General features: G+C 58.7%; 52 protein-coding genes (2 of these 52 only partly in view). 33 read left to right on the top strand and 19 right to left on the bottom strand.

Annotation, left to right across the window (positions count from 1 at the left end):
• From hisH to BLW11_RS02910, 5 genes are all read left to right on the top strand, one after another.
• Positions 1 to 328, top strand: partial view of an imidazole glycerol phosphate synthase subunit HisH gene (gene hisH, locus BLW11_RS02930; protein WP_048360509.1) — the 3' portion only. Its footprint begins 311 nt before the window's first position; the window shows 328 of its 639 coding nt (coding positions 312-639); its start codon lies beyond the left edge, outside the window; the stop codon is at positions 326 to 328.
• The gene (locus BLW11_RS02925; protein ID WP_019824815.1) at positions 328 to 585 is read left to right on the top strand and encodes a DUF2164 domain-containing protein; all 258 of its coding nucleotides are present in this window, start codon (positions 328 to 330) and stop codon (positions 583 to 585) included. The genes hisH and BLW11_RS02925 overlap by 1 nt, the downstream gene beginning before the upstream one ends.
• Before the next feature lie 39 nt (positions 586 to 624).
• Positions 625 to 1,362 carry a 1-(5-phosphoribosyl)-5-[(5-phosphoribosylamino)methylideneamino]imidazole-4-carboxamide isomerase gene (hisA, locus tag BLW11_RS02920; RefSeq protein ID WP_048360508.1) on the top strand — a complete coding sequence of 246 codons (738 nt, stop codon included), beginning with the start codon at positions 625 to 627 and terminating at the stop codon, positions 1,360 to 1,362.
• A gap of 10 nt (positions 1,363 to 1,372) precedes the next feature.
• Positions 1,373 to 2,143 carry an imidazole glycerol phosphate synthase subunit HisF gene (gene hisF / locus BLW11_RS02915; protein ID WP_048360507.1) on the top strand — a complete coding sequence of 257 codons (771 nt, stop codon included), beginning with the start codon at positions 1,373 to 1,375 and terminating at the stop codon, positions 2,141 to 2,143.
• A gap of 72 nt (positions 2,144 to 2,215) precedes the next feature.
• Positions 2,216 to 2,971: a substrate-binding periplasmic protein gene (locus tag BLW11_RS02910; protein ID WP_048360506.1), complete on the top strand. Its 756-nt coding sequence runs from the start codon at positions 2,216 to 2,218 to the stop codon at positions 2,969 to 2,971.
• Positions 2,972 to 3,092: 121 nt separating this feature from the next.
• Here the strand turns inward: BLW11_RS02910 and BLW11_RS02905 are convergent, their stop codons facing one another.
• The 4 genes from BLW11_RS02905 to gpmI all read right to left on the bottom strand — a co-directional run bounded on the left by BLW11_RS02905 (position 3,093) and on the right by gpmI (position 8,248).
• On the bottom strand, positions 3,093 to 3,863 hold the full coding sequence (locus BLW11_RS02905) for a divergent polysaccharide deacetylase family protein (protein ID WP_048360505.1): 771 nt from the start codon (positions 3,861 to 3,863) through the stop codon (positions 3,093 to 3,095).
• Position 3,864: 1 nt separating this feature from the next.
• Positions 3,865 to 5,181, bottom strand: a complete 1,317-nt coding sequence (locus BLW11_RS02900) for a S41 family peptidase (RefSeq protein ID WP_048360504.1) — start codon at positions 5,179 to 5,181, stop codon at positions 3,865 to 3,867.
• Between the two features lie 35 nt (positions 5,182 to 5,216).
• On the bottom strand, positions 5,217 to 6,503 hold the full coding sequence (locus BLW11_RS02895; RefSeq protein ID WP_048360503.1) for a murein hydrolase activator EnvC family protein: 1,287 nt from the start codon (positions 6,501 to 6,503) through the stop codon (positions 5,217 to 5,219).
• Positions 6,504 to 6,712: 209 nt separating this feature from the next.
• Positions 6,713 to 8,248, bottom strand: coding sequence for a 2,3-bisphosphoglycerate-independent phosphoglycerate mutase (gene gpmI / locus BLW11_RS02890; RefSeq protein ID WP_048360502.1), 1,536 nt, complete (start codon positions 8,246 to 8,248; stop codon positions 6,713 to 6,715).
• 136 nt (positions 8,249 to 8,384) lie between these two features.
• On the opposite strand from gpmI, the gene BLW11_RS02885 reads away from it, so the two are divergent.
• From BLW11_RS02885 to secB, 3 genes are read left to right on the top strand one after another with little or no spacing between them, the layout of a single operon-like run.
• Positions 8,385 to 8,798 (top strand): rhodanese-like domain-containing protein, encoded by a 414-nt coding sequence (locus tag BLW11_RS02885; protein ID WP_048360501.1) that lies wholly within the window; start codon positions 8,385 to 8,387, stop codon positions 8,796 to 8,798.
• Positions 8,799 to 8,801: 3 nt separating this feature from the next.
• Positions 8,802 to 9,056 carry a glutaredoxin 3 gene (gene grxC / locus BLW11_RS02880; RefSeq protein ID WP_048360500.1) on the top strand — a complete coding sequence of 85 codons (255 nt, stop codon included), beginning with the start codon at positions 8,802 to 8,804 and terminating at the stop codon, positions 9,054 to 9,056.
• Positions 9,057 to 9,097: 41 nt separating this feature from the next.
• Positions 9,098 to 9,583 carry a protein-export chaperone SecB gene (gene secB / locus BLW11_RS02875; RefSeq protein WP_046810335.1) on the top strand — a complete coding sequence of 162 codons (486 nt, stop codon included), beginning with the start codon at positions 9,098 to 9,100 and terminating at the stop codon, positions 9,581 to 9,583.
• Between the two features lie 73 nt (positions 9,584 to 9,656).
• On the opposite strand, the gene BLW11_RS02870 is transcribed toward secB, so the two are convergent.
• Complete coding sequence (locus tag BLW11_RS02870; protein ID WP_048360499.1) at positions 9,657 to 10,112, bottom strand: tRNA (cytidine(34)-2'-O)-methyltransferase; 456 nt, start codon at positions 10,110 to 10,112, stop codon at positions 9,657 to 9,659.
• Here BLW11_RS02870 and BLW11_RS02865 point away from each other — a divergent pair.
• Positions 10,111 to 10,548: a hypothetical protein gene (locus BLW11_RS02865; RefSeq protein ID WP_048360498.1), complete on the top strand. Its 438-nt coding sequence runs from the start codon at positions 10,111 to 10,113 to the stop codon at positions 10,546 to 10,548. The two genes, BLW11_RS02870 and BLW11_RS02865, sit on opposite strands and share 2 nt — an antisense overlap.
• Positions 10,549 to 10,983: 435 nt before the next feature.
• Here BLW11_RS02865 and ntrC read toward each other — a convergent pair whose 3' ends face one another.
• The 4 genes from ntrC to glnA form a co-directional block, all read right to left on the bottom strand.
• Positions 10,984 to 12,417 carry a nitrogen regulation protein NR(I) gene (ntrC, locus tag BLW11_RS02860; RefSeq protein WP_048360497.1) on the bottom strand — a complete coding sequence of 478 codons (1,434 nt, stop codon included), beginning with the start codon at positions 12,415 to 12,417 and terminating at the stop codon, positions 10,984 to 10,986.
• On the bottom strand, positions 12,414 to 13,499 hold the full coding sequence (gene glnL, locus BLW11_RS02855) for a nitrogen regulation protein NR(II) (protein ID WP_048360496.1): 1,086 nt from the start codon (positions 13,497 to 13,499) through the stop codon (positions 12,414 to 12,416). The genes ntrC and glnL overlap by 4 nt, the downstream gene beginning before the upstream one ends.
• 298 nt (positions 13,500 to 13,797) lie before the next feature.
• A complete protein-coding gene (locus BLW11_RS02850) occupies positions 13,798 to 14,217 on the bottom strand; it encodes a cupin domain-containing protein (RefSeq protein WP_053069562.1) in 420 nt (139 codons plus the stop codon).
• A 173-nt stretch (positions 14,218 to 14,390) separates the two neighbouring features.
• A complete protein-coding gene (gene glnA / locus BLW11_RS02845; protein ID WP_048360495.1) occupies positions 14,391 to 15,797 on the bottom strand; it encodes a glutamate--ammonia ligase in 1,407 nt (468 codons plus the stop codon).
• Positions 15,798 to 16,129: 332 nt separating this feature from the next.
• Between glnA and thiI the strand changes: the two genes are divergently transcribed.
• Both thiI and typA read left to right on the top strand, forming a co-directional pair.
• Complete coding sequence (gene thiI, locus BLW11_RS02835; protein ID WP_048360494.1) at positions 16,130 to 17,584, top strand: tRNA uracil 4-sulfurtransferase ThiI; 1,455 nt, start codon at positions 16,130 to 16,132, stop codon at positions 17,582 to 17,584.
• A 140-nt stretch (positions 17,585 to 17,724) separates the two neighbouring features.
• Positions 17,725 to 19,545 carry a translational GTPase TypA gene (gene typA, locus BLW11_RS02830; RefSeq protein ID WP_048360493.1) on the top strand — a complete coding sequence of 607 codons (1,821 nt, stop codon included), beginning with the start codon at positions 17,725 to 17,727 and terminating at the stop codon, positions 19,543 to 19,545.
• Positions 19,546 to 19,769: 224 nt separating this feature from the next.
• Here typA and BLW11_RS02825 read toward each other — a convergent pair whose 3' ends face one another.
• A complete protein-coding gene (locus BLW11_RS02825) occupies positions 19,770 to 20,207 on the bottom strand; it encodes a YkgJ family cysteine cluster protein (RefSeq protein WP_048360645.1) in 438 nt (145 codons plus the stop codon).
• Positions 20,208 to 20,472: 265 nt separating this feature from the next.
• On the opposite strand from BLW11_RS02825, the gene BLW11_RS02820 reads away from it, so the two are divergent.
• The 4 genes from BLW11_RS02820 to BLW11_RS02805 all read left to right on the top strand — a co-directional run bounded on the left by BLW11_RS02820 (position 20,473) and on the right by BLW11_RS02805 (position 25,209).
• A complete protein-coding gene (locus BLW11_RS02820; protein ID WP_048360492.1) occupies positions 20,473 to 22,920 on the top strand; it encodes a glycogen/starch/alpha-glucan phosphorylase in 2,448 nt (815 codons plus the stop codon).
• Between the two features lie 231 nt (positions 22,921 to 23,151).
• Positions 23,152 to 24,162, top strand: a complete 1,011-nt coding sequence (locus BLW11_RS02815; protein ID WP_048360491.1) for a class 1 fructose-bisphosphatase — start codon at positions 23,152 to 23,154, stop codon at positions 24,160 to 24,162.
• Between the two features lie 201 nt (positions 24,163 to 24,363).
• Positions 24,364 to 24,618, top strand: coding sequence for a lipoprotein (locus BLW11_RS02810; RefSeq protein ID WP_048360490.1), 255 nt, complete (start codon positions 24,364 to 24,366; stop codon positions 24,616 to 24,618).
• 21 nt (positions 24,619 to 24,639) lie between these two features.
• The gene (locus BLW11_RS02805) at positions 24,640 to 25,209 is read left to right on the top strand and encodes a lipocalin family protein (RefSeq protein WP_048360489.1); all 570 of its coding nucleotides are present in this window, start codon (positions 24,640 to 24,642) and stop codon (positions 25,207 to 25,209) included.
• 45 nt (positions 25,210 to 25,254) lie between these two features.
• On the opposite strand, the gene BLW11_RS02800 is transcribed toward BLW11_RS02805, so the two are convergent.
• Positions 25,255 to 26,643 (bottom strand): CYTH domain-containing protein, encoded by a 1,389-nt coding sequence (locus BLW11_RS02800; RefSeq protein ID WP_048360488.1) that lies wholly within the window; start codon positions 26,641 to 26,643, stop codon positions 25,255 to 25,257.
• A 158-nt stretch (positions 26,644 to 26,801) separates the two neighbouring features.
• On the opposite strand from BLW11_RS02800, the gene argE reads away from it, so the two are divergent.
• Both argE and argA read left to right on the top strand, forming a co-directional pair.
• Positions 26,802 to 27,944, top strand: a complete 1,143-nt coding sequence (gene argE / locus BLW11_RS02795; protein ID WP_048360487.1) for an acetylornithine deacetylase — start codon at positions 26,802 to 26,804, stop codon at positions 27,942 to 27,944.
• 135 nt (positions 27,945 to 28,079) lie between these two features.
• Positions 28,080 to 29,378 (top strand): amino-acid N-acetyltransferase, encoded by a 1,299-nt coding sequence (gene argA / locus BLW11_RS02790; RefSeq protein WP_048360486.1) that lies wholly within the window; start codon positions 28,080 to 28,082, stop codon positions 29,376 to 29,378.
• A 92-nt stretch (positions 29,379 to 29,470) separates the two neighbouring features.
• Here argA and BLW11_RS02785 read toward each other — a convergent pair whose 3' ends face one another.
• From BLW11_RS02785 to BLW11_RS02770, 4 genes are all read right to left on the bottom strand, one after another.
• Complete coding sequence (locus BLW11_RS02785; RefSeq protein WP_048360485.1) at positions 29,471 to 29,734, bottom strand: DUF3077 domain-containing protein; 264 nt, start codon at positions 29,732 to 29,734, stop codon at positions 29,471 to 29,473.
• Positions 29,735 to 30,103: 369 nt separating this feature from the next.
• Positions 30,104 to 31,687, bottom strand: a complete 1,584-nt coding sequence (gshA, locus tag BLW11_RS02780; protein WP_048360484.1) for a glutamate--cysteine ligase — start codon at positions 31,685 to 31,687, stop codon at positions 30,104 to 30,106.
• Between the two features lie 200 nt (positions 31,688 to 31,887).
• Positions 31,888 to 32,271: a PaaI family thioesterase gene (locus tag BLW11_RS02775; RefSeq protein WP_048360483.1), complete on the bottom strand. Its 384-nt coding sequence runs from the start codon at positions 32,269 to 32,271 to the stop codon at positions 31,888 to 31,890.
• Positions 32,271 to 34,592: a Tex family protein gene (locus BLW11_RS02770; protein WP_048360482.1), complete on the bottom strand. Its 2,322-nt coding sequence runs from the start codon at positions 34,590 to 34,592 to the stop codon at positions 32,271 to 32,273. The genes BLW11_RS02775 and BLW11_RS02770 overlap by 1 nt, the downstream gene beginning before the upstream one ends.
• 357 nt (positions 34,593 to 34,949) lie before the next feature.
• Between BLW11_RS02770 and ompR the strand changes: the two genes are divergently transcribed.
• Together ompR and BLW11_RS02760 are read left to right on the top strand one after the other, a co-directional pair.
• Positions 34,950 to 35,690 carry an osmolarity response regulator transcription factor OmpR gene (gene ompR, locus BLW11_RS02765; protein ID WP_019821773.1) on the top strand — a complete coding sequence of 247 codons (741 nt, stop codon included), beginning with the start codon at positions 34,950 to 34,952 and terminating at the stop codon, positions 35,688 to 35,690.
• A gap of 114 nt (positions 35,691 to 35,804) precedes the next feature.
• Positions 35,805 to 37,118, top strand: coding sequence for an ATP-binding protein (locus tag BLW11_RS02760; RefSeq protein ID WP_048360481.1), 1,314 nt, complete (start codon positions 35,805 to 35,807; stop codon positions 37,116 to 37,118).
• Positions 37,119 to 37,167: 49 nt separating this feature from the next.
• On the opposite strand, the gene rimK is transcribed toward BLW11_RS02760, so the two are convergent.
• On the bottom strand, positions 37,168 to 38,073 hold the full coding sequence (rimK, locus tag BLW11_RS02755) for a 30S ribosomal protein S6--L-glutamate ligase (RefSeq protein WP_016783140.1): 906 nt from the start codon (positions 38,071 to 38,073) through the stop codon (positions 37,168 to 37,170).
• Entirely contained in the window at positions 38,070 to 38,552 is a 483-nt protein-coding gene (rimB, locus tag BLW11_RS02750; RefSeq protein WP_048360480.1) for a retropepsin-like aspartic endopeptidase RimB, read from the bottom strand. The genes rimK and rimB overlap by 4 nt, the downstream gene beginning before the upstream one ends.
• Positions 38,553 to 38,846: 294 nt before the next feature.
• Here rimB and BLW11_RS02745 point away from each other — a divergent pair, with 294 nt between their 5' ends.
• From BLW11_RS02745 to BLW11_RS02735, 3 genes are all read left to right on the top strand, one after another.
• A complete protein-coding gene (locus tag BLW11_RS02745; protein WP_048360479.1) occupies positions 38,847 to 39,254 on the top strand; it encodes an RNA-binding S4 domain-containing protein in 408 nt (135 codons plus the stop codon).
• Positions 39,255 to 39,399: 145 nt separating this feature from the next.
• Positions 39,400 to 40,302, top strand: coding sequence for an Hsp33 family molecular chaperone HslO (hslO, locus tag BLW11_RS02740; protein WP_048360478.1), 903 nt, complete (start codon positions 39,400 to 39,402; stop codon positions 40,300 to 40,302).
• Positions 40,303 to 40,481: 179 nt separating this feature from the next.
• Positions 40,482 to 42,023 (top strand): phosphoenolpyruvate carboxykinase, encoded by a 1,542-nt coding sequence (locus BLW11_RS02735; RefSeq protein WP_048360477.1) that lies wholly within the window; start codon positions 40,482 to 40,484, stop codon positions 42,021 to 42,023.
• A gap of 66 nt (positions 42,024 to 42,089) precedes the next feature.
• Here BLW11_RS02735 and BLW11_RS02730 read toward each other — a convergent pair whose 3' ends face one another.
• Positions 42,090 to 42,440 (bottom strand): DUF1493 family protein, encoded by a 351-nt coding sequence (locus BLW11_RS02730; protein ID WP_048360476.1) that lies wholly within the window; start codon positions 42,438 to 42,440, stop codon positions 42,090 to 42,092.
• A 181-nt stretch (positions 42,441 to 42,621) separates the two neighbouring features.
• Between BLW11_RS02730 and BLW11_RS02725 the strand changes: the two genes are divergently transcribed.
• A complete protein-coding gene (locus BLW11_RS02725; RefSeq protein WP_048360475.1) occupies positions 42,622 to 44,559 on the top strand; it encodes a RecQ family ATP-dependent DNA helicase in 1,938 nt (645 codons plus the stop codon).
• 118 nt (positions 44,560 to 44,677) lie between these two features.
• Here the strand turns inward: BLW11_RS02725 and BLW11_RS02720 are convergent, their stop codons facing one another.
• Complete coding sequence (locus BLW11_RS02720; RefSeq protein WP_048360474.1) at positions 44,678 to 46,042, bottom strand: formimidoylglutamate deiminase; 1,365 nt, start codon at positions 46,040 to 46,042, stop codon at positions 44,678 to 44,680.
• A gap of 146 nt (positions 46,043 to 46,188) precedes the next feature.
• Here BLW11_RS02720 and hutC point away from each other — a divergent pair, with 146 nt between their 5' ends.
• The 10 genes from hutC to hutH (BLW11_RS02670) form a co-directional block, all read left to right on the top strand.
• Positions 46,189 to 46,899 (top strand): histidine utilization repressor, encoded by a 711-nt coding sequence (gene hutC, locus BLW11_RS02715; RefSeq protein WP_193790191.1) that lies wholly within the window; start codon positions 46,189 to 46,191, stop codon positions 46,897 to 46,899.
• The gene (locus BLW11_RS02710; RefSeq protein WP_048360472.1) at positions 46,896 to 47,474 is read left to right on the top strand and encodes a HutD/Ves family protein; all 579 of its coding nucleotides are present in this window, start codon (positions 46,896 to 46,898) and stop codon (positions 47,472 to 47,474) included. The genes hutC and BLW11_RS02710 overlap by 4 nt, the downstream gene beginning before the upstream one ends.
• A gap of 437 nt (positions 47,475 to 47,911) precedes the next feature.
• Entirely contained in the window at positions 47,912 to 48,880 is a 969-nt protein-coding gene (locus BLW11_RS02705) for an ABC transporter substrate-binding protein (RefSeq protein WP_048360471.1), read from the top strand.
• A gap of 53 nt (positions 48,881 to 48,933) precedes the next feature.
• Entirely contained in the window at positions 48,934 to 49,785 is an 852-nt protein-coding gene (locus BLW11_RS02700) for an ABC transporter permease (protein WP_048360470.1), read from the top strand.
• Positions 49,782 to 50,606: a quaternary amine ABC transporter ATP-binding protein gene (locus tag BLW11_RS02695; RefSeq protein ID WP_053069561.1), complete on the top strand. Its 825-nt coding sequence runs from the start codon at positions 49,782 to 49,784 to the stop codon at positions 50,604 to 50,606. The genes BLW11_RS02700 and BLW11_RS02695 overlap by 4 nt, the downstream gene beginning before the upstream one ends.
• 32 nt (positions 50,607 to 50,638) lie before the next feature.
• Entirely contained in the window at positions 50,639 to 52,159 is a 1,521-nt protein-coding gene (gene hutH / locus BLW11_RS02690) for a histidine ammonia-lyase (RefSeq protein ID WP_277620426.1), read from the top strand.
• 20 nt (positions 52,160 to 52,179) lie between these two features.
• Positions 52,180 to 53,385 (top strand): imidazolonepropionase, encoded by a 1,206-nt coding sequence (gene hutI / locus BLW11_RS02685; protein WP_048360469.1) that lies wholly within the window; start codon positions 52,180 to 52,182, stop codon positions 53,383 to 53,385.
• Between the two features lie 11 nt (positions 53,386 to 53,396).
• Positions 53,397 to 54,200 carry an N-formylglutamate deformylase gene (gene hutG, locus BLW11_RS02680; protein ID WP_048360468.1) on the top strand — a complete coding sequence of 268 codons (804 nt, stop codon included), beginning with the start codon at positions 53,397 to 53,399 and terminating at the stop codon, positions 54,198 to 54,200.
• A gap of 322 nt (positions 54,201 to 54,522) precedes the next feature.
• Positions 54,523 to 56,220 (top strand): urocanate hydratase, encoded by a 1,698-nt coding sequence (gene hutU, locus BLW11_RS02675; RefSeq protein WP_048360467.1) that lies wholly within the window; start codon positions 54,523 to 54,525, stop codon positions 56,218 to 56,220.
• A 116-nt stretch (positions 56,221 to 56,336) separates the two neighbouring features.
• Positions 56,337 to 56,713, top strand: partial view of a histidine ammonia-lyase gene (gene hutH / locus BLW11_RS02670; protein WP_048360466.1) — the 5' portion only. 1,156 nt of this gene lie beyond the right edge of the window; 377 of the gene's 1,533 nt are visible here — the first part of the coding sequence; it begins with the start codon at positions 56,337 to 56,339; the stop codon falls past the right edge of the window.

Raw genomic sequence — 56,713 nt, 5'->3', positions numbered from 1 at the left:
GGGTGCTGTGAAGTTCTTCGGCAAGGATCTGCACGAAGACGGCGAGCACCTCAAGGTGCCGCACATGGGCTGGAACGAGGTGCAACAAAAAGTGGATCACCCGCTGTGGCACGGCATCCCCGACCTGGCGCGTTTTTACTTTGTACACAGCTACTACATTGCGGCGGGCAATCCTCGCCAGGTAGTCGGTGGCGGGCATTACGGCGTCGATTTCGCCGCAGCGCTGGCCGAGGGCTCGCGCTTCGCGGTGCAGTTCCACCCGGAAAAAAGCCATACCCACGGCTTGCAGCTGCTGCAAAACTTCGCGGCCTGGGATGGTCGCTGGTAATGGCGCCTCGCAAGAAGCCGCCGATTCTCACGCTCACTCCCGAGCAAGAGAGCGAAGCCAACAGCAAGATCAAACGCTTTATGGAAGACCGCTTCGAACTGGACCTGGGTTCGTTCGAGGCGGCTGAAATCCTTGAGCTGTTCACCCGCGAAATCGCGCCGCATTACTACAATCGCGCGATTTTCGATGTGCAAACGCACCTCAAAGAGAGGTTCGAGAGCATCGAAAGCGACCTGTGGGCGCTCGAGAAGAACTGATTTCCGAGTCTCAGACTCCCGAATTTGAAGGTTTGCCAGATGCTGATTATCCCCGCTATCGATCTTAAAGACGGTGCCTGTGTACGTCTGCGCCAGGGCCGTATGGAAGACTCCACGGTGTTCTCCGATGACCCGGTGGCCATGGCCGCCAAATGGGTAGAGGGCGGTTGCCGCCGTTTGCACCTGGTTGACCTGAACGGTGCATTCGAAGGTCAGCCGGTCAACGGTGAAGTAGTGACGGCCATTGCACGGTTGTACCCGAAGTTGCCGATCCAGATCGGCGGCGGCATTCGCTCGCTGGAAACCATCGAGCACTACGTCAAGGCAGGCGTGAGCTACGTGATTCTGGGCACCAAGGCGGTGAAGAACCCTGAGTTCGTGGCCGAGGCGTGCCGTGCGTTCCCTGGCAAGATCATTGTCGGCATGGACGCCAAAGACGGCTTCGTGGCCACCGATGGCTGGGCTGAAGTCAGCACCGTGCAGGTCATCGACCTGGCCAAGCGTTTTGAAGCGGACGGCGTGTCGGCCATCGTTTATACCGACATCGCCAAAGACGGCATGATGCAGGGCTGCAACGTGAGCTACACCGCCGCGTTGGCCGCTGCTACCCGCATTCCGGTGATCGCGTCGGGCGGCATCCACAACCTGGGTGACATCAAGGCCCTGATGGACGCCAAGGCTCCGGGCATCGTGGGCGCCATCACCGGCCGTGCAATCTATGAAGGCACGCTGGATGTAGCCGAGGCGCAAGCCTTCTGCGACAGCTACAAGGCCTGAGGAGAAACCCATGGCGCTGGCCAAACGCATCATCCCTTGCCTGGACGTGGATAACGGCCGGGTTGTAAAGGGCGTCAAGTTCGAGAACATCCGCGATGCTGGCGACCCGGTCGAAATCGCCCGTCGTTACGACGAGCAGGGTGCTGACGAGATTACCTTTCTCGACATCACCGCCAGCGTCGATGGCCGCGATACCACGTTGCATACCGTCGAGCGCATGGCCAGCCAGGTGTTTATCCCGCTGACCGTGGGCGGCGGCGTGCGTTGTATCCAGGACATTCGCAACCTGCTCAATGCCGGTGCGGACAAAGTGTCGATCAATACTGCGGCGGTGTTTAACCCGGAGTTTGTGGGCGAAGCGGCGCAGCATTTTGGTTCGCAGTGCATCGTGGTAGCGATTGATGCCAAAAAGGTCTCACTGCCGGGCGAGGCACCGCGCTGGGAAATCTTCACCCACGGTGGGCGCAAGCCTACCGGGCTCGATGCTGTCGAGTGGGCCATGAAGATGGAAGGCCTGGGGGCCGGCGAAATTCTGCTGACCAGCATGGATCAGGACGGCATGAAAAACGGCTTTGACCTGGGTGTGACCCGTGCCATCAGCGATGCGCTGGGCATTCCGGTGATCGCCTCGGGCGGCGTTGGCAACCTGCAGCATCTGGCCGACGGCATTCTGGAAGGTCACGCCAGTGCGGTACTGGCCGCGAGCATTTTCCACTTTGGCGAGTACACCGTGCCAGAGGCCAAGGCGTACATGGCAGCGCGTGGAATCGTGGTCCGCTAAACCCAAAGGCTACTGGACAGCATGGCGTGCCCACGGCACTCTTGAGCACGCCATGGATTTAGGTCGCCTGTCATGTTTAAACGCTTTTTGCCTGTTCTCGCCGGTTCCACGATGTGGCTGGCGAGTGCCGCTTTTGCGGCCGATGCCTCGCATTCTTCGATGGTATTGCTGACTGAAAACTTCCCGCCGTACAACATGGCGAAAAACGGCAAAAACTTTGCGCAAAACGAAAATATTGAAGGCATCGCCGTCGATATTCTGCGTGAAACCTTCAAACGTGCCGGTATCTCTTACAGCATGACCTTGCGCTTCCCTTGGGAGCGTATCTATCACCTTGCCCTTGAAAACCCCGGATACGGCGTGTTTGTGACTGCCCGCGTGCCCGAGCGTGAAAAACTGTTCAAGTGGGTCGGCCCGATTGGCCCGGATGACTGGGTGTTGCTGGCCCGAGAGGACAGTCCGATTACCCTGACCTCGCTTGAGCAGGCCCGCCAGTACCGAGTAGGTGCTTATAAAGGCGATGCCATTGCCTTGTCCCTGGAGAAGCAGGGGCTGGCGCCGGTGATTGTGTTGCGCGACCAGGACAACGCCAAAAAACTGCAAGCCGGGCAAATCGACCTGTGGGCCACCGGGGCTCCGGCGGGGCAGTTCCTGGCGCGTCAGGTGGGGATAACCGGCTTCAAGACGGTGCTGCGCTTTAATCAGGCCCAATTGTATTTGGCGTTGAATAAAGACGTGCCGGATGAGGTGGTGAACAAGTTGCAAATAGCGCTGGATCAGTTAAAGGCTGAAGGCGTGGTCGATAAGATTCGCGCCAAATATCTCTAACCACAATACGCGGATGTGGGAGCGAGCCTGCTCGCGAAGGCATTACCGTGGTTTGCCTGATAGGCCTCGCCGCCTGCATCGCGATGCAGGCTCGCTCCCACAAGAGCCGAGCCCGTAAGTGCTAGCGATAAACCCCATCCTTCCCGTGCCCGGCCATGGCCTTGTTGCTGCGCACGCCGATCATCTGTTTGATATCAATCCATTCAATGCCCTGGGCTTTCAGCTTGGGCAGCTCGCGTTCAAGCACGGCCAGCGTTTGTGGGTACGGGTGGCCGATCATCACCGCCGAGCCTTGCTTATGGGCCAGTTTGATCGCGGTTTCGAGTTGCGTGGTAATCGCCTGCTCGGTGCGCACGTCGTCGAGAAACACATCCCGTGAAACACTGGCCAGGCCGATCTTCTGCGCCTCGGCAGCGGCGACGGTTTGTGCGCTTGTACGGCTGTCGACGAAGAATTTATGGCGCTGCTGCAAGTTGCCCATCAACCAGGCCATGGCCGGCTGCTGGGAGGTCATGCGGCTGCCCATGTGGTTGTTGATGCCGCTGGTGTAAGGCACGGCCTTGAACGCCGCATCCAGGCGTTTTTCGAGCTCGTCCATGGGCAAGCCGGGGTGCCAGGCAAACGGCCCGGTGGCCGGGTCCATAGGCATGTGCAAGATGACGATCTTGCCGGCCTTGTGGGCTTCACGGGCAAACTCGGCGGCGTGGGGGGTGTCTGGCATCACGGCGGCGGTCACCGGCCCGGGCAAGGCCAGCACGCGACGGTCGCGTGGCAGGTTTTGCCCAAGGTCATCGATGATCAGGCTCAGGTAAGCCTTGTGAGGTGTAGCCGGCGCCGCATGGGCGGCACCGGTCAGGCAGCAGAGCAGGGCCAAAGCCAGAGTAAAGCGCACTTCAGTTACCGCGCGTAATGCTCAGGCCTTTGAGCAGGCTCAGGGCCTGGCTCAGCTGGAAGTCATCGTCCTGAGGCATCGGTTTGGCTTTGGGGTTGGAGCCGGTCGGTTTGTCGGCACCGCCGTTGCCATTGCCAAGGTGACCTTGCAGGTCGGCCTCTTTGTAGTACTCGGTGTCTTGCTCGCGGGTGATCTTGGCGCGGTTGACTTCGATGTCCGGCACGATGCCCTGGGCCTGAATCGAGCGCCCGTTCGGGGTGAAGTACAGCGCAGTGGTGATTTTCAGCGCACGGTCATTGTTCAGTGGCAGCACGGTTTGCACCGAGCCTTTACCGAAGCTGGTGGTGCCCATCACGACGCCGCGTTTTTGATCCTGCAAGGCACCGGCGACGATTTCTGACGCCGAAGCACTGCCGCCGTTGATCAGCACGACCAATGGAACGCCTTCGCTCAGGTCCTTGCCGGTGGCCGAGAAGCGCAGCTCCGAGTTGGCGATGCGGCCCTTGGTGTAGACGATCAGGCCTTTGGTGATGAAGTGATCGACCACTTCAACCGCCGATTGCAGCACGCCACCCGGGTTGTTACGCAGGTCGAGGATGATGCCCTTGAGCCTTTTGTTGCCGTTTTCTCTGCGCAGTTTGGACAGCGCGGCGGCCACTTCTTCGCCGGTCTTGACCTGGAACTGAGTGATACGGATGTAGCCGTAACCGTCTTCAAGCAGCTGGGCCTTGACGCTTTTGACCTGGATGTTGGCGCGGGTCAGGGTCACGTCAAACGGCGTGCCGCCATTGCGCACCAGGGTCAGGGTGATTTTCTGGCCGATCTTGCCGCGCATTTTGTCCACGGCTTCGGTCATGCTCAGGCCGCGGGTGGGCTGCCCGTTGATCTTGACGATGAAGTCGCCAGCCTGAATCCCGGCCTTGCTGGCAGGGGTGTCGTCGATCGGTGAGACGATCTTGATATTGCCGTCTTCGGCGCCGACTTCGATGCCCAGCCCGCCAAACTCGCCGCTGGTGCTTTCTTGCAGCTCGGCAAAATCTTCGGGGCCCAGATAGGCAGAGTGCGGGTCGAGGTTGCTGAGCATGCCTTTGATGGCATTCTCCAGCAGGGTTTTGTCGTCCACGGGTTCAACATACGCGGCCTTGATCCGGTCCATGACCTCGGCAAATGTGCGCAGTTCTTCCAGTGGCAGCGGTGCTTTTGCACTGGAAGCAGCACCTGCCGGCGCAATGGCCGGCTCGGCAGCAAATGCCATCGGCGAGCCGATCACCAGGGCGATCGTCAGGGCCAGCGAGTTGAGGCGGGGCAAATGCGGCATGTTGAGCGAACTCCTACGTATTAAAGGTGATGGACTCATCCCTGAGTGCGACACCATTGTGCAGGGTCGCTCGGGCGGCCCTGCTGACGAATAGCGAAATACAGTGCTGGTGTGGCTTGCCCACCGCTGTTGCCCACGGTGGAAATCACCTCGCCGGCCTTAACGATGTCTCCGGCAGACTTGAGCAACGTCTGGTTGTGGCCATACAGGCTTAAGTAACCATTGCCGTGATCCAGGATCACAAGCTGACCTGCGCCGCGCAGCCAGTCGGCAAACACCACGCGGCCACCGTGAACGGCGTGTACCTGGCTGCCGGCGGCGGCGCTGATCATCACGCCGTCCCACTTGGTGCGCGAATCATCGCCACGGGTTTCACCGAAGCGTGCCAGCAGTCGACCATCAACTGGCCATGGAAGTTTGCCCCGGGCCTGAGAAAAAACGCCGCCGTACGAAGCACCGGCACTGGAGACCAGTGGGCCCGGCGTTGATTTGACAGCTTTGCGGGGGGCGTCGGTGGCAACCGCTTCAGCCTCGCGCTGGCGTTTTTTCTCGGCTTCCTGCTGAGCGATCAGGGCTTTTTGGCGCGCCTGTTCGGCTTCGCGGGCTTGGCGTGCCAGGGTTTCTTCAATGGTCTTGAGGACTTTAGCCAGATCAGCCTGATCCTGCTCACGAGCTTGCAGCTTTTGATCGCGATCCTTTACGTCGGTATTGAGCTTGGCCAGTACTTGCTGGCGCTCCGCACGTACTTTGTCGAGTTCAGCGCGCTGGGTGTCCAGGCTGCTTTTTTGAGTCAGCAACTGAGCCTGTTGCAGGTTGATGTCCGCTTCGACATTGGCCAGTTGGCGCAGGGTCTCATTGAAACCCTTGAGCTGTGCCAGGCGGGCCTGGCTCAGGTAATCGTAATAGGTGAGGGTTCGGGCGAACTTCTCGGGGTTTTGCTGGTTGAGCAGCATCTTCAGGTATTCCTGACGCCCGCCCTGATAGGCGGCACGGGCCTGAATGGCGATCAGGCGTTGCTGTTCAATTTTTGCGCTGTGGAGATTTTTTTTCTCGCTATCTAGGCGCAGCAGCTCGCCTTCACTCTTTTTTAGTTCTTGTTGCAGGGTTTCTACCTGCTTCTCCAGTTTGCCGATTTCGGTTTCGGTACCGCGCAGGTCTTTCTGCACGCCGGATTTTTCTTCCTGGAGCTTGCCGAGGAGCTTTTTCAGCTCGCCGATATCCTGGCGCGTAGCATCCAGCTGCTGTTGGGTTTGCGCGCGCTCGTCGGCAAACGCCGGTTGGAGCAGGCATGCGAGGGTCAGGGCTATAAGGGCGCGAAGCATGGGGCGGGCGACACCTGGGGAACGGGACGGCCTAGTATGCCCGGCCTCGTCACCTATAAGAAATGGATGAAGGTGAAATTGTCATGGATCGGTCAGCCCCCGTGGGAGCGAGCCCGCTCGCGAATGTCGTTAACGATAGCGCATGTTGATTGGATCATCGCGGTGCGCTTGAGACCTTCGCGAGCAGGCTCGCTCCCACAGGTTTTACTTTAAGCGTCGACCAGAATGCTCTTGCCGGTCATTTCTTCAGGCTGTGGCAGGCCCAGCAGTTTGAGCATGGTTGGCGCCACGTCGGCCAGCACGCCGCCTTCGCGAACCTTGAGTGCACGCTTGCCGACATAAATGAACGGTACAGGCTCGCACGTGTGTGCGGTGTGGGCCTGGCCGGTGGCGTCATCGGACATCTGCTCAACGTTGCCGTGGTCGGCCGTGATCAGGGCTTCGCCGCCGACTTTATCCAGCGCTTGAACAATACGACCCACGCAAGCGTCCAGGCATTCAACCGCTTTGACCGCAGCGTCGAATACGCCGCTGTGGCCGACCATGTCGCCGTTGGCGTAGTTGACCACAATCACGTCATAACGCTGGTTTTCGATGGCATCGACGATGTGGTCGGTGACTTCGGGGGCGCTCATTTCAGGCTGCAGGTCGTAGGTGGCGACTTTCGGCGAGGGCACCAGGATCCGCTCTTCACCCGGGAACGGTTCTTCGCGTCCGCCCGAGAAGAAGAAGGTCACGTGGGCGTATTTCTCGGTCTCGGCGATGCGCAGCTGGGTTTTGCCGTTTTTGGCGAGGTAGTCGCCGAGCACGTTCTCCAGGCTGCCGGGCGCAAATGCGCTGGGTGCCGGGATGCTGGCAGCGTATTGGGTCAGCATCACAAAACCGGCCAGTTTTGGCTGGCGGGCACGTTCGAATGCGTTGAAGTCGTCTTCAACGAACACGCGGGTCAGCTCGCGGGCACGGTCGGCACGGAAGTTCATGAAGACCACGGCGTCGCCGTCTTCAACCTTGACCGGCTCGCCGATAGTGGTGGCTTTGACGAACTCGTCGCTTTCACCGCGGGCGTAAGCGGCGTCCAGACCCTCTTGGGCGGTGGCTGCGTTGAACTGGCCCTTGCCGTCGACGATCAGGTTGTAGGCTTGCTCCACACGGTCCCAGCGGTTGTCGCGGTCCATGGCGAAGTAGCGACCAATCAGGCTGGCGATACGGCCTTTGCCGAGGTCTTTGAACGCTTCGTCCAGCAGCTCAATAGAGGATGCCGCGCTTTTGGGCGGAGTATCGCGGCCATCCAGGAAGGCGTGCAGGTAGATTTTTTCCGCGCCGCGTTTGAATGCCAGCTCTGCCATCGCGATCAGGTGGTCCTGGTGGCTGTGAACACCGCCGTCTGACAGCAGGCCCAGGATATGCACGGCCTTGCCTGCACTCACCGCCTTGTCGACAGCGGCACAAATGGTCGGGTTCTCGAAGAACTCGCCATCGCGGATCGACTTGGTGACGCGGGTGAAATCCTGATACACCACGCGGCCGGCACCAAGGTTCATGTGGCCGACCTCGGAGTTGCCCATCTGGCCGTCAGGCAGACCGACGTCCATGCCCGAGCCTGAGATCAGGCCGTTTGGCATGCTCGCGCAAAGACGATCGAGCACCGGTTTCTTGGCCGAGTAGACGGCGTTGTATTCGTGGCTTTCACTGTGACCGAAGCCATCCAGGATGATCAGGACCAAAGGTTTAGGCGTGGTAGTCATAGATCCCACTCGCGGCTGGTTTAATGAGGACGCGCAGTTTAAAGCGAAGTTCATGTGGCGTCACCGCCGGGCGGGGTTTGGCCGACCAAGGCGGCTGTGTATACTGGCCCACATTTTACGACCCTGGAACCTTCTGATGGTTGAGCACCTGATTGCATTTGCGACTTCTCACTACCTGCTTGTAGGCGCGTTTGTCATCCTGCTGGCGTTGTTGATCACCCACGAAATAAGCCGTGGCGGTCGCAGCATCAGCACGGGCGAACTGACCGGCCTGGTCAACCGCGACGAAGGTGTGGTGATTGATATTCGCCCGGCCAAGGACTTTGCTGCCGGCCACATCGTGGGTGCACTGAACATCCCGCAAGACAAGCTGATGGCGCGCATTGCCGAGCTGGACAAGCACAAGGGCAAAACCATTATTCTGGTTGACGCTCAAGGCCAGCATTCGGGCTCCCATGCCCGCGAGCTGCTCAAGGCAGGTCACAACGCAGCCAAGCTGTCTGGCGGCATCTCCAGCTGGCGCGCAGACAACCTGCCAGTGGTGAAGTAAGTTATGTCCAAGGTCATCGTTTACTCCAGCGACTACTGCCCCTACTGCATGCGAGCCAAGGCTCTGCTTGAGAAAAAGGGCGTTGCCTTCGAAGAAATCAAGGTCGACGGCAAGCCACAGGTACGGGCCGAGATGGCTCAAAAGGCAGGTCGTACGTCGGTCCCGCAAGTCTGGATTGGCGAAACCCATGTTGGCGGGTGCGATGACCTGTTTGCTTTGGAACGCGCAGGTAAATTGGATGCGCTGCTGAACGTCTGACTCTCATTCTCTATAAGCCCCAAGATCAACAAGGATCTGTGATGACTGACCAACAGAACACCGCTGCTGTTAGCGATGAAGACACCGCTCCACAATTCTCCCTGCAGCGCATCTACGTGCGTGACCTGTCGTTCGAGGCCCCAAAAAGCCCGGCGATCTTCCGCCAGCAGTGGGAACCGAGCGTTGGCCTGGACCTGAACACCCGTCAAAAGCCGCTGGAAGGCGACTTCCACGAAGTGGTTCTGACCCTGTCGGTTACCGTGAAAAACGGTGATGAAGTGGCGTTTATTGCTGAAGTTCAACAGGCTGGCATCTTCCTGATCAAAAACCTTGATCCAGCGTCGATGAACCACACCCTGGGCGCGTTCTGCCCGAACATCCTGTTCCCGTATGCCCGTGAAACCCTGGACAGCCTGGTTACCCGTGGCTCGTTCCCTGCGTTGATGCTGGCTCCGGTGAACTTCGATGCCCTGTACGCGCAAGAACTGCAGCGCATGCAGGAAGAAGGCACCCCGACTGTTCAATAAACAGTCGATGCCAAAAAAAGCGCCTTAAGGGCGCTTTTTTATTGGGTATGTCGAAGGCTCTGTGGGATGTGAATTACTTGAACCCCAGCTGACGCCAGGCTTCGTACACAGCCACGGCGACGGTGTTGGAAAGGTTCAGGCTGCGGCAGCCTTCGCGCATTGGCAGGCGCAGGCGATGGTCGCCGTCCAGGGCGTCGAGCACCTCCGGCGGCAGGCCACGGCTTTCAGGGCCGAAGATAAAGGCATCACCTTCGGCAAATTGCGCGTCGTGGAACGGCCGCGAGCCTTTGGTGGTGAAGGCGAAGAGCCGTGGATGGCCCAGGCTCTCAAGGCAGCTGGCCAGGTCGGCATGGCGCTTGAGCGGTGCGTACTCGTGGTAATCGAGCCCGGCGCGGCGCAAGCGCTTGTCGTCCAGCTCAAAACCGATAGGCTCGATCAAATGCAGGTGGCAGCCGCTGTTGGCGCACAGCCTGATAATGTTGCCGGTATTCGGCGGAATTTCTGGTTGAAAAAGGATGACGTGAAACATGCACGGCTCCGAACTTAATGATGGGCAGCATTCTACGCCTGAAGAGGACCCGCGACCGAAACTATGGCCACGGGTTTTAGGTTCTTTGGCGATAGTCGGTGTGATGGTGGGGATGATGATCGGGCGTTTGACGGCGCCAGAGCCGATTGAGCTGCAACAGGTGGACGTGCTGGCGGATGGCCTGGTGGTGTGGTTCAACGATGAACCCAAGCTGCATGGCGAGCTGGTCGACGGCACACTGGGCTTGCTGTTTGATGCCAAGGGCAAGGCGCAGAGCGGCCAGTTAAAACTCAACGGCAAGAATGTGAACTGGCGGGTACGTGCAACGGACGGAGGTTTGCTGCTGACGCTGGTGGCGGCCCGTGCCCTGCAGGGGGACTGGGCCGGAGCGCCGCAGGACGGGCGCTGGCGGTTGCAGGTGAACCTGCGGGAGTAATAAAAGAGGGAATTCCAGCCTGCCTGTACCGGGTTCCCCAAAAGCGTTGTGCGCGTTGATGCGAAAGGCATCAAGGCTGCGGGTATAAAAGTGGGGAGTCTTGACCTGCCTGTATCAAGGTCCCCTAAAGCGGTGTTGCTTGTAATAGGTGTTGCAGGGCGCGTGCCAATTTTTGTTTTTCTGTAGAAATTGTCTGATGAAAACGCAAAAGCCCCGGAATCCGGGGCTTTTGCGCATAGCGCTCTCGCTAGGCTGAAAGCACTGATCTAGAGCTGTGCACGATTTTGGGGCGGGTTGCTTTTGAGTGGTGCGGCCAGATCGAGAGCCCTCACCCTAGCCCTCTCCCGGAGGGAGAGGGGACTGACCGCACGCGCAGTCAATATCACCACAGATCAGCTCCCTCTAGAGGGTTGGGGTGAGGGGCTTTGATCTGCCTTAAGCTTCGTCGGCATCATCCTCGTCGCCGTCGATCTTCATGCCCAGTTCCTTGATCTTGCGGGTCAAGGTGTTGCGGCCCCAGCCCAGCAGCACGGCAGCATCGCGGCGCCGGCCTGCGGTGTGCTTGAGCGCGGTCTCGATCATGATCCGCTCAAAGGTGGGCACCGCACTGTCCAGCAAGTTGGACTGGCCACGGCCCAGGGCCTGATCGGCCCATTGACGCAGGGCTTGTTCCCAGTTGGTAACCGGGGACGCGTCCTGCTGCAGGTTCAGCAGTTCGGGCGGCAAGTCGGTGATATGCACTTCGCGGCCCGAAGCCATGACCGTGATCCAGCGGCAGGTGTTTTCAAGCTGGCGCACGTTGCCCGGCCACGGCAGGTTTTTCAGGTATTGCTCGGTTTCGGCCTTCAGGAGCTTGGGCTCCACCGACAGCTCTTGCGCAGCGCTGCTGAGGAAATGCCGCGTCAGGGTCGGGATGTCTTCTCGACGGTCCGACAGGCGCGGGATATGGATGCGGATCACGTTCAGGCGGTGGAACAGGTCTTCGCGGAACTTGCCGGCCTGGACCAGGGTTTCGAGGTTCTGGTGCGTGGCGGCGATAATGCGAACGTCGACCTTGACCGGCGTATGCCCACCGACACGGTAGAACTCGCCATCGGCCAGGACACGCAGCAGACGGGTTTGTGTGTCGGCGGGCATGTCGCCGATTTCGTCCAGGAACAGGGTCCCGCCATCAGCCTGCTCAAAGCGGCCCCGGCGCAGGTTCGCTGCGCCGGTAAAGGCGCCCTTTTCGTGGCCGAACAGCTCGGACTCCATCAGGTCCTTGGGGATCGCGGCCATGTTCAGCGCAATAAACGGCGACGTAGCTCGTGGGCTGTGGCGGTGCAGGGCGTGGGCTACCAGCTCTTTGCCCGTGCCTGACTCGCCGTTGATCAGCACCGTGATGTTGGAGTGGCTCAGGCGGCCAATGGCGCGAAACACCTCTTGCATCGCCGGCGCTTCGCCGATGATTTCCGGGGTTCTGGCCAGTGCAGGGGGCACGGCCAGGCCTTGTTGTTCCTGGGCGTGCTGGTTGGCACGTTTGACCAGTGACACGGCTTCATCGACGTCAAATGGCTTGGGCAGGTATTCGAAAGCGCCGCCTTGATAAGAGGCCACCGCGCTGTCCAGGTCGGAATGGGCGGTCATGATGATCACGGGCAGACGCGGGTGCTGCTCGCGAATCTTGGCCAGCAAGTCCAGGCCACTGGAGCCGGGCATGCGGATATCGGAAATGATTACATCAGGCTGCTGGCGAGCCAGACGGCTCATCACCCCATCGGCGCTGTCGAAACTTTGTGTGGTCATGCCTTCCTGTTGCAAGGCTTTTTCCAGGACCCAACGGATAGAACGGTCGTCGTCGACGATCCACACGGTTTCACTTCGGCTCATGTCGATGCGGCTCCTTGTTCCAGGGGTAGGAAGATCGAAAAAAGGGTGTGGCCGGGGTGGCTTTCACACTCGATCAACCCTAGGTGCTGACTGATGATGTTCTGCGTAATGGCCAGGCCCAGCCCGGTGCCATCAGGGCGGCCGCTGACCATCGGGAAGAACAGGGTGTCTTGCAGCTCGGCCGGGATGCCCGGGCCGTTATCGATAATTTCGATTTTGGTGACCAGCCGATGGCGCACATGACCGATGGTGAACTGGCGCATGGCGCGGGTGCGCAGGCTGATGCGGCCCAAACGCAGCTCGTTCTGGCTGCCGATGGCCTGCATCGCGTTACGCACGATGTTGAGTACGGCCTGGATCATTTGTTCACGATCGATCAGCAGGTCGGGCAGGCTTGGGTCGTAGTCGCGCACCAATGTGATGCTGCCCTGTGTTTCGGCCTCCACCAGGTTGCATACGCGCTCGAGCACCTCGTGGACATTGGTCATGGCCAGCGAGGGGAGCTTGTTGGAGCCCAGCATGCGGTCGACCAGATTACGCAGGCGGTCGGCTTCTTCGATGATGACATTGGTGTAGTCGCGCAGGCTTTCGTCGGGTAGCTGACGGGCCAATAACTGGGCAGCGCCGCGGATACCGCCCAGCGGGTTCTTGATTTCATGGGCCAGGCCGCGCACCAGCATCTTGCTGGTTTCCTGTTTTGACAGCTGGGCTTCTTCTTTGGTGATGCGCAGCAAACGGTCGCGGGGGTGCACTTCAAGCAGCAGCATCGTGCCGCTGTTGCTCAAAATGGGCGTCACGGCGTAATCCACCGTCAGGTTCTGCCCCGTCAGCGAGGTCAGCATGGCTTCGCGCTTGGTGAACGGGTGGGCTTGCTCGACGGCCTGGCGCAACGAGTGCAGGGCTTCGGTAGATTCGGTGAACAGCTCGCTGATGAATTGGCCATGACTGCGTTGACCGCTGATTGCCAGCAGCATTTCCGCCGCCGGGTTCATGTACTCAAGGCGTAAATCCGCATTGAGTAAAAGCGTGGCGGTGGTCAGGTTATCGAGTAACAGTCGGTGCAGGGCGTCACTGATGGTCATGGGCCGATCCCGGATTGCGTGCGCGGGTGAGGCGCTGGTGCAAGGAAAATGCAAAAACCAAACCAAGGCTCCGAAAAGAAGCGCTAATCGCCTGAAATAAGGCTTTGGAACTTGTTTGGATAGCGCCGTCGCCCGGCGAGAGGGGCTTTTTGACCCAATTTGGGCTGATTAATGTGTCACTCGGTAATCAGTGCACCAATATAGTGCATATCTGGTGAATGGTTTCAGTTGTTCTCAAATATGAGCTGAACGGTCTGCTTTTGGGCAGCAGGCCGTTCAGAAATCGTGCGCAAGGTGCTTATTGCGAGAGGGGCATGCCAGGGGTGCCTGCGTAGAAGACGATCAGCTCCACGGGCTTGTCGGTGCTTATACCGCGGTGAACGGTGTTGATCACTTCGGGCAATACCTGGCCTGCCTGCACGGTGGTGGTGTGTTTGCCGTCCCGGGTTTCGATCCGCAGCTCTCCCGACAGCACGTAGGCGATATTGGGCATGGGGTGGCTGTGCCAGTTGAGTGCGGTTTTGGCGGGGATGGTGATTTTGAGTACGGTTAATTCAGGTTGGCCGGCCGGGTATGGGGCGTAAGTTGCGCCATCCCAGGTTTTGTCGGTCTTGAGCAGTTGCTCGACCAGTACGCCGGGAGGGTTGTTGCTGCATCCGAGCAATGTGGGGCAGGCAAGCGGCAGGAGAGGGGCTTTGAAGGTATTTGGAAGTGTCATGGCAACGTCCGTTTAATGAGTCGGCTCAAGCTACAGATCACACTTTAGGAGGGATGTCGGGTTGGGGAGATTAATTGGCCGGGAATTGCCGAGGGGGGTAAGACGTAGCGCATAAAAAAGGCCTCCCGAAGGAGGCCTTTTTAAATCACGCCGCTTGCGCGGGTGATTCTGGATTAGCAGCTGTAGTACAGCTCGTATTCCAGTGGGTGTACAAAGGTACGAACCTGGATTTCTTCTTCGCTTTTCAGAGCGATGTAAGCGTCGATGAAATCGTCGCTGAAAACGCCGCCTTTGGTCAGGAACGCACGACCTTTGTCCAGCTCTTCCAGGGCTTCCTTCAGGCTGCCGCAAACTTGTGGGATCTCTTTAGCCTCTTCAGGCGGCAGGTCATACAGGTTTTTGTCAGCTGCGTCGCCAGGGTGAGTCTTGTTCTGGATACCGTCCAGACCAGCCATCATCAGTGCTGCGAAGCACAGGTACGGGTTGGCTGCCGGGTCCGGGAAACGTGCTTCGATACGGCGAGCTTTAGGGCTGGACACGTAAGGAATACGGATCGAAGCGGAACGGTTACGAGCCGAGTAGGCCAGCATTACCGGAGCTTCGAAACCTGGTACCAGACGCTTGTAGGAGTTGGTAGCCGGGTTGGTGAAGCCGTTCAGTGCCTTACCGTGCTTGATGATGCCGCCGATGAAGTACAGAGCGGTATCGGACAGGCCGGCATAGCCTTCGCCTGCGAAGGTGTTCTTGCCATCTTTGGAGATGGACATGTGAACGTGCATACCCGAGCCGTTGTCGCCGTACAGAGGTTTAGGCATGAAAGTAGCGGTACGGCCGTAGGCGTCTGCCACGTTGTGTACGCAGTACTTCAGGGTCTGAACTTCGTCAGCCTTTTTCACCAGGGTGTTGAACTGCACGCCAATTTCGTTCTGGCCGGCAGTTGCCACTTCGTGGTGGTGTACTTCGATAACCAGGCCCATCTCTTCCATGGCGTTGCACATGGAGGTACGGATTTCGTGGTCATGGTCGAACGGCGGAACAGGGAAATAGCCGCCTTTGACGCCTGGACGGTGGCCTTTGTTGCCGCCTTCCACGTCCTGGTCGGACATCCACGAACCTTGTTCGGAGTAGATCTTGAACATGGAACCGGAGATATCGGACTTGAACTTCACTTGGTCGAAGATGAAGAACTCTGGCTCAGGGCCGACGAAAACGGTGTCACCGATACCGGTGGACTTCAGGTATTCCTCGGCACGGGTAGCGATGGCGCGTGGGTCGCGGTCATAGCCTTGCATGGTCGAAGGTTCGATGATGTCGCACACCAGGATCAGCGTAGGCTGCTCGGTGAACGGGTCCAGAACGGCAGTGCTGTCGTCTGGCAGCAGGATCATGTCGGACGCTTCGATGCCTTTCCAGCCAGCAATGGAGGAGCCGTCGAACATTTTGCCGTCGATGAAGAAGTTTTCATCCAGCGCATCACGGGCCGGCATGGTCACGTGGTGCTGAGTGCCTTTGGTGTCAGTGAAGCGCAGATCAATCCACTTGACGTCATGATCTTTGATGAGTTGAACCGACTTCGACATAGTGTCCTCCGGGGTGGCTTAGGGCTGTTGGTTACGTGCCCTTAATAAGTGGTTGATGCCGGCGCGAATACTCTGCCAAGGCAACCTGCCTCACAAGGGAGCAAATTGCATGCCAGTGCCCTGACTTGGGTGTAATGCGCCAATCTTAAGCATTTAAGTGACGCAGACTACCGACTGGCGGTATTTATCGCACTCAAATGAAGCGAAATCTCGCGTTTGTGTTCCATTTTGGTGCGGGCAAAACCGTTTGTACGATAACTGGTTAAACCTTGAGCAATTTCCGCTATAATCCGCGCCCCCCTTTTTTGGCAGGCTGCTCGCGCGCTGTTTTCATGAAACTAATCGTTAAAGTCTTCCCCGAAATCACTATCAAGAGCCGTCCGGTTCGGATGCGTTTCGTCCGTCAATTGGCCAAAAACATCCGTACTGTGCTCCGCGATCTGGACCCGGCTGTGGTGGTGACGGGCGTGTGGGACAACATCGAGCTGCAAACGCGCGTAAGTGACCCCAAAGCCTTGAAGGAAATGACCGAGCGCCTGAGCTGCATGCCGGGCATCGCGCATTTTCTGCAGGTTGACGAGTACCCGTTGGGCGACTTCGACGACGTCGCTGAAAAGTGCAAACTGCACTTTGGCGATGCGCTGGCCGGCAAGATTTTTTCCGTGCGTTGCAAGCGCGGTGGCAAGCACCCATTTACCTCGATGGAAATCGAGAAATACGTCGGCAGCAAGCTGCGTCGTGAGTGTGGGGCGGCTGGAATTGATCTGAAAAAGCCGGAAATTGAAGTGCGTTTCGAAATACGCGACCAACGGTTGTTTGTGATTCACAGCCAGCACGACAGCATTGGCGGCTTCCCGCTGGGCTCGCTGGAGCAGACCCTGGTATTGATGTCCGGTGGTTTCGACTCCACCGTCGCGGCTTACCAGATCATGCGTCGCGGCCTGATGAGCCATTTCTGCTTCTTCAACCTCGGCGGGCGTGCCCACGAGCTGGGCGTGATGGAAGTCGCGCACTATATATGGAAGAAGTACGGCAGCTCGCAGCGCGTGCTGTTTGTCAGCGTTCCGTTCGAAGAAGTTTTGGGCGAAATTCTCGGCAAAGTCGATAACAGTCATATGGGCGTCATTTTGAAGCGTATGATGTTGCGCGCTGCAACCCGTATCGCTGAACGGCTCGACATCGAAGTGCTGGTGACCGGAGAAGCGATTTCCCAGGTTTCGAGCCAGACGCTGCCCAACCTGTCGCTGATCGACTCGGCGACCGACAAACTGGTGCTGCGCCCGCTGATTGCGAGCCACAAGCAGGACATCATTGATCAGGCGGTTGAAATCGGTACGGCCGATTTTGCCAAGCACATGCCTGAATATTGCGGGGTGATTTCGGTCAACCCCAAGACCCACGCCAAACGCAACCGCGTGGAGTACGAAGAACAACAGTTCGATATGGCCGTGCTTGAGCGAGCGCTTGAGCGGGCCAAACTGGTGCCGATTGATCGGGTGATCGATGAATTGGGCCAGGACTTGCAAGTCGAAGAAGTCAGCGAAGTGCTGGCGGGCCAGATCGTGATCGACATCCGTCACCCGGATGCTCAGGAAGATCAACCGCTGGAACTGGCTGGCATCGAAGTACAAGCGATGCCGTTCTATGCACTGAACAGCCGCTTCAAGGAACTGGATGACACCCGTCAGTACCTGTTGTATTGCGACAAAGGCGTGATGAGTCGCCTGCATGCTCACCATTTGCTCAGTGAGGGACATGCCAATGTGCGCGTTTATCGACCGAGCTAAGAGCCCGGGGCTGTATGCCTGTGGCCTGCGTCACCGGCCCCCCGACGCCGCCGTCAAGCTGTAACGGCTTGCACGGACTCTACTGTTAATCGCTGCCTGGACTCAGTCAGCACACCGAATCCTCTGATCGAGATACACAAGTGATCGAAAATCTACGTAACATCGCCATCATTGCTCACGTTGACCACGGTAAAACCACCCTGGTAGACAAACTCTTGCGTCAATCCGGCACTCTGGAGCGCGGCGAGCTCAACGACGAGCGCGTGATGGACTCCAACGACCAGGAGAAAGAGCGCGGTATTACCATTCTGGCGAAGAACACTGCCATCAACTGGAACGGCTACCACATCAACATCGTGGATACCCCGGGCCACGCCGACTTCGGCGGCGAAGTAGAACGCGTAATGTCGATGGTTGACTCCGTTCTGCTGCTGGTTGACGCTCAAGACGGCCCTATGCCGCAAACCCGCTTTGTGACCAAGAAGGCTTTCGAAGCCGGCCTGCGTCCAATCGTGGTTATCAACAAGGTTGACCGTCCAGGCGCGCGTCCGGACTGGGTTCTGGATCAGATCTTCGACCTGTTCGACAACCTGGGTGCTACCGAAGAACAGCTGGACTTCAAAGTGGTTTACGCCTCTGCCCTGAACGGTATTGCTGGTCTTGACCACACCGACATGGCTGAAGACATGACCCCGCTGTACCAGGCGATTGTTGACCACGTTCCTGCTCCACAAGTTGACCGTGACGGCCCGTTCCAGATGCAAATCTCGGCACTGGACTACAACAGCTTCCTGGGCATCATCGGCGTTGGCCGTATTGCTCGCGGTCGCGTCAAGCCGAACACCCAGGTTGTGGCTATCGATGCCGACGGCAAGCGCCGCACCGGTCGTATCCTGAAGCTGATGGGTCACCACGGTCTGCACCGTATCGACGTTGAAGAAGCTTCGGCAGGCGACATCGTTTGCATCAGCGGTATGGATTCGCTGTTCATCTCCGACACTCTGTGTGACCCACTGAATGTTGAAGCGATGAAGCCGCTGACCGTTGACGAACCAACCGTTTCGATGACCTTCCAGGTTAACGACTCGCCGTTCTGCGGCCGTGAAGGCAAGTTCGTAACCAGCCGTAACATCAAAGAGCGTCTGGACAAAGAACTGCTCTACAACGTTGCTCTGCGCGTTGAAGAAGGCGACACCGCTGACAAGTTCAAAGTGTCTGGCCGTGGTGAGCTGCACTTGTCGGTACTGATCGAAACCATGCGTCGCGAAGGCTTCGAAATGGGTGTTGGTCGTCCGGAAGTGATCATCCGCATGGTTGACGGCGTTAAGCACGAACCGTACGAAAACGTAACCATCGACCTGCCAGAAGAATCGCAGGGCGCAATCATGGAACAGATCGGTATCCGTAAAGGCGATCTGACCAACATGGTTCCGGATGGCAAGGGCCGTGTTCGTCTTGAATACAACATCCCTGCACGTGGCTTGATCGGTTTCCGTAACGAGTTCCTGACTCTGACTTCGGGCGCTGGCATCCTGACCTCGATCTTCGACCGTTACGACGTGATGAAGTCGGGCGACATGTCCGGCCGTCAGAACGGCGTTCTGGTTTCGGTTGCTACCGGTAAGGCTCTGACTTACTCGCTGGAAACCCTGCAGGCTCGCGGCAAACTGTTCCTGGGTCACGGTGAAGACGTGTACGAAGGTCAAATCGTCGGCATCAACAGCCGCGACAACGACCTGGGCGTTAACCCAACCAAAGGCAAGAAGCTCGACAACATGCGTGCTTCGGGTAAAGACGAAACCATCGCTTTGGTTCCGCCTATCCGCTTCACTCTGGAGCAAGCTCTGGAATTCGTACAAGAAGATGAACTGTGCGAAGTAACGCCTAAGTCCATCCGTCTTCGTAAGAAGATCCTGGGCGAAAGCGAGCGTACCCGCGCTAGCAAAAAAAGCAGCAAGTAATAGATTTAGCTGCTGAATAAAAAACGCCCCCGGCCTTGCGGCCGGGGGCGTTTTTTTATGTCCGGGATTTTGATGAAAAACACGTATCGAAAGCTTGACCGGCAACAGAGTATCTACAGGAAAACGGCAACTGTGGGAGCGAGCTTGCTCGCGAAGGTCGTTCGCGAGCAGGCTCGCTCCCACAATACGGCTTGACCTACAACAGAGGATCTACAGGTGGTGTCTTAGAACACCATCAACTTCTCGCTGCTGTTTTTACGCTCGACGGCTTTGGGCACGTAGGCGCAATAACCGGGGCGCGGGCCCACTCGCGGATGGTTGCGGCAGGTATCCGGGCGTATTTCGTAGATGGTGCACATGCGCGACTTGCGATCCAGGTACAGGCAGTCGTTGTTGCTCATGCGCTGCAGGGTGAAAATCCCGGACTTCTGGTTGAAGCGCTCCACGATCCCTTCTTTTTGCAGGCGCTTGGCGATGTTCTTCGGCGGATCGCCCATCTCGAACTCATCAACAATGCCGATGCGGATCAGGTCTTTGATCTTGACCTCGACCGGCAGCGTGCAGCAGCTGGAAACACAGGAGCCGCACATGGGCGCGGAGTATTTGGCCCAGGTATCGAGACGGTCGATTTCCGCGGCGGCGATCAGGTTGGACTTCATCAGGCTTGTATTCCAGCGTGCATCAGGGCGCGCGATCATACCGGTGTTGGTGAATGTGTGAACAACCATTTGCCGGTTTTTCGATCAGGGCCATGTTTTAAAGCGTTCAACTGCGTATGCGCCTCGTTTTGGGGCAGCGCTCATTTCGTCAGTTTTTTTCAAAAAACCGCCCAAATAAGCCCGAATCAATGCACTTTGTTTCTGTTCAAGCGTCTAGGCTGACACCACTCGTTCTTCAAATCGCCCCATCTCGATTGAGGTTGTATCGATGCCCCAGGAACCGCTTGTTCGTGACGCACAGGTGGCGGCTTTCCGTGCCGCTGTAGTAGCCAAACTGACTTACGCGGTGGGTAAGGACCCGGAACACGCGTTTGACCATGACTGGTTTGAAGCTATTGCTCTGGCCGCCCGCGACCATATGGTCGAGCACTGGATGGACCACACGCGGCAGATTTATCGCAAGGACCAGAAGCGGGTGTACTACCTCTCGCTGGAATTTCTGATCGGGCGGTTGCTGTACGACAGCCTGAGCAATCTGGGGCTGCTGGAGGTCGCGCGTGAGGCGCTGACCGACCTTGGGGTCGACCTGGAGCGCATCCGCCTGTTGGAGCCGGATGCGGCGCTTGGTAACGGCGGGCTCGGGCGTTTGGCAGCGTGCTTCATGGAAAGCATGTCGACCCTGGGCATTGCGGCCCATGGTTACGGCATTCGCTATGAGCACGGGTTGTTCCGCCAGAGCATTGTCGACGGCTGGCAACAGGAGCAGACCGAGAACTGGCTGGACTTCGGCAACCCCTGGGAATTCGAGCGTGCCGAAGTGCTGTATTCGGTCGGGTTTGGCGGCTCGGTTGAAACCAAACAGAACGAACAGGGCCAGATACGGCAAATCTGGTGGCCTGGCGAGACAGTACGCGCCATCGCTTATGACACACCGGTCGTGGGTTGGCGCGGTGCCAGTGTCAACACCTTGCGCCTGTGGCGGGCGAGGGCGTTGCACGACCTGAACCTTGGGCGTTTCAATGCGGGTGACCATCTGGGTGCGGTGGCCGAAGTGGTGCGGGCTGAAAGCATCTCCCGGGTGCTCTACCCGGCGGACAGCAACGAAGCAGGGCAGGAGCTGCGCCTGCGTCAGGAATACTTCTTTGTGTCGGCTTCGCTGCAGGATCTGCTGCGCCGTCACCTGCATGTCCATGAAACGCTGCTGAACCTGGCCGAGCATGTCTCGATCCAGCTCAATGACACCCATCCCTCGATTGCCGTTGCCGAGTTGATGCGCATTCTGGTCGACGAACACGGCATCGAGTGGCCCACCGCGTGGAAAGTCACCGTCGCTACCCTGTCTTACACCAACCACACGCTGCTGCCCGAAGCGCTCGAGACATGGCCCGTTGGCTTGATGGAGCGCCTGTTGCCGCGCCACATGCAGATCATTTACCTGATCAATGCGCACCATATCGATGCGCTGCGGGCCAAGGGCATTCACGACTTTGACGTGTTGCGTGCGGTATCCCTGATTGAGGAAGACCACGGCCGCCGGGTGCGCATGGGCAATCTGGCATTTTTGGGCTCCCACAGCGTCAATGGGGTTTCCGGCTTGCACACCCAGCTGATGCGCAGCACCGTTTTTTCCGAGCTGCACAAACTTTACCCGGACCGGATCAACAACAAGACCAACGGGGTCACCTTCCGCCGCTGGCTGTTCCAGGCCAACCCGCCGTTGACCGCGATGCTGGTGGATGCGCTGGGCGCTGATGTGCTCGATGAAACCGAATACAAACTGATCAAACTGGAGCCTTTTGCCGAGCGCGCCGATTTTCGCAAGCGTTTCGCCGAGCAGCGCCTGCAAAGCAAATGCACCCTGGCGGCGCTGATTTATGAGCGTCTGGGCATCGTGGTCAATCCTGAAGCGATGTTCGACGTTCAGGTCAAACGGATTCACGAGTACAAGCGCCAGTTACTCAACCTGATGCATACCGTGGCGCTGTACCAGGCCATTCGTGCCGAACCGGGCAGCCCATGGGTGCCGCGGGTGAAGATTTTTGCCGGCAAGTCGGCGGCCAGTTATGAGCAGGCCAAACTCATCATCAAACTGGCCAATGACATTGCCCGTACCATCAACAACGACCCCACCGTTCGTGGCCTGCTCAAAGTGGTGTTTATCCCCAATTACAACGTCAGCCTGGCCGAAAGCATCATTCCGGCGGCGGACTTGTCCGAGCAGATATCCACCGCCGGCTACGAAGCGTCCGGCACCAGCAACATGAAGTTTGGCCTTAACGGCGCACTGACCATCGGCACGATGGACGGGGCCAACGTCGAGATGTGTGAGCGGGTGGGCGCCGACAACATGTTTATCTTCGGCCTCAGCTCCCAGCAGGTTGAAGCGCGCAAGCGCAATGGCGAGTTCCATGCAGCACCGGATGTGGCGGCTTCCCATCGGCTCAATGATGTATTGCAGGCGATTCGCGGCGGGGTCTTCTCCCACGATGACCCGGCACGTTACACCGGGATGGTGGATTCACTGATCGAATACGACCGGTTTTTGGTCTGTGCCGACTTCGATGCCTACTGGGATGCGCAGATGCGGGTCGAGCACTTGTGGCACGACAAGGAAGCCTGGTGGCGCACGGCGGTACTCAACACGGCGCGCATGGGCTGGTTCTCGTCTGATCGGACCATCCGTGAATACGCGACTGAAATCTGGAAAGCGCTGTAGGGCACAGCCACTGTAGCCGTGGGAGCGAGCCTGCTCGCGAAGAGCATTCGCGAGCAGGCTCGCTCCCACAAGGGGCCTTGACCGGGAGCAGAGTCTCTACCCGTTTTCGCCTGATTTAAGGATTCAGCTGAACCCGCTTGGCCGGTTCTGAGTCTGATTAGAAGATTTGCACGGCAACACGCGTTAAACTGCGCGGGTTTTTCGCCCCCTCCCCCTTGTTCGGAGCCTTACATGTCCCGCGTTACCCTGAGTCGCTATTTGATCGAGCAGACCCGCAGCAACAACACGCCTGCTGATTTGCGTTTCCTCATCGAAGTGGTGGCGCGTGCTTGCAAAGAGATCAGCCACGCCGTGTCCAAAGGCGCCCTGGGTGGTGTTCTGGGCAGCATGGGCACCGAAAACGTACAAGGTGAAGTGCAGAAGAAGCTCGATGTGATTTCCAACGAGATCCTGCTCGAAGCCAACGAATGGGGCGGTCACCTGGCCGGCATGGCGTCCGAAGAAATGGACAACGCCTACCAGATCCCGGGCAAATACCCAAAAGGCGCCTACCTGCTGGTATTCGACCCACTGGACGGTTCATCGAACATCGATATCAACGCACCGGTAGGCACTATCTTTTCGGTGCTGCGTTGCCCGAATGAATACCTGACTCAGAACGAGCCTTTGAATGAAAAGGCCTTCCTGCAGCCAGGGACCCAGCAGGTAGCTGCCGGTTATGCCATCTACGGTCCTCAGACCATGCTGGTATTGACCCTGGGCGACGGCGTTAAAGGCTTCACCCTGGATCGTGAAATGGGCAGCTTCGTTCTGACCCACGAAGACATCACCATTCCTGAAACCACCCAGGAATTTGCCATCAACATGTCCAACCAGCGTCACTGGGAAGCTCCGGTACAACGCTACGTTGACGAATTGCTGGCTGGCGAAGAAGGCCCGCTGAAAAAGAACTTCAACATGCGTTGGGTCGCCGCGATGGTTGCTGACGTACACCGCATTCTGACCCGCGGTGGCCTGTTCATGTACCCGCGCGACAGCCGTGAGCCGTCCAAGCCGGGCAAGCTGCGTTTGATGTACGAAGCCAACCCGATGTCGTTCCTCGTGGAGCAGGCGGGCGGTGCATCCACTGACGGCCATCAGCGCATTCTCGACATCCAGCCTGAAGGCCTGCACCAGCGTGTAGCCGTGTACCTGGGCTCGAAAGAAGAAGTGGCGCGCATTACCGATTACCACAAAGCGTAAAACGCATAACACTGTAACCGCTGCCGCAGCCCTTGTTCTTGAAGGGCCTTCGGCCCTTATCGCAGCCTTCGGCAGCGGCTACAGAATCCTCGCCCGACCCCCGCCAAACAAATCCCCCGCCTCACCGGGAACCACCCCGCGCTTTTCTCTTCTAAGCTTGCATCAGGCAGTCATGCCGACTTTCCCATGCAGGAGCTTTCCATGAAATTGCGTACTTTGGCGTTGTTGTCGTTCTGTGTGTTGCTGGCGGCATGCAGCAAGATCAACCAGCAAAACTTCTCGAAACTGTCGACGGGCATGCCCAAAGCCGAGGTTGAAAAACTGTTGGGCAGCCCCGCCGATTGCTCGGGTGCGCTGGGTATGTCGAGCTGCACGTGGGGCGATAAAAACAGCTTTATCAGCGTGCAATATGCCGGCGACAAAGTGCTGATGTTTTCCGGGCAAGGCTTGAAGTAAGACGGATCAGGAGCGTTTGCAATGAAACGTCTTTTAATCGGCCTTGGGGCCGCCCTGTTTTTGGCCGGGTGCGCGAGTTCCGGCATCGATTCTCTGGCACCGAAAACGGTCGGGCATGTCGACTTGAAGCGCTATCAGGGCACATGGTACGAACAGGCGCGCTTGCCGATGTTCTTCCAGCGCAACTGTGCGCAATCCGAAGCCCATTACAGCCTCAAGCCTGAAGGCGACGTGGCGGTACTGAACCGCTGCCGGACCGCAGAGGGCAAGTGGGAAGAGGCCAAGGGCACAGCCACCCCGCAGGTCGAAGGTAAAACCGACAAACTGTGGGTCGAGTTCGACAATTGGGTCTCGACAGTACTGCCGGGTGTGACCAAGGGCGATTATTGGGTGTTGTACCTGGGGGACGACTACAGCACGGCGTTGGTGGGTAACCCCGACCGTCGCTATTTGTGGCTGTTGTCGCGCAAGCCGCAGGTCGATCAGCAAACCCGTGATGAGCTGCTCAGCAAGGCTCAGCAACAGGGCTATGACACCACACGTCTGATTTGGCGAACGCCGGATTCGAAGATGCCCAAAGGCACGAAATAAACAAAAACGCCCCCTGGCAAGCACCAGGGGGCGTTGGCTGTACGCTTAAGCGCGCAGCAGGGTCTTCCAGGCGCGGTTCTGGTACACGGCGATTGCTTGCTGCTTGCGGGCGTTGAGCAGTTCGTCGTTGTGCTCGGCGTCGTCAGTGATTGGCACGTTGGCCAATTCCTGCAGCTTGTTCATCTCACCGTACAAACGGTCCAGTTCCGGAATTTCCAGCACGTTACGCGCCAGGCGCAACCATGCCTGAATGCGCTCAATGCGCGGCAGTTGCTCGGCCAGATCTTCGGGTTGCTGCTGGTAGCGGTTCAAGCGCAGGGCAATGGCCTCATCCGACAGCAAACGCGGCAACCAGCTGTGCAGCTGTGCGGCGCCCTGGCGATTGCCACGGGTGGTGCCACGATCAACAGTCCAGCTGCGATCCATCAACCAGCGCGAAGTGTTCAGCGAGAACTGGCCCCAGCGCGGGTCTTCCAGCTCTTCAAGGAACTGCTCAGGTGCGGCTTTACGGACGTCTTCGTCGTCCTGACCGATTTGTACCAGCGGGCGCCAGTCTTCAAGCAGTGCGTCCAGGGCGGCGCGCAAGGATTGTGTCGACGGGCGTGGAGCGGCTTGGCCAAGGCTGCTGACCAAAGCGCGCAAGTCGATCAACTGCTGTACCCAGTCTTGCAGCAAACGCCAGTGACCATTGAAGCGGTATTGTTCGGCCAGACGCTGGCTGCTACCCAACAAGTGCCAGGCCAATGCGGCAAAGGCATCATCCAGTGGCGTCTCAGGGGTCAATATCGGCGCAGGCAGGCTCACGGCGTAGCTGTTGGCATCGAACAGGCGATAGCCACGCTCGGCCTTGCTGATGTCACACGGCATCAGGGCCAGCTTCTCGGCCAGTTCAGCGGCCAGTTCCAGCAAAGCAGACGGCTCGCCTTCGCGCAGTTCAAGTTCCAGCTCGCAGATTTCTTCTTTCTGCTTGCCCGCGATGACGTAGCCCAGATCCAGAGCCGCTTCGATCACGACTTTGGCCTTGCCGCGACCCCAGGAGATTTCAGCGCGTTCGCGCACGAAGTCCGTGGTGAAGATCGGCTTCAGGGTCTTCTTGTCCAGCTCGGCCAACTCTTCAGGCCAGCATTCTGCGTCGAGTTTTTTGACGTCGAGCTTGGCTTTAGGCAGGTTCCAGTCGTACTCATTACGCACCGACAGGCCGGCAATGCTTTGGCCGCGGGTCTTGAGGGTCTGGATCACTTCTTCGCCGTCGCGGCGCAGGCGCAGGGCTACCTTGGCCTTGGCCAGGTCACGCTCAGGCGTGTCGAAATACTGGTTCAACAACTCACGGCTTTCCCAGCCACTTTTGTTGCGCTTTTTCAGCAAAGGGTGCTCGCGCAAGGCGGCGAGGGTTTCGCGGCTGACGCGCAGTTTAATTTCGGTTTCTTTTTGCATGGCCGGAAAATCCAGGAACGGTTGCGCAGCCGGGAAAAAGTGTGGCTGCCAAGGCCGTGCAGTGTACAGGACAAGCCGCCCTGGCGCGTCGCGCGGGTTTATTCTGCAGTTCAGATGGCTCTATGATGGGCCTCGCCCAGCCAACAGGAAGTCAGCGCATGCCTTTACCTTCCATGAAAGAGCAATTCGCGGCTTTGATCGCCACACCGTCGGTCAGTTGCACCCAGCCTTCCCTGGATCAAACCAACCGCGGCGTGATCGATTTGCTGGCTACCTGGCTTGCCGAGCTGGGTTTCAGCTGTGATATCCAGCAAGTCAGCCCCGGCAAATTCAACTTGCTCGCCAGCTTCGGCAGCGGCCCCGGAGGGCTGGTGCTGGCGGGGCACAGCGACACGGTGCCCTACGACGAGGCGCTATGGCAGACCGACCCGCTCAAGCTCACCGAGGTCGATAACCGCTGGGTTGGCCTGGGCAGCTGCGACATGAAGGGTTTTTTCGCGCTGGTCATCGAAGCGGTCCGGCCACTGCTCGATCAACCGTTCAAGCAGCCGCTGCTGATTTTGGCCACGTGCGACGAAGAAACCTCAATGGCAGGTGCTCGCGCGCTGGTTGAAGCCGGGCGGCCGCTGGGCCGCGCCGCAGTGATTGGCGAACCCACCGGGCTCAAGCCGATCCGCATGCACAAAGGCGTGATGATGGAGCGCATCGATATTCTGGGGCGCAGCGGCCATTCATCCGACCCAAGCCTGGGCCACAGCGCGTTGGAGGCCATGCATGACGCCATCAGCGAGCTTAAAGGCCTGCGCCAGCAGTGGCTCAACGAATACCGCAACCCGCAGTTCAGTGTGCCGCAGCCGACCCTGAACTTTGGCTGTATTCATGGCGGCGACAACCCGAACCGGATTTGCGGGCAGTGTTCGCTGGAATTTGACCTGCGACCGTTGCCGGGCATGGACCCCAACGAACTGCGGTCCATCATTCGCGGCAAGCTGCAACCGTTGGCCGAGCGTCATCAGGTGAAAATTGATTTCGCCCCCATTGCTGCCGGAGTGCCGCCATTCGAACAGGACGCCGATGCAGAGCTGGTACGGGTTGCCGAGCGACTCACCGGGCATCGCGCTCAAGCAGTAGCGTTTGGCACCGAAGCGCCTTATCTTCAGCAACTTGGCTGCGAAACGCTGGTGCTGGGCCCGGGAGACATCGCCTGTGCGCATCAGCCGGGGGAATACCTGGAAATGTCACGTTTGCAGCCGACAGTGCGTCTACTGACTCAATTGATCGAACACTATTGCCTGAAATAGTGAAGATCCCCCCTATGCATGACACACAAGGAGAGCACGCGTGTTGCCAACCCAGTTTCGACGATAACCATCAGCCCGTTGTGCGTTTGCTGTTTCAGCCCTTTTTAGGCGGTTTATTTTTTACAGGCTTTGGTTATGCACGATTACGTTAACTGGTTGCGTCACGCGTCTCCTTACATCAATGCCCACCGCGATTGCACCTTTGTCGTCATGCTTCCCGGCGACGGTGTGGCGCATCCCAACTTTGGCAATATCGTCCACGACCTGGTGCTGTTGCACAGCCTGGGCGTGCGTCTGGTACTGGTTCACGGCTCGCGTCCGCAAATCGACAGTCGCCTTGAAGCCCGTGGTCTGGTGCCGTACTACCACAACGGCATGCGCGTCACCGACGCCTCCACCCTGGAATGCGTGATCGACGCCGTGGGGCAGTTGCGCATCGCGATTGAGGCGCGCTTGTCGATGGACATGGCGTCTTCGCCGATGCAGGGCTCGCGGCTACGGGTAGCGAGCGGCAACCTGGTAACGGCACGGCCGATCGGCGTACTCGATGGCGTGGACTTCCACCACACCGGCGAAGTGCGCCGCGTCGACCGCAAGGGCATCAACCGTCTGCTCGATGAGCGCTCGATTGTGCTGCTATCGCCCTTGGGCTACTCGCCGACCGGTGAGATTTTCAACCTGGCCTGTGAAGACGTTGCCACCCGCGCAGCGATCGACCTGGAGGCTGACAAGCTGTTGTTGTTCGGCGCCGAGTCCGGCTTGCTCGACGCAGAAGGGCGCTTGGTGCGTGAGCTGCGCCCTCAGCAGGTGCCGGCGCACATGAAGCGCTTGGGCAGCGACTACCAGGCTGAACTGCTTGAAGCTGCCGCCGAGGCCTGCAGTGGCGGCGTAGCTCGCAGCCATATTGTCAGCTACGCCGAAGATGGCGCATTGCTGACGGAACTGTTCACCCGTCACGGTGGCGGTACGCTGGTGGCCCAGGAGCAATTCGAGCTGATCCGTGAGGCGGCGATTGAAGACGTCGGCGGCTTGCTGGACCTGATCAGCCCGCTGGAAGAGCAGGGCATTCTGGTACGTCGCTCGCGCGAAGTGCTGGAGCGCGAGATCGAGCAGTTCAGTGTGGTTGAGCGCGAAGGCATGATCATCGCCTGTGCGGCGCTGTACCAGATTGCTGATTCGGATGCGGGAGAGTTGGCGTGTCTGGCGGTGAACCCGGAGTACCGTCATGGTCGCCGTGGGGATGAGCTGCTGGAGCGCATCGAAAACCGTGCCCGGGCTCAGGGGCTGAAAACCCTGTTCGTACTGACTACGCGCACTGCGCACTGGTTCCGCGAACGCGGTTTCGAGCCTAGCGGCGTTGAGCGCCTGCCGGCAGCGCGAGCATCGCTGTACAACTATCAGCGCAACTCCAAGATCTTCGAAAAAACGCTGTAACCGCTGACGAGGAACAATTCAACTGTGGGAGCGAGCCTGCTCGCGATGACTTTCGCGAGCAGGCTCGCTCCCACAGGGCTCAACAAGCCCCGTCAAAACTCCCGCAAACACACATCATCAATCACCGCCTTGCCCATGTCGCACAAGTAATGCGAAGCCCAGGCATGGCGCTGACAGTCCTTGTCCAGCGCGGCATCCAGCGCCAGTTTTTTTGCGCAATACAGCAACGTCGACACCTGTTCCAGCGCCTGGCGCAGGGGTATGTCGGGGTTGACGCGAAACAGATCGTGGTTGTCCTGGCCGCATGGGCCGAAGGTGACGGTGCCGAGGGTTTTGATTGGGGGATGATCAACCATTGAGTGCGCTCCTATGGGATTTAGAGCTGCCACTTTTGGTTCTCAGGCAAATGGTGGCAGCCGTACGCGGGCTGAGAATCGGGACAATAGGAACCCCGGCAGGCACAAAGGCCTCCCGCGCACAGCCGCCATAACACGTTGGACTGTACACAATGAATGCCATCTTGCGATGGCGTTCAGTTCGATATTGTTCATCGGATTCTCATGCCCGGTCACTGTTTTTTTCAGTGACGGTGCACAGTACGCCTGACTTCAAAACTCGGAAGCCGTCCCTTGCCTCAGTGGTCGTAGGAACTGACCTACGCGCTCGCACGAGCACCACCGATCAGTCCCCTCGCCCTCCGGGAGAGGGCTAGGTTGAGGGGGTTTTTAGTTACTGATCGCCAAAATACTCGCCTGATACGAGGCCACAAACAGGTCAAAGTCGCCTTCTTCCGTTTGTTCGGTCTGGGCTTGTTCGAGCAGTGACTTGCGGGCTTTTTCCTCGAATGCAGCCTGGTCTTCAGGGCTCAAGGGCTCGCTGCGGAAGAACTCGGCATGGGCCTGGCTTTGACGCATCGAGAACTGGGCGAAGCTTTCCTTGTGCTCAGCCATGCTGGCCAACACTTTGGCAGACGGCGTCAGTGAAACGTCCCTGATTTTGGCAAGCTGGTCGTCGAGCGCTTTGCTGTGGGTGTCGCCGCCATGGCTCTGGTCGAGCAGGGCCGCCAGCGGAGCGATCTTCTCCAGCAGTTCTGCCGCCCATTCCTTCATGTCGACTGCTGCGCCATCACGCTGCAATTGCAGGCCCGGACGGCGACCTTCCTTGACCACGCTCAGGAAGTTCGACGTGCAGCTGCCGCATTCCGGGCTATCGAATTGCGGGCTTTCTTGCAGCGCGCAATACAGCAGGAAGGCATCCAGGAAACGGGCCTCCGGCAGGTCGATGCCCACAGGCAGGAACGGGTTGATGTCGAGCAAGCGTACTTCAACGTACTGCACGCCACGGGACACCAGCGCCTGAATCGGCCGTTCGCCGGTATAGGTCACGCGCTTGGGGCGGATGTTGGAGTAGTACTCGTTTTCGATTTGCAGAATGTTGGTGTTCAGCTGCACCCATTCGCCATCCTTGTGCGTGCCGATTTCAACATAGGGCGCGTAAGGTGTGGCCACTGCTTTGCGCAGGCTGTCGGTGTAGCTGTCGAGGTCGTTGTAGCACGGTGTCAGGCCGGCCTGGGCGTTGCTCTGGTAACCCAGGTCGCTCATGCGCAGGCTGGTGGCGTACGGCAGGTAGAGCGTGTCGGCGTCCAGTTGCTCCAACTGGTGCGAACGGCCCCGCAGGAAGCCTGCATCCAGCGCAGGCGAGGCGCCGAACAGGTACATCAGCAGCCAGCTGTAACGGCGGAAGTTGCGAATCAGGGCAATGTAGGCGTTCGATTGATAGTCGCGTTCGGTACCGACAAAGCCTTCAGCCTGCATCAGCACAGGCCACAAGGCCTCGGGCAGGGAGAAGTTGTAGTGGATACCGGCGATGCACTGCATGGTCTTGCCGTAACGCAGGGCCAGGCCCTTGCGATACACGTACTTGAGCTGCCCGATGTTGGACGTACCGTAGTAGGCAATCGGGATGTCTTCTTCGGCCGGCAGCGGGCACGGCATCGAAGGGCTCCACAGGAACTCGTTGCCGAGCTTGCTGTAGGCAAAGCGGTGAATCTTGTCGAGGCTGGCCAGCGTCTCTGCCGGGTCGGGCAGGGCCGGGGTGATGAACTCCAGCAGCGACTCGGAATAGTCGGTGGTGATTTGATCGTTGGTGAGGGCCGAGCCCAGTTCTTCGGGGTGCGGAGTCTGCGCCAGGCGAGCATCAGCCGTGACGCGCAGGCATTCGCGCTCGATGCCGTGCAGGCATTGCTCAAGCAGAGTGAGGTTAGTGCGCTCGCTGAGCAGAGCCAGGCGGCGGTTGAGAAGTTGGCTCAAGTTGGATTCCTTCACGCGTCAGTCGCCCCAATATGGGGGTGGTCAGGACGGTCTACAAGGGTGAAGTTGAAACCGGCGTGGTCGCCTGGCTTTTGTTGATACTGCTTTGGCCCCGTCCCTGTTTTGGCCCCTGAGCGCTCCAAGCGCATTTCGGCACCGCATTAGCAGTGCCGAAATTAACTCAAAATGCCCGGTGGCGGCTACAGGACAGCGAAGGTGCCTTGTGCTTTTGCGACCAGTTTGTCGTTCTGGAATACATCCGCTTCGACCACCAGTGTGCGTCGGCCGGGGTGGATGACTTTGGCGATGCACAGGACCTCGCCTTCAGACACCGCGCGGATGTAGTTGATCTTGCACTCGATGGTAGCGCTTTGCTGATCGAACCCATGGGAGCTGGAACACGCCAGCCCCATGCTGATATCCACCAGGCTGAACAGCGCCCCCCCGTGCAGCTTGCCACCCCGGTTGCGCAATTGTGGCTCCAGGCTGAGCGCTACGTGCGCCACGCCGTCTTCCACGGACTGCACGCGGCAACCGATCAACTCGCTGAAAGCGCTTTGGGTCAGGCCGTCCGGGAGCTCCATCAGCGTTTCTTCAGCTGTTTGGCGTTGGCAAACAGCGAGGCCATCGCATGATTGCTCGGTGCTGCGGCTACGCTTTCCTTGCGTGGTGCAGTGCTTTGCTGGCGCGGAGCGGAACCCGGGCGGGCACCGCGAGCGCCGTCGATTTTCTCGCCGGGGGTATCGCTCATGCGCATCGACAGGCCTACGCGTTTGCGCGGAATGTCGATTTCCATGACCTTGACCTTGACGACGTCACCGGCTTTCACCGCTTCACGCGGGTCCTTGATGAACTTCTCGGACAATGCCGAGATATGCACCAGACCGTCCTGATGCACGCCGATATCGACGAAGGCACCGAAGTTGGTCACGTTAGTGACAACACCTTCCAGAATCATGCCCAGCTGCAAGTCCTTGAGGTCTTCAACGCCTTCCTGGAACTCGGCGGTCTTGAACTCGGGACGCGGGTCGCGGCCAGGTTTTTCCAGCTCTTGCAGAATGTCGGTGACGGTCGGCAGGCCGAAGGTTTCGTCGGTGAATTTCTTTGGATCAAGGCGCTTGAGGAAGCTCGCGTCACCGATCAGCGAACGAATGTCGCGGTCGGTGTCGGCCGCAATACGCTTGACCAGCGGGTAGGCTTCGGGGTGAACCGCCGAGCTGTCCAGCGGGTTGTCGCCATTCATGACGCGCAAAAAGCCGGCGGCCTGCTCAAAGGTTTTTTCGCCCAGGCGGCTGACTTTTTTCAGTGCGGCACGGGTTTTGAAAGCGCCGTTTTCATCGCGATGGCTCACGATGTTTTGCGCTAGCGTGGCATTGAGGCCCGAGATGCGGGCCAGCAGCGCCACGGACGCGGTGTTTACGTCCACGCCCACGGCGTTTACGCAGTCTTCCACCACTGCGTCCAGGCCGCGTGCCAGCTTGAGCTGGGACACATCGTGCTGGTACTGGCCGACACCGATGGATTTAGGGTCGATTTTCACCAGCTCGGCCAACGGGTCTTGCAGGCGGCGGGCGATCGATACTGCGCCACGGATCGATACATCCAGATCCGGGAATTCCTTGGCGGCCAGTTCCGAGGCCGAATACACCGAAGCACCGGCTTCGGACACCATCACCTTGGTGACTTTCAGCGCCGGGTATTTCTTGATCAGGTCAGCGACCAGCTTGTCGCTTTCGCGGCTGGCGGTACCGTTTCCGATGGCAATCAGCTCGACCGAGTGCTTGGCGCACAGGGCGGCCATGACGGCGATGGTCTGATCCCACTTGTTGTGCGGCACGTGCGGGTAAACGGTGGCGTATTCCAGCATTTTGCCGGTGGCATCAACCACGGCCAGTTTGCAGCCGGTGCGCAGGCCCGGGTCCAGCCCCAGTGTGGCCCGCGGGCCGGCCGGTGCAGCCAGCAGCAGGTCGTGCAGGTTGTGGGCGAATACGTTGATCGCTTCGGTTTCGGCGCCGTCGCGCAGCTCACCCAGCAAGTCGGTTTCGAGGTGGGTATAGAGCTTGACCTTCCAGGTCCAGCGCACCACTTCGCTCAGCCACTTGTCAGCCGGGCGGTTCTGGTTTTGCAGGCCGAAACGCTCGGCAATCATCATCTCGCCAGGGTGCATGGTGCCGGGCAGTTCTTCACCGACCTTGAGCGAAGAGCTGAGAATGCCTTCGTTGCGGCCACGGAAAATCGCCAGCGCACGGTGTGACGGCATGCTTTTGAGCGGCTCATCGTGCTCGAAGTAGTCGCGAAACTTCGAGCCTTCCTCTTCTTTGCCAGGAATTACGCGGGCGCTGAGGATGGCTTCCTGCTTGAGGAAGCTGCGCAGTTTATCCAGCAGGCTGGCGTCTTCGGCGAAGCGCTCCATGAGGATGTACTTGGCGCCATCGAGGGCAGCCTTGACGTCGGCCACGCCTTTTTCGGCGTCGACAAAGCGGGCAGCTTCGGTTTCAGGATTGAGTGTCGGGTCGTTGAACAGGCCATCAGCCAGTTCGCCGAGGCCGGCTTCCAAGGCGATCTGACCCTTGGTGCGGCGCTTTTGCTTGTACGGCAGGTACAAGTCTTCGAGGCGGGTTTTGGTCTCGGCGAGTTTGATGTCGCGAGCCAGCTCCGGGGTCAGCTTGCCTTGCTCTTCGATGCTGGCGAGGATGCTCAGGCGCCGTTCGTCGAGTTCACGCAGATAGCGCAGGCGTTCTTCCAGATGACGTAACTGGGTGTCATCCAGGCTGCCGGTCACTTCCTTACGGTAGCGAGAGATGAAGGGTACGGTGGAGCCTTCATCCAGAAGAGCGACGGCCGCTTCGACCTGCTGCGGGCGCACGCCAAGTTCTTCGGCGATGCGGCTGTTGATGCTGTCCATAAAACCACCTGACAAATTGTGATGCAGGCTCGCATGCCCGGGCTTGAGGCTTGCGAGGCTGGTTGAGCGGCCTGGAGGGCGCCGCTACCTGGGCCAAAAGGGCAGCCTGTTGACCCGTGAAGTCAGCTGATTACGCCGGGTGTTGAAAAAATAAATCCTGGCGCAAACATTGAAAATTCGAGGTTGCCTGACACAAAAGGCGGCGCATTATAACCAGCGTTCCCGGATTCAGGGGACTGCAGGCTACGGCCTCATTGATTGGTCTGCTGTTTGTAGAGGAAAAATCTGCTAACAATGCACACCATGCGTATGACAGCAGCTAAGCCATAATGCGCGCCGAGATCACAGGAGCATCTAATGAGCAGCATTGCACAAACGGCTGAAGGCGAAAAAATTCTTATCGTTGATGACGACCCGGGGCTGAGCAGCCTGCTGGAACGTTTCTTCGTCAGCAAGGGCTATCGCGCCCGCGCTGTGCCGAACGTCGAGCAAATGGATCGTTTGCTGGCTCGTGAGGTATTCAATCTGGTGGTACTGGATTTGATGCTGCCCGGCGAAGACGGCTTGTCCGCCTGCCGCCGTCTGCGTGCAGCGGGCAATCGGGTGCCAATCATCATGCTGACCGCGAAGGGCGATGAGCTGAGCCGTATCAAGGGCCTGGAGCTGGGCGCTGACGATTACCTGGCCAAACCGTTCAACCCGGATGAACTGATGGCACGGGTGCGCGCTGTACTGCGCCGCCAGTCGGCTCCGGTACCGGGTGCGCCGGGCAGCGAAGACGAAAGCGTGACGTTCGGTGATTACGAACTGAGCCTGGCGACTCGTGAACTCAAGCGTGGTGACGAAGTTCACATGCTCACCACAGGTGAGTTTGCGGTGCTTAAAGCCCTGGTGATGCATGCGCGAGAGCCGTTGACCCGCGACAAGCTGATGAACCTGGCCCGTGGTCGCGAGTGGGATGCACTGGAGCGTTCCATCGACGTCCAGATCTCGCGTTTGCGCCGCATGATTGAGCCTGACCCGTCCAAACCGCGTTATATCCAGACCGTCTGGGGCGTAGGTTATGTGTTTGTGCCAGATGGTAATGCCACCAAGTAACAGATCACTTGTAGGAGCGGGCCATGCAGGTGCCTTTCGGTACCTGAATGGCTCGTGATTCATTTTTTTGCGGGCCTCAGGGCTCGTTCCTGCAAAGTGTAGAAACGGCTGCCTATGAAAACCCCTCTCTGGTTTCCCCAAAGTTTCTTCTCCCGCACACTCTGGCTCGTCCTGATAGTCGTCCTGTTTTCCAAGGCGCTGACGCTGGTCTATCTGCTCATGAACGAGGACGTATTGGTCGACCGCCAATACAGCCACGGTGTGGCACTGACCCTGCGCGCTTACTGGGCGGTGGATGAAGAAAATCGCAATAAAATTATCGATGCTGTCGACCTGGTACGCGTCGTGGGCGGCGGTGTGCCCGAGGGTGAGCAGCACTGGCCTTACAGCGAAATTTATCAGCGTCAGATGCAGGCCGAACTTGGCCCTGACACTGAAGTCCGCTTGCGCATGCATACGTCCCCTGCGCTCTGGGTACGTGCCCCGAGCCTGGGTGATGGCTGGCTGAAAGTGCCACTGTATCCGCATCCGCTTCGCGGGCAGAAAATCTGGAACGTACTGGGCTGGTTCCTGGCCATCGGCTTGTTATCCACCGCGTCGGCGTGGATTTTCGTCAGCCAGCTCAATCAGCCGCTCAAGCGTCTGGTGTATGCGGCGCGCCAGCTAGGGCAGGGGCGTAGTGTGCGCTTGCCGATCAGCGACACGCCCAGCGAGATGACCGAGGTATACAGCGCGTTCAATCAGATGGCTGAAGATGTCGAGCAGGCAGGCCGCGAGCGTGAGCTGATGCTCGCGGGCGTGTCCCATGACCTGCGAACACCGCTGACCCGTTTGCGCCTCTCTCTGGAGCTCATGGGCAACCACACCGACCTTACGGACGATATGGTGCGTGACATTGAAGACATGGACGCAATCCTCGATCAATTCCTGGCCTTTATTCGTGACGGGCGCGATGAGCCGGTCGAAGAAGTTGATCTGTGTGATCTGATCCGCGAAGTGGTGGCGCCCTACAACCAGAGCGGCGAGCAGGTGCGTTTGCGCTTGCAGCCGATCCAGCCGTTTGCGTTGCGTCGGGTATCGATGAAGCGCCTGCTTAACAATCTGATCGGCAATGCCTTGCACCATGCGGGCGAAGACGTTGAGGTTGCGGCTTATGTGTCTGGAGACGTCAGTGCACCGTACGTGGTGCTGAGCGTGATGGACCGGGGAGCAGGGATTGACCCTTCGGAGCTTGAAGATATCTTCAATCCGTTCATACGCGGCGACCGTGCCCGTGGCGGCAAAGGCACGGGATTGGGCCTTGCGATCGTCAAGCGCATTGCCTCCATGCATGGTGGCAATGTCGAGTTGCGTAACCGCAGCGGCGGCGGCCTGGAAGCCCGTGTACGCCTGCCGCTGGGGCTTATGTTGCCGCGCGGAGCGGTGTAGGGCAGGGAATCCGCGTAGCAGCTGCCTCCGGCAGCTGCTACAGGGGCAATCAGCCTTTGCCTTTGGTGCGCGTCATATGCGGGCTGCTGTTTTTCTCCAGATGCTGAATGATGATGCCTGCCACGTCCTTGCCTGTGGTGGTTTCAATGCCTTCCAGCCCTGGTGACGAGTTGACTTCCAGCACCAACGGGCCGTGGTTGGAGCGCAGGATATCGACACCCGCCACGCTCAACCCCATGACTTTGGCCGCGCGAATAGCGGTCATGCGTTCTTCGGGGGTGATCTTGATCAGGCTGGCGCTGCCGCCCCGATGCAGGTTGGAGCGGAACTCTCCCGGTTTGGCCTGACGCTTCATGGCCGCGATAACCTTGTCCCCGACCACGAAGCAGCGAATATCAGCCCCGCCGGCTTCCTTGATGTACTCCTGCACCATGATGTTTTGCTTGAGCCCCATAAAGGCTTCAATCACCGACTCGGCGGCGGTGGCGGTTTCACACAGCACCACGCCGATACCTTGCGTGCCTTCCAGCACCTTGATCACCAGCGGGGCACCGTTGACCATCTCGATCAGGTCGGGGATGTCATCCGGCGAGTGGGCAAAACCCGTTACCGGCAAACCCAGCCCCCGACGCGACAACAGCTGCAGCGAGCGCAGTTTGTCCCGTGAACGGGCAATTGCCACCGATTCGTTGAGCGGGAAAACCCCCATCATTTCGAACTGGCGCAACACCGCACAGCCATAGAAAGTGACCGAGGCTCCAATACGCGGGATCACGGCGTCGAAACCTTCGAGCGGCTTTCCGCGGTAGTGAATCTGCGGCTTATGACTGGCAATGTTCATATAGGCGCGCAGGGTATCGATCACTACCATTTCATGGCCACGTTCAGTACCGGCTTCAACCAGACGACGAGTGGAATACAGACGCGGGTTACGCGACAGCACAGCGATCTTCATGCAACACCTGTGGCAGAGGTAGTAGTGACCGGAAAAACCGGCTTGTCTTGTATGTATTTCAGTGCCGGATTGACGACCAACTGGCCGTGAACCAGGGCTTTTGAGCCCAGCAACAGGCGATAACGCATCGATTTTCGGCAAGCGAGCGTGAACTCGACCTGCCAGACCCGGTCACCCAGCGCCAGGCCGGTGCGGATCACGTAACGAACCTGTGTGTGGCCGTTGGAGCTTTTGATGGTTTTAATCGCCACCAAAGGCGCTTCACAGCGACGATGACGCAATTGCACCAACGTGCCCAGATGGGCATTGAAACGTACCCACTCGACACCATCGCGCTCAAACGGCTCGATTTCGGTGGCGTGCAGGCTGGAAGTACTGGCGCCGGTGTCGATTTTCGCCCGCAGGCCCGCGACTCCCAAATCGGGAAGCGCCACCCACTCGCGCAGACCGACAACGGCCAAGTGATCAAAAGTCTTCAATATAAGTAACCAGCGATTAACGTATTCAGGCCGCAGGAGGAACCCTGCAGGTAAAGCAACCGGCGAAGCCGATTTGACAGCGTACTAGGGGCTGTTGAGGTTTCGTTGTGACACGCGCGGCCACAACGAAACGTCAACAGCCCCTATGGGTATTCACGCAGAATATCCGGCAAATGGCGACAGTTATCTACGTGCACGCTATTTGGCAGGCGGGCATTCTATCGGGCCAATTGCTTCAGTTGTTCATCGCAAGTAGTAGTACTGTTCTGACTATTTAAGTGAAGAGGAATTCCAGTGGCGCAAAAGCACGAAGAGGACGATAAGGTTCGCCTGGATAAGTGGCTCTGGGCAGCGCGTTTTTACAAAACCCGTGCACTGGCGAAAGCCGCCATTGAAAGCGGCAAAGTGCATTGCCGCGGCGAACGTTGCAAGCCGAGCAAAGAGCCGCGCTTGGGCGACGAGCTGCAAATTCGTGTGGGCCTTGAAGAGCGCACGGTAGAAGTCAAAGCGCTATCGGTGGTGCGCCGTGGCGCCCCGGAAGCCCAGTTGCTGTACGCCGAAACCGAACAAAGCATCGCCAAGCGCGAAAATGCAGCGGCCATGCGCAAGTCCGGAGCCATGGGCATCAGCACCGATGGCAAGCCAACCAAGAAACAACGGCGCCAATTGCATCAGTTCCATGACGCCAGTGGCGGGGAGTGATCCGGCCGATTCGTGTAAACCGTACGTCGTGTCTGTGGGCACATAGCTTGTAATCGTTGAAGCATGACGCCATATAGGCTCATTAGATTTGTACGATATTTAAAGACTCGAACACATTTTGTCACCAATTCAGAACTCTATTCTTATGTCCGACTTACTCAAAACAGATGCCACACAACGCTTTATGTTCGACACCAGCGATGCCCGCGGCGAGCTGGCTTCGCTGGACCACAGCTACGCCGATGTGTTGGCCAAGCATGCTTACCCGCAGCCGGTTCAGCAGTTGCTGGGCGAGCTGATGGCAGCGGCTGCGTTGCTGGTGGGCAACCAGAAAATCGATGGTTTGCTGAGCCTGCAGGCGCGTTCCGAAGGCCCGGTGCCGCTGCTGATGATCGAATGCACCAGCGACCGTGAAATACGCGGCCTGGCACGTTTTGACGCCGACAAGATTGCTCCGGATGCCACTCTGGCCGACCTGCTGCCCAACGGCGTACTGGCCATTACCATTGATCCTACTGTTGGCAAACGCTACCAGGGGATTGTGGATTTGAACGGCGAAACCCTGGCGGACTGTTTCACCAACTACTTCGTAATGTCTGAGCAAGTGCCGACCCGCTTCTGGCTTGTCGCTGATGGCAAGCGTGCGCGTGGCATGTTCCTGCAGCAGTTGCCAGCCGACGTGGTCAAGGATGAAGACGAGCGTGTGGACAGCTGGGACAAGTTGCTGATGTTGGGCGATACGCTCAAGGCTGAAGAGCTGCTGGGCCTGGACAACGAAACCATTCTGCATCGCCTGTATCACGAAGAAACAGTGCGCCTGTTCGACAACCAGGTCATTGAATTCAAATGCAGCTGCTCGCGTGAACGTTCGGGTAATGCCTTGACCAGCCTGGGCCATGACGATGCGCTGGCGCTGGTGACTGAACATGGCGGCCATATCGAAATTGACTGCCAATTTTGTAACGAGCGTTACCTGTTTGATGCAGCGGATGTCGATCAATTGTTCGCTGGTGCGGGTGTTGAATCCCCTTCTGACACTCATCACTAAAACGTTTCAGCCTAGGTAAAACACCTGTCAAAGCCCGTTCTTGCGCGGTTCTGACAGGTGGGCCCTACTCTTTTTGGGGTTTTCTGGCATAATCCGGCCCACTTTTTTCGCGGTAGTAGTGCAAACTTTTCTACTACAAAACGTTTGGCGCACTCGGCCAATGGCCGACGGGGAACCTCATGACGCAAGCTAATAACGCCGTGTACACCGATCTGAGCATCGACGATCTGGTCAAAGAAGCCCTGAGCCGCGGTGAAGGCGAGCTTGCCGACAATGGCGCACTGGTTGTCGAAACTGGCCACCGTACAGGCCGTTCACCGGCTGACCGCTTCATTGTTGAAGAACCGTCCACTCAGGCATCCATTGCCTGGGGCCCGATCAACCGCAAGTTCCCGGCCGACAAGTTCGATGCCCTGTGGGACCGCGTCGAGGCTTTCAACAACGCGCAAGAGCATTTCGTTTCCCACGTGCATGTAGGTGCTTCCGAAGACCACTACCTTGCCGTGAAAATGACCACCCAGACTGCCTGGCAGAACCTGTTCGGTCGTTGCCTGTTCATCAATCCGGCTCAGTACAACCCGGCCGGTCGTGACGAGTGGCAAGTGCTCAATGTGGCCAACTTCGAGTGCGTACCTGAGCGTGATGGCACCAACTCTGACGGTTGCGTGATCCTCAACTTCGCCCAGAAAAAAGTGCTGATCGCCGGCATGCGTTACGCCGGTGAAATGAAAAAAGCCATGTTCTCGGTACAGAACTTCCTGTTGCCTGCTGCTGACGTATTGCCGATGCACTGCGCTGCCAACATTGGCGAAGAGGGCGACGTGACCCTGTTCTTCGGCCTGTCCGGTACCGGCAAAACCACCCTGTCCGCCGATGAAAGCCGTTACCTGATCGGTGATGACGAACACGGCTGGGGTGAAGGTGTGGTGTTCAACATCGAAGGCGGTTGCTATGCCAAGTGCATCGACCTGTCCGAGAAGAACGAACCGGTTATCTGGAAAGCCATCAAGCACGGCGCTGTGCTGGAAAACGTTGTTCTCGACGATGCCAAGCACCCTGACTATGCCGATGTCAGCCTGACCCAGAACAGCCGCGCAGCTTACCCGCTGGAGCACGTTGCCAAGCGTTCCGAGAAGAACCTGGGCGGCGAGCCAAACGCTGTGATCTTCCTGACCTGCGACCTGACTGGCGTACTGCCGCCTGTGTCGATCCTCAGCGAAGAACAAGCGGCTTACCACTTCCTGTCTGGCTACACCGCTCTGGTGGGCTCGACTGAAATGGGTTCGGGCAGCGGCATCAAGTCGACGTTCTCCACTTGCTTCGGCGCACCGTTCTTCCCGCGCCCTGCCGGCGAATACGCAGAGCTGCTGATCAAGCGCATCCGCGGTTTCGGCTCCAAGGTGTACCTGGTTAACACCGGCTGGACCGGCGGTGGCTACGGCGTTGGCAAGCGTTTCAACATCCCGACTACTCGCGGCGTGATTGCAGCGATCCAGAGCGGTGCTCTGATCGGCGCAGAAACCGAGCACCTGGACACCATCAACCTCGACGTGCCATTGAGCGTACCGGGCGTTGACACTGTTCTGCTCAACCCACGCAACACCTGGGCTGACAAAGCTGCCTACGACGAAGCTGCCAAGGCATTGGCCGGCCTGTTCGTAGAGAACTTCAAGAAGTTCGACGTCAGCGACGCGATCAAGGCTGCTGGCCCGAAGGCGTAAGCATTCGGTCAGTGTGTTGATCCACAAAAAAGCCGCCTGAGAGGGCGGCTTTTTTGTGCCTGACATTTAACCTTCCAGCGCTTGCGTATCCCAATGGCCAGCCTTGATGGCCTCATACAACATCCCAATGGTCAGCGGCACCTTGCTACCCCGGCCTTTGGCGTTGCGCTTGAAGTGCGGGTCGTTGCCTGCGGGCTGGAAATAGCGATAGGCATCATAGTCCGCCAACTCCAGGCCGAAACGCTCTTCAAGGGCTTCCATCAGATGCTGGGCATCCGTGCCGTTGCAACCCAGGTCGAGATTGATCGACGTTTTCAGGCTGATGGTTTTGTGGTCCGGCAGGCCGATTTCTTCATGCAGAAATTGCATCAGCTCGCGCAAGGTGTGGGTGTCAGGCAGATCGGTGGCGAGTTTCATAATGGAGGTCCAGCTCATTGGACCTGAACTTTAACGCTGTTTCTGATGGCAGGGTACTCGACAGCCACTACAAGGCCGACCCTGTATCATCCCCTCTCAATTTGCCCCCGACCTTTTCTCGATCGACTGTATTTCTCGCGATAAAGTTTTGCGTTTTGCAGCGGTCAATGGAGTGACAGTGATGCACAACACCCTGGAACAGGTTTTCGGTTATCCACAGTTTCGTGCCGGGCAAGAAGCAGCGATCAGCGCGGTGTTGGCTGGGCGCTCGGCGGCGGCGATCTTTCCGACGGGGTCGGGCAAGTCGTTGTGCTACCAGCTGCCGGCTTTGCTGCTGCCTCACCTGACGTTGGTGGTTTCGCCCTTGTTGGCTCTGATGCAGGACCAATTGGCGTTTTTGCAGCGTCACGGGATTGCGGCGGCCAGCATTGATTCGGCGCAAAGCCGTGAGGACGCCAGTGCAGTCATGGCCCGGGCCAAGTCGGGCGAATTGAAGATTCTGATGATTTCGGTCGAGCGCCTGAAAAACGAGCGCTTCCGTAATTTTTTGCAGCAGGTGCCGATTTCGTTGCTGGTGGTGGACGAGGCGCACTGTATTTCCGAGTGGGGGCATAACTTTCGCCCGGACTACTTGAAGCTTCCGGACTACCAGCGCCAGTTCAATATCCCTCAAGCCTTGCTGCTGACGGCGACGGCCACGCCGAATGTTATCGCTGACATGCAGACCAAATTCGCGATTGCCGAATCGGACGTCATCACGACCGGTTTCTATCGCGCCAACCTCAATTTGTGGGTTGAACCGGTCAGTGGTGCGGCCAAGCGCCAGCGACTGGTGCAGTGGATGGGCGAGCGCATCGGCCAGCCGAGCATTGTCTATGTCACGCTGCAAAAGACGGCCGAGCAGATCGCCCAGCACCTCAGCCAGCACGGTATCAGCGCCAACGCCTATCACGCCGGTTTACCCCATGAGCAGCGTGAGGGTATTCAGCGCCAGTTTATGGGCGGCCAGTTGAACTGCATTGTTGCCACCATCGCCTTCGGGATGGGTATCGATAAGAGTGACATCCGCAATGTGGTGCATTTCGACTTGCCCAAGTCGATTGAAAATTACAGCCAGGAAATCGGTCGCGCCGGGCGTGATGGCCAGCCGTCCGAGTGTTTGGTGCTGGCCAACCGCGACAGCCTCAACGTGCTGGAAAACTTTGTATATGGCGACACGCCTGAGTTGCAGGGTATTCGCTGTGTGCTCGATGAGTTGCGCGGGGCGATACCTGAAGGGCAGTGGGAGTTCATGCTCCTGCCGTTGTCCGATCAGAGCAATATTCGTCAGCTACCGCTCAAAACCCTGTTGGTGCAGTTGGAACTGCGCGGCCTGATTGCTCCGCGCTATGCCTATTTTGCCGAGTACCGGTTCAAGTTCCTGATCGAGCCTGAGGTGTTGTTGGCCAGGTTCGAGGGTGAGCGTCAGCAGTTTGTCTCGGCCATCATCCAGACCTCCACTCGCGCCAGAACCTGGGCCACGGTGAATTTCGACGCGTTGTACAGCCAGCATCAGGCCGACCGCAATCGTGTGGTCAAGGCGCTGGATTACTTTCAGGAGAAGGGCTGGATCGAGCTTGAAAGCAAGCAAATGACCGAGGTCTACAGCCTGCTGGTGACAGAGTTTGATGCCGAGGCGCTGAGCCTGGAATTGCACCGGTATTTCACTGCCCATGAGCGCGGCGAGATTGTGCGCATTCACGCGATGCTGGCGTTGTTTGCCAGTGACACCTGCCTGAGTTACCGACTGGCCCAGTACTTTGGCGACGAGCAGGCCCCGCAGCAGTGCGGGCATTGTTCGGTGTGTGCAGGGCAGGTCGCCCGCTTGCCAGAACCGCCCGCGTTGTTACCGCTTGTGGATAAAAACGTTGAAGCGCTGTGTGGTGCTTTTATCCACAGGCATCAGGAATACACGGGAAGTTATCCCCCGGCAGAACGGCTGACCCGGTTTTTATGCGGGATCAGCGTACCGATGTTTACCAAGATGAAGGCGCGGGCCATTCCGGGTTTTGCGGCATTGGAGTACTACCCCTATGCCGAGGTCCGGGAATGGGCGGCGAAACATCTGCTTTCCTTGTAGATACTCTGCGACCGATCAAGCCCCCCCTGTGGGAGGGAGCCTGCTCGCGAACGGCCTTCGCGAGCAGGCTCGCTCCCACTGATGAAGTTTTCCTGCAGCCGCAGGCTGCGGTTAAAAATTAACCCAGCAACTCGCGCAGTACCCGGGTGAAGTCGCGGCAACTGGCTTCTTCATCGGCGTGATGCCCATCGCGCACGACCCACTGGCCATTGACCAGTACATCGCGCACCTGGCGGTCGCCGCCGGCAAACAACCAGCGGTTGAGAATGGCATCGTCCTGAGCGGTGGCCAGGTACGGGTCGTTGCCGTCCAGTACCAGCCAGTCGGCGCGCTGGCCCACGGCCAGTCCGGCCACGGGTTGCCCCATCGCCTGTGCGCCGCCTGCGAGGGCTGCGTCGTACAGCGTGCGGCCGACCATCGGTTGATCGCTGCGGTACATCCGGTTGCGGCGCTGATCGCGCAAGCGCTGGCCGTATTCCAGCCAGCGCAGCTCCTCAACCACACTCAGCGACACATGGCTGTCTGAACCGATGCCCATACGCCCGCCCTGGGCCAGATAGTCCACGGCCGGGAAAATACCGTCGCCCAGGTTGGCTTCAGTGGTCAGGCATAACCCAGCCACGGCCTGGCTTTGCGCCATAAGCCACACTTCGTCTGCATTGGCGTGGGTTGCGTGCACCAGGCACCAGCGCCGGTCCACCTCAACGTTGTCATACAGCCACTGGATCGGACGTTTGCCGCTCCAGCTCAGGCAGTCGTCGACTTCCTTTTGCTGCTCGGCGATATGGATATGCACCGGGCAAGCCTTGTCGCTGGCCTGCATGACTTCGTGGATTTGCTCGGGGGTGACGGCGCGCAGCGAGTGGAAGCACAAGCCCAGCGCTTGTGCCGGCTGTTGAGCCAGCAGCGGCTGCAACTGTTGCTGCAATTTCAGGTATTGCTCGGTGCTGTTGATAAAACGTCGCTGGCCGTCATTGGGTGTCTGGCCGCCAAAACCTGCGTGGCTGTACAGCACTGGCAGCAGGGTCAGGCCAATACCGGTCGAGCGGGCCGCTTCGCTGATGCGCAACGCCAGTTCTGCCGGGTTGGCATAGGGCTGGCCCGACAGGTCGTGGTGTACGTAATGGAATTCGGCCACCGAGGTGTAACCGGCCTTGAGCATTTCGATGTACAGCTGGCGGGCGATGATGCCGAGCTGCTCCGGGCTGATTTTTCCGACCAGCCGATACATCAAATCGCGCCAGGTCCAGAAGCTGTCGTTGGGGTTGCCCGCCACTTCGGCCAAGCCGGCCATGGCCCGCTGGAACGCGTGGGAGTGCAGGTTGGGCATGCCCGGCAGCAGGGGACCGCTCAGGCGTTCGGCGCCGTGCGCGTCGGCATTGGCTTGAATTCGGGTCAAGCAGCCATCGGCGCCGACCTCGATTCGGACGTTGGTCGCCCAGCCTGTAGGTAACAGCGCGCGCTCGGCAAAGAAGACGGACATCGGTTCGGCACCCCATGGTTTGTTATTTGTATATACATATACAGACGTTTGCCTGCTCGGTAAACTCCGGCAAGCTACGCCCCTTAACTCATGAACAAGGATTGCCTGTGTCGACTCCGCCTGTCGTGTCCCCGCTGGCCGCCCACATGGGCGACAGTCCGGCCCCGCTATATGCCCGTGTAAAGCAGATGATCACTGCGCAAATCCAGAGCGGGAACTGGCCGCCGCATTACCGTGTGCCTTCTGAAAGCGAACTGGTCAGCCAGTTGGGCTTCAGCCGCATGACCATCAACCGTGCGCTGCGTGAAATGACCGCCGACGGTTTGCTGGTGCGCATGCAGGGCGTCGGTACCTTTGTGGCTGAGCCCAAAACTCAGTCTGCGCTGTTTCAAGTCAACAACATCGCCGATGAAATCGCCGCGCGTGGGCACAAGCACACCTGCAAAGTGATCAGCCTGGGTGAAGAAATGGCCGGTTCCGAACGCGCCGCCGTGCTCGACATGCGTGAAGGGCAGAAAGTCTTTCATTCACTGATCGTGCACTACGAGAACGGGATTGCCGTGCAAATTGAGGACCGTTTCGTGAATGCCCAAGTGGCGCCGGACTACCTCAAGCAAGACTTTACCCTGCAAACGCCCTACGCCTATTTGTCTCAGGTCGCCCCCCTGACCGAAGGCGAGCACGTGGTCGAAGCGATTTTGGCTGACCCCAAAGAGTGCAAGTTGCTGCAAATCGAGCCCGGCGAACCGTGTCTGCTGATTCGCCGCCGCACCTGGTCGGGGCGCCAGCCCGTTACCGCGGCTCGTCTGATCCACCCCGGTTCCCGTCACCGTCTCGAAGGACGTTTCAGTAAATGAAAGAGCTGAGAGTTTTACGCGCCGCCGATTACCCGCGCATGCCTTGGAAAAACGGCGGTGGCAGCACCGAAGAAATCACCCGCGACGCCGGTGAAGGCCTTGATGGCTTTGGCTGGCGCCTGTCGATTGCCGATATTGGTGAGTCAGGCGGTTTTTCGCGCTTCGACGGCTATCAGCGGATTATCAGCGTACTGCAAGGCGCGGGCATGAACCTGCAAGTCGACGGCGTCAGTACCCGGGCCTTGCTGCCGTTCGATGCGTTCGCGTTTAAAGGCGAAAGTGCCGTCAGCTGCACCCTGATAGAGGGGCCGATTCGCGACTTCAACCTGATCTACGCCCCGCAACGTTACACCGCCCGGCTGCAATGGCTGGAGGCGACAACCCCGCAGCGGTTGTTCAGTTCGGCGCACACCCTGGTGATTTTCAGCGCTGGTGAACACGTGCAAGTGGGCCTGGGTAAAACCTGCCACGAACACTTGGGGCGTTACGATTGCCTGCAACTGAGCGCCAATCGCGAGTTGCTGGAAGTCACGGTCACAGGCCGTTGCTGCGTGATTGAGTTGAGTGCGGTCTGAAGCAAAGGTTGCGCCCGTGGAGGCTGGTCCGCCAGCTTCCACCCTTGAACAGTAAACAGTGCCCCTGCTTGTTACTTAACGCCCCAGAAAGACGCAAAACCCCGTCTCAGTAACATCCCTTCGCCTTACCTTTCGCAATTTAAAGAAAATTCCTACCTCCGTAGTCGCCCTTGTTTTTGGGCCTTGCAGCGGCGTTTGAATAATTTCGCCCGCGGTAAGCTCATCTTGGCCGCTTACTTGCATATGCTTGTATGTACAAGTACATGACTGTACATCGAGTGCTTGCTTGCACACCCCCTGATTTGCCACGCCTTTAGCCACACCGAGAGGGAGCATTACTGAGCTGATTGACCCACTGCGCAGGGACCCGCTGAAAGCTCCTGGAAACCGTATGCCGTAGCCAGCCTTAGCCTTTTAATGATTAGGAGCGTCACTCAATGAACATCCACAAGACTCTGCTGACCCCTTTACTGTCCATCAGCCTTTTGGTCGGTGCCGGTACTGCTCAGGCGGCCACATGGTGCGAGTCAGGAAAACCGGTGAAGTTCGCCGGGCTTAACTGGGAAAGCGGGATGTTGCTCACTGACCTGATGCAGTTCGTTCTGGCAAAGGGCTACGACTGTAAGGTTGATGCTTTGCCGGGTAACTCCATTTCCATGGAGAACGCGCTGGGCAGCAACGATATTCAGGTGTTTGCCGAGGAGTGGGTGGGGCGCAGTAAAGTGTGGTCCAAGGCTGAGGCGGCGGGCAAGGTGGTAGGCGTTGGGGCACCGGTGGTGGGTGCTGTTGAAGGCTGGTATGTGCCACGTTACGTGATTGAAGGCGATGCCGGCCGCAATATTGAAGCGAAGGCACCGAACCTCAAATCCATCGCCGACCTGGGGCAGTACGCCGCACTGTTCAAGGATCAGGAAGAACCGTCCAAGGGGCGTTTCTACAACTGCCCGGCCGGCTGGACGTGCGAGCTTGAAAACAGTGAAATGCTCAAGAGCTACGGGCTGGAAAACACCTTTACCAACTTCCGCCCGGGCACCGGTCCGGCGCTGGATATCGCCGTGTTGTCGAGCTACAAGCGCGGCGAACCGATTCTGTTCTATTACTGGTCGCCGACCCCGCTGATGGGCAAGCTTGATCTGGTCAAACTGGAAGAAAAGCCCGGTGTCGACAAGAGCCTGACGATCAAAGTGGGCGTGTCGAGCGTCTTCAACGAGCAAGCGCCAGAGCTGATCAGCGTCCTGGAAAAGGTCAACTTGCCGATCGATCTGCTCAATCAAAACCTGGCCCGCATGACCCATGAAAATATCAAGTCGCCGCAACTGGCCGTGTTGTTCCTCAAGGAGCATCCAGAGGTCTGGCACGCATGGGTAGACGAAGCTGCCGCGAAGAAAATTGAGGCTGCACTCTGAACACGGACGTTCTGTCTGTCGCGTACGTTCCTTTCATTTGATCGAGAGTTCTTATGTTTCCCGACCGTTTTACATTTTCAATTGCCGACTGGGTCAACAGTTGGGTCGACGCCCTGGTGACCAACTATGGCGATATCTTCCGGCATATTTCCGACACCATGCTGTGGGCCATCGTCAATCTTGAGACCGTGCTGCGCATGGCTCCCTGGTGGCTGGTGCTGGCGATCGTTGCAGGTGTCACCTGGCACGCTACCCGCAAGCTGGTGACCACGGCCGTTATCGTCGGCTTGTTGTTCCTGGTGGGGGCTGTTGGCTTGTGGGACAAGCTGATGCAAACGCTGGCCTTGATGATGGTCGCCACGGTGATTTCGGTGTTGATCGGCATCCCGCTGGGGATTCTCGCGGCCCGCAGCGATCGCTTGCGCGCCGTATTGATGCCGATGCTCGACATCATGCAAACCATGCCCAGCTTCGTGTACCTGATTCCGGTGCTGATGCTGTTTGGCCTGGGCAAAGTCCCGGCGATCTTCGCCACGGTTATCTACTCTGCGCCACCGCTGATTCGCTTGACCGATCTGGGCATTCGCCAGGTTAACGCCGAAGTGATGGAAGCCATCAACGCCTTTGGTGCCAACCGCTGGCAACAGCTGTTTGGTGTGCAGTTGCCGCTGGCGATGCCGAGCATCATGGCAGGGATCAACCAAACCACCATGATGGCGCTGTCGATGGTGGTGATCGCCTCGATGATTGGTGCGCGGGGTCTGGGTGAGGACGTACTGGTGGGGATCCAGACGCTGAACGTCGGTCGCGGGCTTGAAGCCGGTCTGGCGATTGTGATTCTGGCAGTGGTTATCGACCGCATCACGCAGGCCTATGGCCGCCCACGGCACGAGGTGAGCAAATGAGCATGCCCCCTAAAATTGAAGTGAAAAACGTGTTCAAGATCTTTGGCAGCCGTGCCAAGGAAGCGCTGGCCATGATCCAGCAAGAGAAAACCAAGGATCAGGTCTTGTCCCAGACCGGCTGCGTCGTCGGGGTCAATGACTTGTCATTGAGCATCGGCACCGGTGAGATCTTCGTCATCATGGGCTTGTCCGGGTCGGGGAAATCGACGCTGGTACGCCACTTCAATCGCCTGATCGATCCCACCAGCGGTGCGATCCTGGTGGACGGTGAAGACATCCTGCAATACGACATGGAAGCCTTGCGCCAATTCCGTCGGCACAAGATCAGCATGGTGTTCCAGAGCTTTGGCCTGTTGCCCCACAGAACTGTGATCGACAACGTGGCCTATGGCCTGAAAGTGCGTGGCGAAAGCAAAGCCCTGTGCGCCGAGCGCGCCATGCACTGGATCAATACCGTGGGTCTCAAAGGCTACGAAAACAAATACCCGCACCAGCTGTCCGGCGGCATGCGCCAGCGCGTGGGTCTGGCGCGGGCCTTGGCCAGCGACACCGACATCATCCTGATGGATGAGGCCTTCAGCGCCCTGGATCCGTTGATCCGCGCCGAGATGCAGGATCAATTGCTTGAGCTGCAAAAGACCCTGCATAAAACCATTGTCTTCATTACCCATGACCTGGATGAAGCGGTGCGCATCGGCAACCGGATTGCGATCCTCAAGGATGGCCGGTTGATTCAGGTGGGCACGCCCAAGGACATTCTTCACTCGCCGGCTGACGATTACGTGGATCGCTTTGTTCAGCGCCGTGCCGTCACGGTTTAGGGTTAGACAGGTTGAGGTCAAATGTGAACAGCGTGCAGATTGAAGCAGTGGTTATAGACAACACCCGCATGGGGTGGAAGGACGTCGTGGCTGTCGCCCGGCATGGTGCACTGTTGACGTTGTCGGATCAGGCCCGGGCCCGGATCGACAATGCGCAGGCCATCGTGCAGCGCATTGTGCGCAGTGGTGAGCGTGCGTATGGCATCAATACGGGGCTGGGTGGGCTGAGCAACGTCTCGTTGCAGGACGAGCAACTGAGCGCGCTGTCGCGCAACACCTTGCTCAGCCATGCCTGCGGCGTGGGCCCCGTGCTCAGCAATGAGCAAACCCGGGCCATCATTTGCGCGGCCGTTATCCAGTTCAGCCAGGGCAAGTCGGGTTTGCACCGCCAAGTGGTTGAAGGGCTGCTGGCGTTGCTCAATCACCGGATCACTCCGCAAGTGCCTTCCCAGGGCTCTGTGGGTTATTTGACCCACATGGCGCATATCGGCATCAGCCTGCTGGGCGTTGGCGACGTCAGCTACCGCGGGCAGGTTGTCCCTGCGCAGCAGGCACTGGCTGCCGAAGGCCTGAGCCCGGTGGTACTGGGTGCCAAGGATGGCTTGTGCCTGGTCAACGGCACGCCGTGCATGACCGGCCTGAGCTGCCTGGCCTTGGCCGATGCCACGCATTTGTTGCAGTGGGCCGATGTGACGGGGGCCATGAGTTTTGAGGCGTTGCGCGGTCAGCTGGATGCGTTTGACCCTGAAATCCTGGCACTCAAGCCTCATCCCGGCATGCAGCGTGTGGGTGAAAACCTGCGGCATTTGCTGGCAGACAGTGAAGTCATTGCCAGCAGCAAAGGGGTGCGCACTCAAGACGCCCTGAGCTTGCGCTCAATCCCGCAGGTGCATGGCGCCGCGCGTGACCAGCTGCAACATGCCGCGCTGCAAATCGAAACCGAGCTCAATTCGGTCAATGACAACCCGATGGTCCTGGGCACGCCTGAAGCCTATCGGGTGGTTAGCCAGGCCAACCCCCATGGCCAGTCGGTGGCCCTGGCTGCCGATATGCTTGCCATTGCGATGGCCGAGATCGGCTCGATTGCCGAGCGCCGCCTGGATCGTCTGATCAATCCGCATGTGAGCGGTCTGCCCGCGTTTTTGGTCAGTCAGCCCGGGGTTAACTCGGGAATGATGATCGTGCAATACGTCGCGGCGTCCCTCTGCGCGCAAAATCGCCAGTTGGCCCAACCGGCAGTGCTGGATAACTACGTGACTTCAGGGCTGCAGGAAGATCACCTGAGCCTGGGTACCAACTCGGCGCTCAAACTGCTGCAACTGCTCGAAAACTGTACGCAGATCCTGGCCATTGAATATTTGTTGGCGGCCCAGGCATTTGAGTTTCTCAAACCGCAGCGTTTTGGCGCCGGTACCCAAAAAGCCTTGAACCTGCTGCGTGAGCGCGTGGCACCGTATGATCAGGATCGCTGGCTGGCGCCGGACATTGCCAGCAGCGCTGGGATTCTCAAGGATCAACGCTTGTTACATGAGTTGTTGCCGCATCTGGCTTGAATCAATGATGGAGTGTTTGAATGAAAACTCTTTGGCAACACTGCAATGTCGCAACCATGGCCAATGGTACGTACTCGATTATCGAGGATGCCGCCCTTGTTACCCGTGACGGCTACATTGAGTGGATTGGCCCGCGTCAGCAGTTGCCTGCCGGCGAGTATGGCCAAACCCACGGCCTGGAAGGCGCGTGGGTTACGCCGGGACTGATCGATTGCCACACCCATACGGTGTTTGGCGGTAATCGCAGCGGTGAATTCGAGCAGCGCTTGCAGGGCGTGAGCTATGCCGAAATCGCTGCCGCCGGTGGCGGCATTGCCAGCACTGTGCGTGCGACCCGTGCGGCCAGCGAAGAGGAGTTGTTCGCCAGTGCCCGTCAGCGTTTGATCTGCTTGCTGCGCGATGGCGTCACCAGCGTCGAGATCAAGTCCGGTTATGGCCTGAGCCTTGAGAGCGAACGCAAAATCCTGCGGGTGATTCGTCGCCTTGGCCAGGAATTACCGGTCACGGTGCGCAGCACCTGCCTGGCGGCCCACGCCTTGCCACCGGAGTACAAGGACCGCGCCGACGACTACATCGACCACATCTGCAACGAGATGCTGCCCGCGCTGGCGGACGAAGGGCTGGTAGACGCAGTGGATGCCTTCTGCGAATACCTGGCCTTTTCGCCGGCCCAGGTTGAGCGCGTCTTTAAAGTGGCGCAGCAACTGGGTCTGCCGGTCAAACTGCACGCCGAGCAGCTGTCCTCCCTGCATGGTTCAAGCCTGGCGGCGCGCTATCAGGCGTTGTCGGCTGACCACCTGGAATTCATGACTGAAGAAGACGCCATCGCCATGGCCCAATCCGGTACCGTGGCCGTGTTGTTGCCCGGTGCGTTTTACTTTTTGCGTGAAACCCAGCTGCCGCCGATGGAGGCCCTGCGCAAGCACGGGGTGAAAATCGCTATCGCCAGCGACCTGAACCCGGGCACTTCGCCGGGCCTGTCGCTGCGCTTGATGCTGAATATGGCCTGTACCCTGTTCCGCATGACCCCTGAAGAAGCCTTGGCCGGTGTTACCCAGCATGCTGCCACGGCGCTGGGCATGGGCGAGACCCATGGCTCGCTGGAACCCGGCAAAGTGGCCGACTTTGTGGCCTGGAATATTGATCGCCCGGCAGACCTCGCCTATTGGCTGGGCGGTGATCTGGATAAACGCGTCGTGCGCAATGGCGTTGACGTAGCGCTTTAGGAGAAAAGTTTGTGGATAAGGTTCTGACATTCAAACAAGGCCGTGTGCCATTGCTGATCAGCATGCCCCACGCAGGCTTGAAACTGACGCCGGCGGTAAAGGCCGGTCTGATCCCGGAGGCGCAAAGCCTGCCGGACACCGACTGGCACATCCCGCAGCTCTACGACTTTGCTGCTGAGCTGGGCGCCAGCACCTTGGCTGCCGAGTACTCGCGCTTCGTGATTGACCTCAATCGCCCCGAAGACGATGCACCGATGTACGTGGGCGCGACCACGGGGCTGTTCCCGGCCACGCTGTTTGATGGCGTGCCCCTGTTCCGCGAAGGGCAAGTGCCTTCGGAGCAAGAGCGTGCGACGTACCTGGAGCAGATCTGGAAGCCCTACCACCAGACCTTGCAACAGGAGCTCAAACGCCTCAAAGACGAGTTTGGCTATGCGTTGCTGTTCGATGCGCACTCTATCCGTTCTTGCGTGCCGCACCTGTTTGACGGGCGTTTGCCGGACTTCAACCTGGGCACGTTCAATGGCGCCAGCTGCGACCCGGCACTGGCCCGCGATCTGGAAGCCATTTGCGCCGAGCACCCGGCGTACAGCCATGTGCTGAACGGGCGCTTCAAGGGCGGCCATATCACCCGCCATTACGGCAGCCCCGCCGACAACATCCATGCGGTGCAACTGGAGCTGGCGCAGTGCACCTATATGGAAGAGTTCGAACCGTTCAACTATCGCCAGGACCTGGCGGCACCGACCCGGGTGGTGCTCAAGCAATTGCTCGCGCGGATTATTGAGTGGGGGCAACAGCGTTACGCAAAGTAATGACTCAATACACCCCATGGGCGCTGGCATCAGCGCCCATGGGGTGACGCGATCAGCACCCCCTCCTGTTACCGAACGCCCCAAAAAGACGCAAAACCCCCTCCCAGTAACATTCCCGCGCTTTACCCCTCATCTGTCAAAGAGACTACCTGCGTAAATTTAAGCCTTTATTTACGGGGCCTGTAGCAGCGATTAAACAATTTCACCTGCTGAAATATGACATTGGCCGCTTACTTGCATATGCTTGTATGTACAAGTACATAAGTGTGCGTCGATCCTCTTCTCACACCCGACGCATCTGCCCATCGCTGAGGAGTTACCCGTGACTTCAACTACCCCTAAATCGCCTGCTTCGTTCACCCGTCACCGTGATGGTGAAATTCGCGCCGCCCGTGGCACCCAGCTCACGGCTAAAAGCTGGATGACAGAAGCCCCGCTGCGGATGCTGATGAACAACCTCGACCCACAAGTGGCCGAGAACCCTACCGAACTGGTGGTGTATGGCGGTATTGGCCGGGCAGCGCGTAACTGGGAGTGCTACGACAAAATCGTCGAGAGCCTGACCAACCTCAACGATGACGAAACCCTGCTGGTGCAATCGGGCAAGCCGGTTGGCGTGTTCAAAACCCACAGCAACGCGCCACGGGTGCTGATCGCCAACTCCAACCTGGTTCCGCATTGGGCTACGTGGGAACACTTCAACGAACTCGACGCCAAAGGCCTGGCCATGTACGGCCAGATGACCGCCGGCAGCTGGATCTACATCGGCAGCCAGGGCATCGTTCAGGGTACCTACGAAACCTTCGTTGAAGCCGGTCGCCAGCATTACAACGGCAGCCTGGTCGGCAAATGGGTACTGACTGCAGGTTTGGGCGGCATGGGCGGTGCACAACCGCTGGCCGCTACCCTGGCCGGTGCCTGCTCGCTGAACATTGAATGCCAGCAAAGCCGTATCGATTTCCGCCTGGCCACTCGTTATGTCGACGAGCAAGCCGTGGATCTGGATGACGCGCTGGCACGTATTGCGAAATACACCGCTGAAGGCAAAGCGATTTCCATCGCCCTGTGCGGCAACGCTGCTGAATTGCTGCCGGAAATGGTTCGTCGTGGTGTGCGCCCGGACATGGTGACCGACCAGACCAGCGCCCACGACCCACTGAACGGCTACCTGCCAAAAGGCTGGACCTGGGAGCAGTACCGCGACCGCGCCGTGACCGATCCGGCTGCCGTGGTCAAAGCCGCCAAAGCCTCGATGGGCGAACACGTTGAAGCCATGCTGGCGTTCCAGAAGGCTGGCGTTCCGACTTTCGACTACGGCAACAACATTCGTCAGATGGCCAAAGAAGTGGGCGTTGAAAACGCATTCGACTTCCCGGGCTTCGTACCGGCTTACATCCGCCCACTGTTCTGCCGCGGTGTAGGTCCATTCCGTTGGGTCGCACTGTCGGGTGATCCGGAAGACATCTACAAAACCGACGCCAAGGTCAAAGAACTGATCGCTGACGACGCCCACCTGCACAACTGGTTGGACATGGCTCGCGAGCGCATCAGCTTCCAGGGCTTGCCGGCACGTATTTGCTGGGTTGGTCTGGGCCAGCGCGCCAAGCTGGGCCTGGCGTTCAACGAAATGGTGCGCAGCGGCGAGCTCAAAGCCCCGATCGTGATTGGCCGTGACCACCTGGACTCTGGTTCGGTATCCAGCCCGAACCGTGAAACCGAATCGATGAAAGACGGTTCGGACGCTGTGTCCGACTGGCCACTGCTCAACGCCTTGCTCAACACCGCGAGCGGTGCGACCTGGGTCTCGCTGCACCACGGCGGCGGCGTTGGCATGGGCTTCTCGCAACACTCGGGCATGGTGATTGTGTGTGACGGTACCGACGAAGCGGCAGAACGCATTGCCCGCGTACTGCACAACGACCCGGCGACCGGCGTAATGCGCCATGCCGATGCCGGTTACGACATCGCCATCGACTGCGCGAACGAGCAGGGCCTGAACCTGCCGATGATCAACGGCTGACATTGGTCTTCTGTGGGAGCTAGCCTGCTCGCGAACGGTCTTCGCGAGCAGGCTAGCTCCCACAAGGTTGCTAAAGATTTCTATAATTTCGGTTACACGTGTGAAGGAGTATTAACGTGCTTGAGCTAAACCTGATCCCCGGCCAACTGAGCCTTGCCCAACTGCGTGACATTTATCAGCAGCCGGTAACGCTCAGCCTGGACGAGAGCGCCTCGGCGCAGATCGATGCCAGTGTGGCGTGCGTTGAGCAGATCCTTGCCGAAAACCGCACCACCTACGGCATCAACACAGGTTTCGGTTTGCTGGCTTCGACCAAAATCGCCAGCGAAGACCTGGAAAACCTCCAGCGTTCCCTGGTGCTGTCCCACGCAGCCGGTATCGGCGAGCCGATCAGCGATGATCTGGTGCGCCTGATCATGGTGCTCAAGGTCAACAGCCTGAGCCGTGGTTTCTCCGGGATTCGCCGCGTGGTTATCGACGCATTGATCGCACT

It is taken from the genome of Pseudomonas deceptionensis, assembly GCF_900106095.1.
Taxonomy (GTDB): domain Bacteria; phylum Pseudomonadota; class Gammaproteobacteria; order Pseudomonadales; family Pseudomonadaceae; genus Aquipseudomonas; species Aquipseudomonas deceptionensis.
Note: the sequence above shows the minus strand (reverse complement) of the source record. Positions and strands in the feature narration are given on the sequence as shown.

Excerpts from the sequence above, each read along its gene's own strand:
- BLW11_RS02925 (WP_019824815.1), top strand. The coding sequence starts at position 328 with ATGGCGCCTCGCAAGAAGCCGCCGATTCTCACGCTCACTCCCGAGCAA.
- hisA (WP_048360508.1), top strand. The coding sequence starts at position 625 with ATGCTGATTATCCCCGCTATCGATCTTAAAGACGGTGCCTGTGTACGT.
- hisF (WP_048360507.1), top strand. The coding sequence starts at position 1,373 with ATGGCGCTGGCCAAACGCATCATCCCTTGCCTGGACGTGGATAACGGC.
- BLW11_RS02910 (WP_048360506.1), top strand. The coding sequence starts at position 2,216 with ATGTTTAAACGCTTTTTGCCTGTTCTCGCCGGTTCCACGATGTGGCTG.
- BLW11_RS02900 (WP_048360504.1), bottom strand. The coding sequence starts at position 5,181 with ATGCCGCATTTGCCCCGCCTCAACTCGCTGGCCCTGACGATCGCCCTG.
- BLW11_RS02895 (WP_048360503.1), bottom strand. The coding sequence starts at position 6,503 with ATGCTTCGCGCCCTTATAGCCCTGACCCTCGCATGCCTGCTCCAACCG.
- gpmI (WP_048360502.1), bottom strand. The coding sequence starts at position 8,248 with ATGACTACCACGCCTAAACCTTTGGTCCTGATCATCCTGGATGGCTTC.
- BLW11_RS02885 (WP_048360501.1), top strand. The coding sequence starts at position 8,385 with ATGGTTGAGCACCTGATTGCATTTGCGACTTCTCACTACCTGCTTGTA.
- grxC (WP_048360500.1), top strand. The coding sequence starts at position 8,802 with ATGTCCAAGGTCATCGTTTACTCCAGCGACTACTGCCCCTACTGCATG.
- secB (WP_046810335.1), top strand. The coding sequence starts at position 9,098 with ATGACTGACCAACAGAACACCGCTGCTGTTAGCGATGAAGACACCGCT.
- BLW11_RS02865 (WP_048360498.1), top strand. The coding sequence starts at position 10,111 with ATGCACGGCTCCGAACTTAATGATGGGCAGCATTCTACGCCTGAAGAG.
- BLW11_RS02870 (WP_048360499.1), bottom strand. The coding sequence starts at position 10,112 with ATGTTTCACGTCATCCTTTTTCAACCAGAAATTCCGCCGAATACCGGC.
- ntrC (WP_048360497.1), bottom strand. The coding sequence starts at position 12,417 with ATGAGCCGAAGTGAAACCGTGTGGATCGTCGACGACGACCGTTCTATC.
- glnL (WP_048360496.1), bottom strand. The coding sequence starts at position 13,499 with ATGACCATCAGTGACGCCCTGCACCGACTGTTACTCGATAACCTGACC.
- BLW11_RS02850 (WP_053069562.1), bottom strand. The coding sequence starts at position 14,217 with ATGACACTTCCAAATACCTTCAAAGCCCCTCTCCTGCCGCTTGCCTGC.
- glnA (WP_048360495.1), bottom strand. The coding sequence starts at position 15,797 with ATGTCGAAGTCGGTTCAACTCATCAAAGATCATGACGTCAAGTGGATT.
- thiI (WP_048360494.1), top strand. The coding sequence starts at position 16,130 with ATGAAACTAATCGTTAAAGTCTTCCCCGAAATCACTATCAAGAGCCGT.
- BLW11_RS02820 (WP_048360492.1), top strand. The coding sequence starts at position 20,473 with ATGCCCCAGGAACCGCTTGTTCGTGACGCACAGGTGGCGGCTTTCCGT.
- BLW11_RS02815 (WP_048360491.1), top strand. The coding sequence starts at position 23,152 with ATGTCCCGCGTTACCCTGAGTCGCTATTTGATCGAGCAGACCCGCAGC.
- BLW11_RS02810 (WP_048360490.1), top strand. The coding sequence starts at position 24,364 with ATGAAATTGCGTACTTTGGCGTTGTTGTCGTTCTGTGTGTTGCTGGCG.
- BLW11_RS02805 (WP_048360489.1), top strand. The coding sequence starts at position 24,640 with ATGAAACGTCTTTTAATCGGCCTTGGGGCCGCCCTGTTTTTGGCCGGG.
- BLW11_RS02800 (WP_048360488.1), bottom strand. The coding sequence starts at position 26,643 with ATGCAAAAAGAAACCGAAATTAAACTGCGCGTCAGCCGCGAAACCCTC.
- argE (WP_048360487.1), top strand. The coding sequence starts at position 26,802 with ATGCCTTTACCTTCCATGAAAGAGCAATTCGCGGCTTTGATCGCCACA.
- argA (WP_048360486.1), top strand. The coding sequence starts at position 28,080 with ATGCACGATTACGTTAACTGGTTGCGTCACGCGTCTCCTTACATCAAT.
- BLW11_RS02785 (WP_048360485.1), bottom strand. The coding sequence starts at position 29,734 with ATGGTTGATCATCCCCCAATCAAAACCCTCGGCACCGTCACCTTCGGC.
- BLW11_RS02775 (WP_048360483.1), bottom strand. The coding sequence starts at position 32,271 with ATGGAGCTCCCGGACGGCCTGACCCAAAGCGCTTTCAGCGAGTTGATC.
- BLW11_RS02770 (WP_048360482.1), bottom strand. The coding sequence starts at position 34,592 with ATGGACAGCATCAACAGCCGCATCGCCGAAGAACTTGGCGTGCGCCCG.
- ompR (WP_019821773.1), top strand. The coding sequence starts at position 34,950 with ATGAGCAGCATTGCACAAACGGCTGAAGGCGAAAAAATTCTTATCGTT.
- BLW11_RS02760 (WP_048360481.1), top strand. The coding sequence starts at position 35,805 with ATGAAAACCCCTCTCTGGTTTCCCCAAAGTTTCTTCTCCCGCACACTC.
- rimK (WP_016783140.1), bottom strand. The coding sequence starts at position 38,073 with ATGAAGATCGCTGTGCTGTCGCGTAACCCGCGTCTGTATTCCACTCGT.
- hslO (WP_048360478.1), top strand. The coding sequence starts at position 39,400 with ATGTCCGACTTACTCAAAACAGATGCCACACAACGCTTTATGTTCGAC.
- BLW11_RS02735 (WP_048360477.1), top strand. The coding sequence starts at position 40,482 with ATGACGCAAGCTAATAACGCCGTGTACACCGATCTGAGCATCGACGAT.
- BLW11_RS02730 (WP_048360476.1), bottom strand. The coding sequence starts at position 42,440 with ATGAAACTCGCCACCGATCTGCCTGACACCCACACCTTGCGCGAGCTG.
- BLW11_RS02725 (WP_048360475.1), top strand. The coding sequence starts at position 42,622 with ATGCACAACACCCTGGAACAGGTTTTCGGTTATCCACAGTTTCGTGCC.
- BLW11_RS02720 (WP_048360474.1), bottom strand. The coding sequence starts at position 46,042 with ATGTCCGTCTTCTTTGCCGAGCGCGCGCTGTTACCTACAGGCTGGGCG.
- hutC (WP_193790191.1), top strand. The coding sequence starts at position 46,189 with ATGGGCGACAGTCCGGCCCCGCTATATGCCCGTGTAAAGCAGATGATC.
- BLW11_RS02710 (WP_048360472.1), top strand. The coding sequence starts at position 46,896 with ATGAAAGAGCTGAGAGTTTTACGCGCCGCCGATTACCCGCGCATGCCT.
- BLW11_RS02705 (WP_048360471.1), top strand. The coding sequence starts at position 47,912 with ATGAACATCCACAAGACTCTGCTGACCCCTTTACTGTCCATCAGCCTT.
- BLW11_RS02700 (WP_048360470.1), top strand. The coding sequence starts at position 48,934 with ATGTTTCCCGACCGTTTTACATTTTCAATTGCCGACTGGGTCAACAGT.
- BLW11_RS02695 (WP_053069561.1), top strand. The coding sequence starts at position 49,782 with ATGAGCATGCCCCCTAAAATTGAAGTGAAAAACGTGTTCAAGATCTTT.
- hutI (WP_048360469.1), top strand. The coding sequence starts at position 52,180 with ATGAAAACTCTTTGGCAACACTGCAATGTCGCAACCATGGCCAATGGT.